The organism is Bacillus cereus group sp. N8, assembly GCF_016483685.1.
Taxonomy (GTDB): Bacteria; Bacillota; Bacilli; order Bacillales; family Bacillaceae_G; genus Bacillus_A; species Bacillus_A proteolyticus.
Genome location: NZ_JAEHBK010000025.1, coordinates 1 through 53,051, shown reverse-complemented (window position 1 = coordinate 53,051; position 53,051 = coordinate 1). Strand labels below are relative to the sequence as shown.

Genomic DNA, 53,051 nt, shown 5'->3' with positions numbered 1-53,051 from the left:
TCGTCGGCAGCGTCAGATGTGTATAAGAGACAGATTTTAAGTGATATTGTAATTGATTTAGACACAGACTATATTTATATTCCTAGAAGGTAAAAGAAACTACTTTATAATAGAGCGTTTCTATACGAATTATGATTTAGACAAAAATTTAATAATAGAAGTGAATGCCCAAGTATAAATCGTAAATAGAGTAATAATATACATCGTAAATTCAAAAATAGTCAGCTTTCTCTCACGTTTTATATTCTTTAAATATCTATAAAAGAAAAATGAGCATAAAAGCATTAGTAATAAAGACATTTGATATAAATTTTCTACTACAAGAACTGCCATACACTTCCCCCCATATAAAATATATAAACTATACTTAAAGGATACCATTTAACAGGAATTATTTACCAACATTTTTATAAAAATCTATAATTCTTAAATAAAAAAGAGCACTCCTACAAATGAGTGCTCTTAAAAAATATTAATCTTGATTTGAAACATTCTCTTCGAAGTATTTCCCCCAATCTGGTCGTCTTCCATCCATATCTGTAAATCCATACTCCCTTCCTAATTCCCATGAGCTTAGCGCTCTTCCCATTTTTTCATGAACATTTGGATCGCTTGCTAAAACTGCTACTGCTCTTCCAACAAAGAAAGGAGTTTCTGATGCAATAAAATGAGGATCTTGTTTTACTCCGTCTCGCCAATTCTCCTCTGTTACACCAAATATATCTAACATCGCTTCTGAACGAAGGAATCCTGGACTAACTGCAACTGCTGTTATATTGTGTTGTTCTAAATCTTTCGCCATTGCTTCTGCTAAATGAATTGTTGAGATTTTTGCTAAACTATAGTATAAATTTCCTCTGTATTGATAGTCGACACCATCTGTAATTTCAATTACAAGTCCCTTTTTATTATTTACCATTAAGGGTACACCGTAATGACTTGTCATTATATGAGAATGAACAGCTCTTTGTTGCATGAGTAGTCCGTTATGTAAGTTGTGTTCCCAGAAAGGTTTCTCCCATTCCGTTAAAGGATCGCCGCCCCAAACATCATTTACTAAAATATCAAGCTGTCCATTTTGTTCTTCTTGAACCTTTGTAAATAATGCTTTAATATCTTCTTCTATTGTATGGTCAACACGAACTGCGATTCCGATTCCGCCATGCTTTGTAACAAGCTCTGCCGTTTCTTCAATCGTTTCAGTTCTTCCCATACAGGATAAATTCCCTTTAGTACTTCTTCCTGTTACATATACAGTTGCACCCGCTTCACCAAGCATCATCGCGATTCCTCTTCCAGCACCTCTTGTTGCTCCGGCCACAACTGCTACTTTACCTTGTAATGGTTTCATGTGATTCTCCTTCATTTTTATCACTAAGTTTAATTATTTTTGGTATATGCTCACTATCATATTTTTTCGTATAGATTTCTCCATCAGGAGTAACAAATTGTAACGTAATTTTACCACACACGCCATTGATAATTTCAAATTCACCTTGTAGATTTGAAATAGCACGCTCTTTACTTTTAATGGAATCTTCATAAATTTTCACATTAGATATAGGTTCGTTGTTATGATCCACTATAACACCTCTCGAATACATAGCAACTGCTATACATTTGTCACTTTCTTTATTATTTATAATAATTACAAGTGCTCCAATAACTATAGTAATACATACAAACAAGGCTATTATTTTTCGTTTCATAACAAACCTCCTTATACGTATTATTCTTTTTTAAATTGAAAATCTAGACGTCCCAATTGTTTTACTTCCTCAATTACTTTGCGAATACCTTCTTCAATCTTATCTTCCTTTACATTCGATACGTTTAACTTCAACAACCTTTCTTTATGAAAATCATTTAAATAATTTCTATCAATAGAATCAATACTTATTTGATTTTCACTTAATTTTTTTATAAGTATTTCCGTCACTATGTTTTTTTGCATTTCTAAACAAGTGTGTATTCCCAATGTATTTTGCTTATTATATGTAAACAAAGATGGGTTTTCATTTTGCATTTTTTCTAATATTTCTGCTAGTTTTATTGATCTATTGTAGTATGAATATTTAATTTTACTTTTATGGCGTTCAAACATTCCGCTCTTTATATAAATTTCTAAAGCAGCTTGAGAAATCATCGGACTATCAATATCTAATATCTTTTTATATTTATGGAAATCATTTGCGATGGATGGCGGAATGACTGCAACTCCAACTCGTAAACCTGGAAAAATAATCTTTGAGTAACTTTTCAAATATATAACATGGTTACAATTATCTTGACTGTAAAAAGGATCTGCTTTTGAATCAGTCTCTAAATCTGCTAAATAATCATCTTCCACTATAAATACATTATATTTCCTCGCAAGTTGAATAATCTTTTCTCTCTCTTTTTTAGAATACGACGTTCCAAGTGGATGGTGAAACCTTGGTATTGTATAAAAGAATTTAATTTTTTCTGTTCGGAATATCTTCTCTAGTTCATTTAAATCTATCCCTTCATGTGTACGCTTTATTCCGATCACAGGGATCTTATTTATTTCTACATATTCAATATATAAATGATAACTTGGCTGCTCAATTAGTATCGTTTCGTTTTCATTCGGAAATGGTATAGAAGTTAATATAGCAAGTGCTTGCTGCACACCTGACGTTATAAATATATTATCTTCCTTCGTGAAAACTTGATAGTTTGCTAATTGTTTTTGAACAACCGAAATTAAAGATGGTAATCCTTTCGGTGTTCCGTATATAAACAAATCATTTTTATATGTATCAATCGCTTTATTAATACAATGTTGAAAATCCAAGTATGGAAAAACATCGGGATCTGGTGCTGAAGAAGCGAAATCAATTATCTCGTTATTCTCTATGTAACTTCCAGATTTTTTAACAACGTAGTATCCACTTTGAGGTACAGAATAAATAATATGGCGTTTTTCTAATTCGTGAAGCGCCCGTATAATTGTCGCCTTATTACATTCGTATTGCGTAACAAGTGCACGTATAGACGGTAATTTCTTCCCTTCTTTTATCTCACCATTTTGAATCATACTTTCTAGATCGTTCAAAACATGTAAATACTTATACATCATTACACCTCCTATATTTTTTGTACCGGTACAGTTTGTATTTGTTCACATTGTAGCACTAGATCAGAAGGATTACTATGTACGTATACTGGCCAGTAAGAAATTAACTACTATGAGGTGAAATTATGAAAAATACAACAAAAGCATATATATCAGCATTACTCTATTCATTTATTATTGGATTTTCATTTATGTTTGTGAAACTAGCACTAACCATTACGAGTCCTCTTGATACTCTGGCTCACCGTTTTACAGTTGCCTTCATGGCAGCAACCATTCCGGTTATTTTCGGTTTTGTAAAGTTAAATATTTCATTCAAAAACATACTTGCACTTTTACCACTCGCAATATTTTATCCAGCGCTATTCTTTGCTTTCCAAGCATTTGGATTAGTATATACAAGTTCTTCTGAAGCTGGAATTATACAAGCAGCTATTCCTATATTTACAATGATACTCGCTTCCTATTTTTTAAAAGAGTATACGAATACATGGCAAAAAACATCTGTATTTATTTCTGTCGTCGGTGTCATATATATATTTATCATGAATGGTATAGGAGCTCATGAAACGAACTTCATCGGCGTTATTCTCATTTTATTATCGGCATTATCATCTGCTTGCTACAATGTATTAGCTCGAAAAATGACAAAGAAATTCAAGCTAATGGATTTAACATACACAATGACAGCAATCGGTTTTATTAGTTTTAATGTCATCGCGATCATTGACCATATGAACAAAGGTACAATAACTGTATACTTTAAGCCATTTACAAATGGAACATTCCTTATCTCCATTTTATATTTAGGATTACTATCTTCCTTACTGACAGCATTGTTATTAAACTATTCATTATCTTATATTGAAGCAGCAAAAATAAGTGTTTTTAGCAACTTATCTACACTTATTACCATTATCGCAGGTGTTGTATTCTTACACGAGCAAATTGCCCACTATCATATTGTCGGTACACTTATGATTGTTCTTGGAGTAATAGGTACAAATTTTCTAGGCAAAAAAGGAATTATAGCGAAAAAGAAGAATACCTCCTTGAGTAAATAAAAAGTGAGGGGTAAATAATGCAGAACTCTAATACGATCGATATCCGTAATATACATGAGCTAGAAAACGAATTGTCTACTTTATTAAGTAAACCTATTTCTTCAGAAGAAGATTTAGAAAATTGGTTGAAAATACAGTCGAAATTAATATGGAAAATCGAAGAACAATTAAGATTACACTATATTGCTTTTCAATGTAATACCGATAACAAAGAAATAAAAGATAGGTTTGCATTTGATCAACAATATGTAAGGCCTCTTTTGAAACGTTATCAAAATTCATTTGATAATAAATATTTAGAATCACCATTTCGAATGCTACTTGATCCAAAAACTTATAGCATACTAGATAAAAAAATAAAAAATGCAAAAACATTATTTTGTGAAAAGAACATTGATTTAGAAGTGAAAGAAGACAAATTAGTAACCGAATACTTCGAAATCACAGGGAGTTTAACTGCGATATGGGATGGCGAAGAAAAAACGATAACTGAATTACAATCATATTTACAAGATCCTAATCGAAATATACGTAAAAAAGCAAAAAGACTTATCTCAGAACAGTTTTTGTCTGTTGAAAAAGATCTCCAAAACATCTTAAATAAATTGATTGAAATACGTCATCAAAAAGCAAAAAACATTCAACTAGATAATTATCGTGATTATATGTTTAAAAAATATGAACGCTCTGATTATACGGCTGATGATTGCTATGAACTTGCTGAATCTGTTCGTAAATACGTTGTACCACTTATTGATAATATATTTAATGAGAAAAAAGCTGAACTTCAAGTAGATACACTTCGTCCATGGGATCTAAAAGCAGCCGCACCAAATCAAAAAGTATTAAAACCCATTGAAGACGAAAGTGATTTAATCGAAAAAAGTTCTCATATTTTAGAAAAACTAGACCCAGAATTTTCTGCATTATTGAGCCGTATGCATAAAAATGATTGCTTAGATTTAGAAAGTCGTAAAGGAAAAGCACCTGGAGGATTTTGCGAACACTTACCTGGTTCTCAATTATCTTTTATTTTTATGAATCTCAATCATACACATTATGATGTTACTACTTTCCTCCATGAAATGGGCCATAGTATTCATAATGAATGTATGAAGCAGCTAGAGCTACAAAAATATTTAGAAATCCCTTCAGAATCAGCTGAGCTAGCCAGCATGACAATGGAATTATTTTCGATGGAGTATTGGGATACATTTTATGAGAATACAGAAGAATTTATAAAAGCAAAATTAGATTTCTTTAAAGATATTGTTAAGTATTTACCACAAATGATTATCGTTGATCAATTCCAACATTGGATGTATGAAAATCCAAATCATACTGCTAAAGAAAGAAATGAAAAATATTTAGAATTACATAACACTTACCAATCGAATGTGGTAAATATTGAAGGTTATGAAGACTGGATAGCAACTGGCTGGTTACCCGTACTACACATATTCGAAATACCATTCTATTATATCGAATATGCAATCGCGCAACTTGGTGCATTGCATATGTATAAACAATATAAAGAGAATACTAAACAAGCACTACAAAATTATAAAAAAGCATTATCTCTAGGTAGCTCTGAATCCTTACCAGAGGTATATGAAGCAGCTGGAATTCGTTTTGATTTTTCTAGTGAGACAATAAAAGAATTAATGGCATTTGTAGAAGAAGAATTAAATTTACTTGAACAAATATAAGTAAAAAAGATGCACCTATACTTTTAGGTGCATCTTTTTTACTGTATTCTCTTCTAATTAGTTTCAATTTTCATCTCGTTTTATTAATAAGCTCTATATATTGTAGGTCCCCATATCCTATTGTTGGAAAAAGATTAAACAACCTTTTTAATAACTCTTGTGTTGGTAAACCTTTATTTTTGGAGATATACTTTACTACTACATTATTTTCTTTTAGCATTTCTAAATATAAATCTATCGCCTGATACATTACAGGTAGTACCTCATGAGATGGCTTTTTATGATTTACTAGAACTTCATTGTAAACAGAAAAATAGTTCCCTAATTCAAGTTCAATTTGACTAACTTTAAATTCATCCTCTCTGAAGCTATTTAAATATACTTTGCCCTTATAACCAGACTGTTCAAGGTAAGAAAGTACTGTAAGTAGATTCATTTGGCAAAACATATCTTCACCGAACCATAAAACAATACATTTATACTCTTTCTTAAAAAGATTCTCTAAAGGATGAATAACCTTTTTCATATAATTTTCTACAGTACCTTGGTGCCCTTCTGCCCTTGTTTTAATAAACTCATCATCAAAAATCTGTGCAGTAGTCGCATTTACACACATAGCTTCATTAAATGGAGCGTAATCAGACTCCCCCATTAGTTTTTCACTTTTAAATTCTTCATACATAAATTGACCATTTAATATGTTTAGTACATCTTTATCAAACAGCTCACTCTTCACATTTCGTAACTGATCAACTTCAATTTTTCTAGAAAAATTCATTCTATCCCACTCCTTGCCATCATTGATTGAGAGTTTAATAAATGATTGAACCGGTATTTTGTTAAGTTGGAATTTTCCTGGGGTTATACCAAAAACAGTTTTAAATGCTCTACTATAAGCCTCTTGCGAAGAGTAACCGTAATCAAATGCGATATCAATTATCTTTCTATCATTCGTCAAATCTTCCGTTGATAAATACAATCTTCTAAGAAGAATATATCGTCTAATACTTATCCCTGTTACTTGATGAAATTTAAACGAACAGAAGTAAGGAGAATATCCCATATAATTAGATAATTTATCTAATGAAAACTTCTTTTTTAAATTGCCCTCAATCCATTCAATCATTAGCTGTATATGTTCATTCATTTATCTCCCTCCTCACTAATAATTATAAGAAGTATCCAATTCTTTCTTTTGATATTTCTTGTGATTTATAACATTAACCACCCTCTAGAACCTTTAATTATCATATGTAACTAATCATTTCATATTTTTTCAGCTATCTCATTTTGCCATACATTTACTTAACTTTCCAATAAAGTGAAACTTTAATCAGTGGGGGTTTGCTCCTCCCCACTAATTATTATCCCATACTAATCGGGCGTTCATGGGATAAATCTTTTTTAAAGGATTCTACCAAATAAAACACGAAATTTGTAAGTTAAGGAACTAGTAGTTTTGTGAGTGAAAAATTTATGTTTGGAAAGGAAGTTAAAATGAATAATATAGAAAAAGAGATACTTAAACTAATTAATAAACTATATCCATTGGATTTTATTGAAATGACACCAATAACAAATGAAATGTATCAATGTCTCACGGCACAAGGTACCTACTTCATTAGAATTACAAACTATAAAACATATGAAGAGCAGTTAGAAGAAGTTACATATACGAACTTTTTATATCAAAAAGGCTTAGGCGTCCCTCCAATCATACCTTCTTTAAGGGGGAATTTAGTAGAGAAAATTACATTAGACAAAGAAGTATTTGCTGTATTATATAAAGCTGCTCCTGGTATACATTTACCAAGAAACGACTGGAATTCTAATGTATTTAAAAAGCTTGGTCAACAAATTGGAAAATTACATCGTATATCTAAAGACTTTGAAAGAATTCAACCGGTAAATCATATAAACGACTGGTATGAAAATGAAGAGTATAATTTTCTTAACTATATCCCTAAAGAAGAAACTACTATAAGAGAAATTGCATTTGACGTTTTAGCTTCTATAAAGGAACTGCCAAAGAATCCTTCAAATTATGGCTTAATTCACGGAGATTTATGGTTAGAAAACATATTAGTCGAAAATAATTCAAATTTAACAATGATTGATTTTCAAGACTGTGAGAAACATTTTTATATATTCGATTTAGCGGTTCCAATCTATAGTGCGATAGAATATTCATTCGTGGGGAATGGTAACATAGTTGACTATGAGAGTTCTATTACAAAAGCAATAGTTGAAGGATACAAAGAGGAAAATGATTTACCTAAAGAGATGCTAGACCAGATACCATTGTTTACTAAATTAAAAGAGATATTCGAATATAACTTAATGCATATGTATTGGGATAAAGAAGAATTAACTGAGGAAGAAGTACGGATAATGAATCTTTATAGAATGAAGATCGAAAATAATCATTCTTTCATTAACATCACTTGACACTCCCACCCCTAAAGGGGTCAGCTGACTAATGTCAGTGGGATTCTTGCTGCCAAAGGCGAAGTCCATTTCTGGTATCGCTGACGTACAAGGTTGCAATGTGCCATTACCACTCCCACAACAGACCGTTTAGGTTCGTGGGCTACGGTACTGTGACCATACCGTACAGATTGTTGGTTCTCAAATGTTTTTACGTCTTTTGCATGACTATAAATAACGTATACCATGTTTTGCTATGCAGAAACGCTGCTTTCATCCCACGTCTAAAGACGGACTAAAGTCCTGCGTGGGATGAAAGCAGCGTAAATTCTGTAATTACTAATTTTTTAGAAAAATTCTATATTTCCTCTTTTATAAATTGATTTTCCTTCCCATGTCTTTTCTTAATTAAAATAGCTTTATACAAAGATGCTATACCTACTACAGCAAATATAATGATTATAGGAATACGAACAATATGTGGCAGGTAGCGAGGCAGAAAGAAAAGACGAACTTTTTCATCTACACTAAATATCTCAAAAATTAACGGTATTATACTTTGATGAATCAAAAAAAAGATCCCCATAAATCCTAACAGAACAACAACAGCAAGTTTTTTCTTAGGTAATTCAGCCGCTATTCTGTTATTTTTCTTTTTGTTATCATCACGCAATATTTTCATGCCACTTTTCATTGCAAATAGCAACTCAGGGCCACTTTTTTCAAGTTTTAAGTAAGCAATTCGACCAAGCCCCCAAGCTAAAAACACTCCTGTACAAATACCAGTCAGTACACCTAGCCATTGTAAGAGCTCTATATGTAGTAATGTCCCAATCCATACAACTAACAAAGCGGGTATAGCTGTTGCTAATACCATCACCATCATTAACCATGTTGTTATAAACATTTTACTGGCACTCATATCATCACCTGAGATAACGGTTCCTTTTCCGCGACGATGAGGATCAGTTATTGGGATTAAGTTAAATACAGAAAACATCATAATAAGACCTGCAGCTCCACCGAGTAATGCCGGAATTATTGCAAATACCCAAGGATAAACGAAAGTAAGTCCGCTATAAATAGTGAAAATAATTGTTGTTAAAATTGCAATCGGGCCAATAGCTATCAACCAAGCAAATTGACGACCACACACATCAATCCGTTCTGCGCCAGGCGTCGTTAATGTTAACCATAATGCACTCCCATCAAACCCATATATATTGCAGGCAAACATACTTGTGAAAACAATCATAATTACCCCTGCCCAAGGCATTAAATACGATATATGAGCGCTTGTAACTAAAATACCATAAAACACTCCTATCCAAATACCCATCCGGAGGAAACGGCCTCGTTGTGGATCTCTTGCCCAACTTTTTAATTCTTTAGTAATTATTGCTCCAATTTTCGTTTCTGAAAAGATTCGTAGAGCTTTTCTATGTTTATTAGTAGTAATCGTAACTTGGATTTTCTTAGTATCCTTCACTGTATTTTTCATCAGTAATGTCGTCCATATAAATAAAAGCAGTCCGCATAATATTGTTAAAACAATTAAAAAAACAAAAGCTAATAACCAATTGGATTGAATAGCAAACTCTACAGCAAGTATCGCCCAACTAGACGGAAACATGTAAAGAAATGTAGGTTCGTTTAGTGTTTCCCCATTAATAGCAGGAAGTGCATACCAGCCTACATTTAAAAACGCAATGATGAAACCAAAGAGCATTGCTCCCAATTCCATACCTATTCTTGATTTCATCGTCTCACCAATAATACTAGCTACTACTTTTGATAACAGCACCACAAATATTAACTGTAAAATAATTGCTGGAACTGCAACTATAGTTGCATATAAGCTAACCCTAGCTGCGTAAATTAATAATCCTACGTAGGCTACAAGACTAACAAGTGGTCCTAATCCTATAAAAGCTACAACGAGTAACGCCCTAGCAAGTTTAAATGAAGTGAGTGGAAGCAGCGCGAAATATTCAGGACGTAACATTCCATCTCCCCCAGAAAGAAGCGGGCCCAAAATCCACCCTACTGTCCACAGAGCGAATACCACATATAGGATACTTTTTGAAACGTTATGTTCTGTAGGATAAAAAGAAAAGAGCACAATGGTTCCAATTGCAATCAATAAACCAACTATTCCTGTAATAGTTAAAAGAACTACTTTACCACTATTCATTGAATTTTTTAGGATTGATAACTTCATTCGAATCAAAACACTAACCAAGATAGTTCTCCTCCTTTAACAGCAGGAATGCCTACTAGCTGAACGAAAATGTCTTCGAGCGTTTCATCACCGCAAACATCTTCCATTGTTCCTGAAGAAACCACTTTTCCTTTGGAAATAATTGCAACGTGATCACAAAGTTGTTCAACTAACGCCATGACGTGACTTGAAAATACTACTGAACCACCAGAACTAACAAATTTCTGTAAAATCTTTTTAATTGTAGTTGCAGAAATAGGATCTACCGCCTCAAATGGTTCATCGAGAATGAGTAATTTCGGTGCATGGAGGAGTGCAAGTGCAAGACCAATTTTTTTACGCATGCCAGTAGAATAATTGATAACTAGCGTTCCTTCAGCATTATTCAATTCTAGTATTGTAAGTAATTCTTCTGTTCGTCGATTAACTTCTTTGGCACTCATTCCCCTTAACAGGCCCATATATGTTAATAATTCGCGACCAGTAAGTCTTTCCGGCAAGGCCAATCCATCTGGTAATACCCCGATCAATGTCTTTGCTTGTGTCGGATTTCCCCAAACATCAACCCCAAAACTTTAGCGTTCCCGCCATCTGGTCGTAATAAACCAACAGCCATCGACAACGAAGTAGTTTTTCCTGCCCCATTAGGGCCAACAACTCCATAAAAAGATCCCCTCGGAACAGTTAAATCAATATGATTGACTGCAATAAACTCGCCGAATTGTTTATACAGCTTCGAAATTTGTAGCGCGGGAGCAGATTCCTCCCATTCAGGTTCCCCTGAAATCGATTCAAAAGATTTCATAAAATGGATTCCTCCTTTGCAAATTTAATATCTGATTGTAAATCTCAATACCTTTACTCATCGGTTTGTATTGCTAGAACGTATTTAATTTAAAAATTAAAATGGCGAAAGTTTTTCTTTAATTACAATACTGTGCTACCAGATCATTCAAATATTCAATGTTTGTAGCAGATACATTTTCAGATATTCTAGCCGCAATAATAATAGGTGCCCATTGAAAAATCTCATTTCTTGATATTCGGGTATTCCTGCAATATATATGTAAATACATTTCAGCTAATTCTCCAGAAGATTGTGAGTACAACAAGTATGTTCGAAACACATCTGCTCGAATATCACCTAAACTAGCATCAACCCAATCTATAGCTTTCACATAATCATTACTCATAATTAAATTAAACGGATGAAAATCACCATGACATAATCTTGGTTCAAACACGATTGAATCCATTTTGCTCAATATATTCTTCTTTTGTTTCTCATCTAGATTTTGAACAGATTGAATTTGACGATAAAGTCTCTCTTCCATCTGTTCTATTTCATCCGATCTTACAGAAATAGCATGAATCTTTTGTTGTTCATTAACACACATACTTATGTAATGCTCCGCTTCACTTAAATTATTTAGCAGAAGCTCACCAATACTTTTCCCTTTTACATATTCCATAATAATCGCTTGTCTACCTTGTATCTCTGTAACTTCAAACACTTTAGGAACGTGTAAACCACGTGAATATGCATACTTCTGTTTTTGTGCTTCATATAGAGATTCTGTATTAGGAAGGTATTCTTTAAATAATTTCACAACTTTATTATTACAAAGGTAAATTTCAGCAGTATTTCCTTTTGCTATCGGATTTCCCAAATTCAATTCATTTCTCTCCTTACAGTAAATTAGGATAACGCCTTATACTCCTCTATAAATTCAGTGTAATTATGCTGAAACCCTTCTTCATGTAAATGCAAAAAACCTACCACCTCCTATAATTATATAGAAAGTGGTAAGTTTAATTTTCTAGGAGTATCTGAATGAAACTCCGGTGTATGCAAGATTGAAAATTTATACCCATGTTGTATAAATAATACTTCATTATGTTTACTTTCAAATGGAACACTATTTTTCTTAAATTTATTTTGGATTCGTTCTAAAAATGCTTGATCAGATGTTCCGAAAGAAACATGTACTTTCGGTGGTAAAGCTTTCATCGCAATTGGAATCCAGGGCCTCTGCCACCAAGTCGCAACAATATATGCAGTGCCACCAATAACAAAGTTGAAAATATCCCCATCTTCCATCGTTTTCATATCTAGATTTGATTTCAACCATTCTGTAAATACAGGTACACTTTTAACCGGAAGACCAATTTCCCTTACGTATAAAATGTTTAACGGTGAATGGAGGACTAATACATCCTCTTTAACATAACTATGTGCGATAATTTCGAGAAGATTCCCATCTCCGTCTTTAAAGTATAAATTGAATAGACCGTTCTCCTCACCAATTGTATTTCCATCTTTCCATTTCACAATGAGTAATCCAGATCCTTCAAGCCATCTTGCTGTTTCATGAAATTTTGAATATGGAATCTCAAAAGCGAAATGCGCAGGTGCAATTGGTTCATACACTTCCTGAAAACTAATTGTTGTGTATGGCGTTACTTCAAATTGAATAAATGATGCTGTTTCTTTTTTTATTGGAAAAGATAATATATCTCCGTATACTTGTTTTACTCCTTCTATAGAAACAGTTTGTAGTTTTATATCTGAAATGTGTGTAATCATTATAATAAACCTCCAAATTCATTATTTCTATTAGTATTGTATTTCAAAAACTAACAGGAAAAATCCATCTGGAGATTGAAACTTTAATTAACAAACTACTACTTTTGTATTAGAACAGTTAAGTTAACATTATCGGCTAATGCAATAAAATCTTAACTTCAAGCAGTTTGCGTTTTAGTACAAATAATTGGTATGAACGACCACATCAAGATATAATGAATAATATCTAAAGCTAAAAGGAGTGTTGTATTGTGACTCAAAGAATTTCTTACTATGATGCTGCACCTGATGCTATGAAAATTATGATGGACATGGAAAAGTACACAAAACAATCAACGATTAATCGAACGACTAGAGAGCTTATTAAAATTAGAGTTTCTCAAATCAATGGCTGTGCTTACTGCATAGATTTACATACATCTGATGCGCGAAAAATGGGAGAGACTGAACAAAGAATTTATTGCTTAAGTACTTGGGATGAATGTACTTTTTATACAGCAAAGGAAAAGGTCGCTATTGAACTAGCTGAGCATATTACACTTATTCCTACTAAAAGAGTTCCTGATTCCCTATATAAACGAGTATGTGAACATTATGACGAAAAACAATATATCGACCTTGTCTTGATTATTAATCAAATTAATAGTTGGAATAGAATTTCTATCGCAATGGGAAATACACCGGCTAAAAAATAACACTCTAAACAAACAACTTACTTACTCTATACGTTATTTTTTATTACATACGCTTCAAAAAGGTTGATTCTTATAGATTACAAGAATCAACCTTTTTAAGTTATATTTGACTTTACCAATGTTTTCTTATTTCTTCTACTATAACTTTTGGATAATCCCAATATAACAGATGGGTCGAATTTGGGATTAGTTTTACTGTCGCTCTTGTTCTCTCACTAAAAATACTCGCTGCCTTCCTTCTATATTCATCCCAAATTTCTGGTACTGTAGCACGGAGTAATATTATATTAGATGGTAACTCCTCATATATATCCATAGTACCGTTTCACAACAAACATCCTTAATATTTCGATTTTTAGATTTATACTATACTTATTTCTATTATTTTCAAGTTTTCCCTGCATTTTTTCCCTACAAAAAAGCTGCCTTTCCTTAAACGAAAAGCAGCTTTTACACTAAAATACCTTATGATTTAACAGCAATAATCATAAACCTTTTCGAATTCGTACGAATACCTTTTTTAGAACTATTAGTGTCAATGAACTTTTGTAAAATATTAAAATCCTCCTCCACTTCTCCGAATCTAGGAATAATAGGAGTATGTTTTAATAAGAAAATGAGATCTTCAGGCGTACTGTAATAATCAGTAACATCATATTCACGTACTTGGGCGAGTTCAAATCCTGAATTAGTCAGTTCACTCACATATTTTTCTTTTAAAGTACCATCTCTTTCACCTAAACATTGCCCTCTTCCAAATGCTTCTTTTAAATTTAATTTATCATGTTCACTAACTTGTTGTGTTAAGAAAAAAGCACCTTTTTTTATTACTTTTGCCAATTCAGATGCTACAAACGGCGCATGACAACTTGAAGCAATATCAAAATAAGCATGCGGAAACGTTAAAGCTTCAGAATCCATTTGAAGAAATTCAACGTTTTGTACACCTGCTTTATTCAAATTAGAATGTGCTGTTTTAATCATTCCATTAGAATTATCTATCCCAATCAGTGATGCAGCTGAAGATGCTATTTTTAATACATTTTCTCCTCCACCTGTGCCAACATCAAGTAGAATATGTGATGGTTTACATTTTTCTTTCACTTCACTATAAAAGTCCCAAGTGTCTCCTACAGTCTCACATTTTAGCTTACTAAAATCCCAGCCGTTTTCACTTCCCACTTTATCATAAAAGTTTTTGTACTCTAATTCATTCATTTTATTATTTCCCCTTTGCTAAAATGTATTAAATGTTTATGATGATCATTGAAATAGACTCAAAGTTAATACTTTCGTAAATCTCCTTTTATATCTGATACGCATTTTTTCAGCCCCGAACAACTAGTTACTTCGAACAGTATGGTATTTCATCCCTCCTACCTCAGTTGGAGGATTATATGTATAATAGCCTTTAATAGTATTATATATTATGAAATATAAATTATTAATACTATTTCTACATACCACATAAAGTTTACATAATAATATTATATTTTATTTTTATCGATATATTCTAAATGTCCTCTTCCCCAACCACACATACTATCCAAAACAATACTGACTGTTTTTCCATGTTCAGTTAAGCTATATTCCACTTTAGGTGGTATTTCTTGATAAATCTCGCGTTTTATTAGTTGATCGTGCTCTAGTTCACGAAGCTGCTTCGCTAATGTTCCTTGAGAAATGTCTGGTATTAATCGCTTTAATTCACCAAACCGTTTCGTTCCATCTGTTAATAATATAAATAAAATGAGTGGCTTCCATTTACCCCCGATTATTTGTAATGTTGCTATTACCCCTTTTAATTTCGGTTCCTCTAAATTCATTTTCCTCACCACTCCCCCCAGTAATTTTTTATATTATGTATCCGTACAATAAGCGATTAGTACGAAATTCGCGACTAAGTACATATAAAGTGCGTACTTTTCAGTAGTAATTTTTTAACGAATAATAAAATTAACACAACTTATTTTAAATCTTATATTAAGGGAGATGTTTAATCATGTCTATTACTGTATTAAAAAATAAACATATCGTTATCATTGGCGGGAGTTCTGGTATTGGATTAGCAACAGCAAAACAAGCAATTGAACAAGGTGCACATGTTATTATTGCAGGACGCTCGGAAGAAAAATTAATGCTTGCTCGAGAAGTAATAAATAACAACCATCTTCAAACTTATGTATTGGATAACCAAGATAAAAACCAGTTACAAGATTTTTTCAAGAAAGTTGGGAATTTTGATCATTTATTCACACCAGGAGCCTCTTACACACTTGGACCAATAACTGCTACGGATGATATCGCCGAAAGCAGCTTTATCGGAAAGTTTTGGCCTCAATATTATGCCGTAAAATATGCCATTCCTGTTCTTTCTAATTCTGGATCTATTGTGTTAATGTCCGGTGCATTTAGTCAAAGACCACTTAAAGGTGCACCTGCTTATGGAGCTTGTAATGGCGCTATTGAAAGCTTAGGGAAAGCTTTAGCTGTTGAATTAGCTCCAATTAGAGTTAATGTTGTTTCTCCTGGAACGATACGAAGGGAAAATGAACAAAACGAAAATAGACTAGCTGCTTATGAAGCTTATAAATCTCTTTCTATTGTACAGAGACCTGGGCATAATGATGAAATTGCACATACTGTCCTGTATTTAATGCAAAATGGCTTTACTACAGGCAATGTATTGTTTCCTGATGGAGGATACACATACCATTAAATTATTTAAAACAAAAGCCCCTTATTAAGGTGGCTTTTGTTGCTAATTTAGAAACTGCTGAAGTAATACAGGATCCTTTTTTGAAAGTTCTGCTAAAAATAAAAGTTGAGGAAAAGGTTGTAAGATTAACTCTTTATCCACTTTTTCTTTCAATATAGCCATTCCACCTTGCTTAATATAATCGTTTAGTGTTATTTCCTTTCTACAAATTAGCCTAATATCACTTACTGAAAGTAATAATAGTCCATTTGTTTCAGAAGATGGATTTGGCTCATTTTCTGAATGTGCAATATACATAATAGATAAAGTTTCATATGGACTATCAATAATTAATATTGGAGCGACTTCATTTTCTACTTTTATTTTCTTTGATTGTGCATTCCAATTCTCTTTGTAGTATGTACTTGGTGAACTCAATATAGTAATATCAATAGCAGCTTCTTCTTTCACTTCTCTTTTAGCGGTTTCTACTGCTGTCTCATTGTTTTCTTTATGGCCTCCCAGCCTTACTACACCTAATCTATCGCCTTTTCTTGTTGGACCAACTTGAAAAATAAATAGATTATTATAAAGAACATACGCGCCAGATGTTCTTACGTCTCTATTAATATCTATCAAAATTCCCCCTCCAAATCATTAAAACATTATGAAACACCACTATTTAGTTTTGCATGTCTACTAAATTTAATTTCTGGTCTGTTGCAACCCTTAAAAGGAATGTAATTTTTAGATTTTGGGATTTACATCTACTTCGAAACTCAACTTTATCTTAAATATTGACATTGTGTGAGAGTCAACTATTTTTAACAACTTAAATTATATTTCTTCAATTATTTACCCTTATACTTTCTTTCTCCTCAAGGCTATAAATATTGATATTAGTCCGTTCACAGCTAATAAAATTACTGTAATACTAGTGAGTAAAGCTACATCTGCTGCAAACAATTTAATCGTATGCCACGGTGAATTTGTGCAATAAATAAGAAGTTGGATTAAAATAATAGATAATAGTAGAAATATACTCCCAACGAACAGCCAAGTTAGTTTTTTACAAGTTTTCTTACGTTTATACTTTTTCACTAACATAATTGATGTAAAAATAAGTGAGAGTGTGACTATCGACATAACAATCTGTGTGAATGGTATGTTTTTAGGGATATCACCAGTTTTTTCCCCATTCAAAATACTAATAATCCCCTTTTTCAATACCGTTAATGCTGTTTCTTCTAATACATGATTTTTATTCGTTAATATCACGCCAGCCCAGCCACTTTTATTTAAAGTAAACATTTCTGCACGAGCATCAGACGTTGATCCTGAATGCCAAACCATCGTTTCGCTTTCATTTATATTTGTTGTTCTTAATCCAAACCCATAACTTTTTTCTGAATTTATTTTATAAAGCGGTGATAGATAAAGATCCATGCTTTCTTTCTTTAAAAATTGAGTGTGGTCTTGGTGATTCAAAAACATTATAAATTGAATCATATCTTCCAAATTCGCGGTAATATAACCATACGGTGCCCCAGCATTATCATAGGACACTACACTTTTTCTAGGTATACCAAACCAAGATTGATAACCTGTTAAATAGCCTTTTTCATATGCACTTTCTTTATTTGCCGCTGCGCCATTCATTTTTAAAGGCTGAAAAACATGCTTTTCTATATATGAAGAATATGTTTCATTTGTGACTGCCTCAATAAGGGCACCAAGTATCATATAATTTGCATTACTATATTGATACTTTTCCCCTGGTGGAGCATTTGATTTTACTTTTGAAAGTTTCATTACATTTTCCTTTAATGCTTTAGAACTCTTTAATTGTTTATCTGATAATGCTAAGCCTTCATATGTGTTTATTCCACTTGTATGAGTTAGTAGATGTTGGATTGTTATATTTGAAGTTGATTGTGTATCTTTTAGTTTAAACGAAGGAAGATGTTGTTGAACTGAATCCTCTAATTTTATTTTTTTATCTTCTATTAACTTGACTATAGCTAAAGCTGTTAAAGATTTACTTATTGAGCCAATCGCAAATGGGGTTTTACTAGTTACCTTTTTTTCAGACTCCCCAGTAATCCCCCATGTTTTTGTGAAGAATACATCTTTATTATGTACAATTGCAACGGAAGCTCCAGGAATGTTCTGTTCCTTTATAAATTTTTCAATATATTTATCTAATGTAACTTTAATATTTTGCTGAGCGTAAACTTTTGGATGTACGATACAAAACATTAATACATTACAAAGAATACAAATTAGAAATACTTTATACATGGTTTTCTTCATTATACTTTAGATAACTTTCTTTTTTTATAACTTACTAAGCTAATAAATACTACTGCAGAGAGCGTAAAACTAATCATTATTAATATAGAATTCCACCATTGATTCTCTGCTATACGATATAAAAGATTATAATTAAATGTATTTTTTCTATTAGTTCCGTTAAATGATTCAGTTAAAAATAGTGAAAGTGTAGTTTGTGAGATGAGGTAAGTAATAACTGCGATGAATATGCCACCTAAGATAAATGTGCTCGAATTTCTCTTTTCATTTTGAAGTTGTCTCATTTTAACTTGTAGGTCAATTTCACTTATTTCTAAAAAATCTTGAACAAATAATTGAGGCGTACCTAGGTCATTTATACTATCCTCTCCATTTTCACAACATTCTTGAATATGCTCTAATATTTGTTGCTTAATATTTTCCCTTTCTTCTAAGCTGATATCGTATTGCTTTAATTCCTTAAGTACGTCAGTTAAAAATTGCTTTTCTTTACCGTTTAATTCATTCCTCATTTCAGAAGGTCTCCTTTCAAACCACTTTTTAATAATGTTTGAATATCAGATTGCAATTCTAACCACTCATTAATTTTTTTCTCAAGACGTATTTTCCCGTTTTCATTAATTTCATAATAGATTCTAACTTTACCACTGTCTGTTACTTCTTGATAAGTATTTACCCACTCTTGATTTTTTAACTTAGTTAAAATAGGGTAAATACTTCCTACTCCTTTCAATTTTAAATTGTGTACTTCAAGTTCTTTCATAATTTCATAACCATAGCTTTTCTTTTTCGACAAAATAGATAACACACACATTTCTAAATGACCTTTAATTAAACTTGTTTTGTCCATAGGATAAATTTAACAGAAATATATACTTCATTCAAGTATATATTTCTGTTAAATTTAAAAAATCAGACAATAAAACAAAAAAGTTTATAAACACCAATTAGCATTCATTACCTTTATTTATCTCTAATCGTCACTTTTATAATATAATAATTACATAATATATCAATCGTTTATCCCTTTTAGTTTTCAATCCCCCTGACTCTTTTACTTCTTTCTAAAGTGAGAAATATTGTATGTGAGACATAAAAACACTAAAAAATCCAACTTCTTAATTTTTACATTAAGAAGTTGGATCTTCTTTCATTATTTCATAATAATCATACTGTGCTATTACATTCACCATTAAGAATACACGCTTAATATTAATTGAGTTAGTGGTTTTAATAACACATAAACTAATAAAATTTTACTTATTAATCTCCAAACATTCATAAACCGCCATCATATCTCGCTTATCCAATTCGCGAATGCGATTAAAAATTGGTATTTGCACAACAGTTTCTGTTAATAAACTCTCATCCACTACATCACTAACTTTTCCAGTTAACCATGTTTGTACATCCACGCCCTCAACAATTTCTTTTAGCCCTTCATCATTAATACCACTTGCATTACAAATTATACATGGAATTGTTAATTTAAACACACCATCATGTAGATTATCTTCGGTTATAACTTTTTTTCCGTTACAGAATGGACATGGGTTGCTTTTTTTTATTTTATTAATTTGGGTAACTAATTTTTTATAACCAAATGCTTCATACACATATGTTAATTTTTTATATTTTCCATTTGTGAAATACTTATCTATGATAGTTTCTCTTGTTTCATTGATATTTTGGAAATCACAAATAGTCACCTTATTATTATTGCTGATTGATTCGATATTACCTTTAATTTCGCCCCAGAATGGTAAAACATTTTGTAACACCATTTCATAGTTTGAAAAGCTTGCCTGTTCTAATTCAAACATTTTCAGTGCGACTTGTGTTTTCCTAGGCAGTAAAGAGACATCTTCTGTCATAATCATATTGTCACCTACGATAGTTTTCAATTTGATGAGTACAGGTAAATCTCCTACAATTTTTATTATTTCATTAAGCGGCTGATTAATAATTTCACGAATATCTGTATCTCCAAATTTAAGTGGTTTTTGGTGATTTAACACAGTTCCCTCACAAATTGGACATGTCATCATTTCTTTAGAAGTCTTAATATCTTCTTTAATAGCTGCTTTTGAAATAACAATATATCCGCCAATAATTGTATTAAATCCTACCCATGTTCTACGTGTCTTACCTTTCTTATCATAGAAGGACTTATCAAAATAGCCGTACCAAAATGTATGTTTTTCTTCCTCAGACATATCATTATAGCTCTTTGACAAATCATGACCAAGCTCATTTTTAATTTCTTTAAATAGAAATTCAATTTTTTCATATTGATAAAATTTTAATACTTTCATGATTTCCGGATCAAATAGACCATCCCAAAATGGAACATTTTTATCTTGAATTGTAATTTCTTTATCAAAAACTTCAATTTGAAGACGTCCCGAACATGATGGGCAATGATTATCCTGAGAATAGAAATCGAAGCTCCTCGTATCTTTATTAGTCGGATGAGTAGCTACAATATGATTGATCAATCCACCAATTTCATATAAGAAACTATATTGACTATATAAATGTCTTTCAAGATCAATAGCAACAACAGGTGCAATTGTATCAGATTCATATTCACCGTAAATTAAACGAGCCATTGATGATAAGCTTTTTAATATGCCACCTTTATAGATGTTTTCTGCATTTTTAAAATAATCAATATGATTTTCTTCTAAGTAATTAATTCCATTTTGTTGATTCAGTGTTGAAGAAATATGTATTTGCTCAGCATCATTCACACTGCTCTTTTGACGATAATAATCATCATGACTTACTACATCAAGATGCTCTATAGATTCAAGCTGTCTTTTTCCAAAATCGACAATATAATCAGAACTTTCTAGCATGTAACTGTTATGCTCAATCATTATGATAGAGACTGATTCATCTTGTAATATCCCTCTAACACTATCTATAAATTGATTTAAAATATTTTGCGATAAACCTTTTGAAGGCTCATCAAAAATAAACAATGTATGTGGATTTCTTGTTTTTGCAAATAACTCAGAAACTAAATGAACACATTGAAACTCACCCGTTGATAATGTTTGTGTTTTTCGTTCTAATGTTAAATAGCCCAGTCCTAATTTGATTAGTAGGCTCAAGCGTTTATACGCAATATCTTCGTTTGGAATTTCATCAATAATATCCTCAATTGAGCGCTCAAAAATATCATCAATTTCTTCACTATACTTTGTCAGTTTCTTTTTAATATCTAGGAAAGTTGCTACAGTTGACCGACTTGTAATCGATTGGTTTCGATCTTGCCCTACCATAACTAGTTTATCTTTTGGATATCGTTTCAAGAAATCTTTAGCTAAACACTCATTGACAAGTGTAGATTTCCCGCATCCAGACTCTCCCGTAACAGTTACAAGTCTATTTTTAGGAATCTGAAACTCAGTCATTTGGATATTTCGGCAATATAATTCATGGAATGTATAATATCTTGTTGGCATTTCGTAATTTCGTTCCGATAGTATTGGCTTTGGCCTTGGTGATTCTTTTACGATTTTCCCACCATATTTTCCACTACCAGGTCCGAAGAACAATTGCTCATCTGTTGTATCCAGTACTGTATCTGAATGATCAATGAGCCAAATTTGGTTTTTACACCCTAATTGCTTGATCTCTTCTAATATTTGTAATAATGTTTCATGATCAAGTCCAACTGAAATCTCATCAATAATAATTACAGCATTTTCACTTACTGCCATGAATTCAGCTAAGTAAAGTCGTGTTAATTCTCCACCTGACAACGTACCCATAATTCGATTTAATGTTAAATAACCAATGTTCATATTGATAATATTTTGCAATATATGTTGTTTTGCTTCGCTAATAGTTAATTCTTCTGCTAATGAAAGAATAGATTCAACACTTAAATCGTTAATATCTGAAATTGTATATGATTTAGCAAACAACTCAATAGTACGTTGTTCAACTTCTTCACTATAACGTTTCCCCTTACATTTTTTACACTCAATATTTTTAGTAGTACCACGCCCTTTACAGCCAGCACACCAACCTAATTGATTATTAAATGAAAAGACTTCAGGAGAAAGATTAAATTCTTCCGCTAATTTTTCACGAATCTCTTTAAAAACACCTGTATGAGTACCAATCGTCGAACGCGGATTGGAAGAAATTGATGATTTCCCTAAAAAAAGTACTAAAGGCATTTCTTCCATTTTAATTGCACTAAAATTAGTTTCCATAATATTAGGAAATAAATATTGATATTCAGCCTTTGGCAATAAGGAAACTAGACGCTTCTTTGATTCTTCACCAATTGTTTGACAAAGAGTTGTTTTTCCAGACCCAGATAAACCAGCAATGCCAAGTGATTTATTAAACGGAATAACAGTATCAAGTTTATTTATGTTATTAACAATTAATTGATTTACTTTCATATTAACCTCTATTCTTATTTTTCCACAAAATCATTTTTATAATATAATAATTACATAATGAATATTACCTATTATACAATTATCCTCTCACTTCTTGAATCTTATCCTTATATTTCCCGAACCATTGTCGCCATTCGTTTTCGGAAAATTCTTTCTCTTTCCCTTCTAAAACGGAAGAAAAAAGATCTAAACAAATATGCCAACCAGCTATATCTTTCGGTGTATGGTCAGTTAATTCATGAATGTATTCTTTAAGAAGTAAAAGCGAACCATTTTCCTCTTTATGTATTTCAAATCGGACACGATCTTTATCCCATGTGAATTCAAGTACTGAATTTAGTTTGCACTCTAAAATATCAATATTTAAAAATGAACCATCCATCATGTCGAACTTTATAATTCCACCTGTTTTAAGGTTTTCAATTTGTAAATTGGACATCCATTTTTTAAGCTTGCTGTTTTCAGTTAAAACAGACCAAACTTCCTCTATTGTATTGGGAAATTGGCGTTCAAATTTTATAATATAGCCATCAGTTTGTTTCTCTATTTGAGCTAACATATTTATTGCCTCCTACTCTTGTGTAGAATGTATGTTCTTGTTTTATTTTACACGAATTTATGTATAAAAGAAATCTCTATGGCAATGAAATATTAATTTAATGTGTGAATGGTATCTTAAACATTGATTGATTTATTATATATTCTCTCCATGTGTTTATTACAATAGGCGTACCTCAACATTTCCGTAAAAAAATTCAACATGAGAAAACGTTGATTTATTTAATTTATATGATATTTCCATTAAATATTTAAAAGCAATTTCCTTTAAGATAAATGGTGTTAATAAGAGCTAATATAGTATTCAAATCAAGTTATGTAACGTTCAAAATCACTTATTATGTATGTCTAATTCCTTGCAAAACGTAGGTTTACAAAACAAATAAAAAAAGCCGCATTTGCGACTCATGAACTGATAGAACTAACACCTATTTTAGGTGAATGACTTACCTTTTAATCGCGTCAACAATTAGCGATGGAAAACCAAGTTTATCGCCTCTATTTCTAGAATCATACCTTTTCGAACGGAAAATAACGCCGTCATTCGCATCCCATTCTGTGTAATAAAATTGACCATTTTCATCACAATATTCAAGTAAAACTACCTCAAATCCAGCAATTTCAAACATTTTCGTTAATGTTTTATAATTATGTACGATTTTATGGCTTGCAGCTGGGTGGTCTTTCGGGCCAGGTCCGCCTATTTGAACTATATTTTGGTAGGTTTCATCTCGGAAAAATGCATCAGGGACTCCGCACCGAATATGACCTGATGGCTTTAAAAATTTATAACAAATTTCAGCTGCTTTTACACCTTCTTCAAAAGTAAGATGTTCCCATACATGCTCAGCTAAAATAGCTGAAATGGAATTGTATTCAAATCTTTCTTCCCAAGTGGTATTGTCTAGTAAGTTAAGTTCATTTTCTTGGGTTTGAACCCAGCCTGGATTATTATTAAATACTCCAGCTCCGACTACTACTTTAATTTCACCTTGCTTAATTGCCATCACTTTCACCTCATAAATCTTTTAATGTATTAATATATTCTATGTTTACTATATACTTTCCTTCTTCAACTAAAGTGCCAGTTAGCTCAATAAGATAGATAACAAAACTTCTGTTGTTTTTACTTATCCTCCCACATACAGCAAAAACGTTTATAGTACAAAATAAAAAGCGAAAAGAATAATTCCTTCCGCTTTTTATAGCAATAAATACATTTCATATTGTGCTAAAGAATTCTTTTCAAATCCAGTTTTCTTTAAAAACCCTTCCAGTAAATTGTTGTTTGGAAACCCAATTGATAAACTTGATAACTTTAATTCTTCACTTGCTACCTGTAATAATTTCGTCCCAACACCAATATTTCTATAGTCTTTGTCTATAAAAATAAAACTAATTTTTCCTTGTTCATTTACACACACAGAACCTTTTATATCACTATCAACATATGCAGCGTAAAATGTATGATTTGTTTTTTCGATATAATCAATATCATTTTGCCAATTTATATGGAAGTTTAACCATTTCTGAATTTCAACTTTAAATGTTGGAAATTCTAATTGTTTTACTTCAATATTTTTATTACCTTTATTCATTATTTCAGTTAAATCATTTAAATTATAATAAGAAAGATCATATACTTTTTCATAACCTAATTTGTTATAAAAATGAATCGCCCGATCGTTTCCTACAATAACTTCAAGAAAAAGTTGCTTACATTTATTTTGTGTCGCTTCTTCTTTATGTAACTCAAATAACTTTTGACTTACACCAATGCCGCGAAACTCTGGATGAACCGCTAATGTTCCGCAGCGCATTGTTTTTATACTTTCATATACCTTAATACCACCAAGTATTACACCAATACATTTGTCACCGTCTAACGCAAGAAAGGAGTGTTCTAGCGAATTCCCTTCTGGCCCAAAAAATCTTTTTATAAAATCTTCTTTTGAAACTTCCATTTTAATGATGTAATCTGAAAATCCATCCTTAAAAGCTTTATACACTAAATCTATACTTACTTCACTACATCTTTTGTATTGAATCATATAAGTATAATCCTCCGCTTTGATTTGTTATAAATTGCATTCAAATACATGAAATGAATTCCCTACACCATATCCATCTTTTATTTCATGAACAACAATTTGACTAAATCCATTAGCAATAAGTATATTTTCAAACTCTTTTAAATCATATAGTCTTATAGGAAAATCCATAATCTCAGTTTCTTCAATTTTCTCATCATGAACGACTTCATATTTCAGTATAATATTCAAAAGTTTTTGCGCCTTATCATATGACACTTTTCTATACTCAACAATTAATTCATTATTAATTTCTTTTCTATTTGTCTCTATCCAATCTAGAATTTGTTCTGTCTCACTTCCACCTTGTACAATTGTTAGAAGCAATTTTCCATTTTCCTTTAAGTTTTTTTTCATATTTTGAAGACTAATTTCTACTAAATTATCAGGTAACAGTGAAAATGAACCTATAGGAATCATAATAAGATCATATTTTTTATCACTATGGTATTCTTCTATTCTCCCTAGTGACACAACCGGTTTTAAGTTTAATTTTTCCGCTTTCTCTTTACACACTTTAAGCATGTCTTCTGAAAGGTCGAATCCTTCTATATTCACACCATTTTGTATAAAAGGAATTAGCATTCTACCATTTCCGCACATTGGCTCTAACACTTTCATGTTTTTGTCTTTTGCAAAAGAAAGATAAAAATCCAATTCTTTTCCACTCGCAATTGATTTATCACTTTCATATATCTTTGTACAAAGTTCTCCATAATACGTATGCAATTGTAATTCACCTCTTAATTTGAAATGAGTGGCCATTTCCCCTCTTGTTATCTATTGTTAACTACAGTAATCTCATAAACACGTAAAAAAGTAATTAAATGCTCACATGCTCGTTCACATGCCAACATTTTAAAAACCTTTTGTTCTTCTTTCGTTTTGTCATTCGCTTGATCTGAGGCAGCTTTTAAACATAGAAATGGTTTTTTATTTATATGACATACATAAGCAAATGCGGCCACTTCTTGATCAACGGCTAAAGCGCCGTAAACAGTATGCAGTAAATATCTCATTTCTGAACTTCGAATACGTTGATCTCCAGATAAAAATGTACCAAAATGGACCGGATCATACGAACGTAATTTCTTCATTCGTTTTACGAGTGATTTAGTTGTTTCAATAGGTGCTGTTCTACCATCATATAGATTAAAACTATCTTCTCCTGAACCAGCCGCTGTAACATCATGCTGCAAAGTATTAAGAGCTACAACGATGTGTCCATTTTTTACTTTATCTGATAAACTCCCGCAAATTCCTGTCATAAATAACTGGTGTGGCTGAAATTCACTAATTAATAATTGCACACAACTTGCACAACTTACTTTACCAACACCTGTTACAACTGATATCACTTCTAATTCATTAATAGAATGAAAATGAAATTCCCAAGCAGCTATCTTCTCTACACGCTCACTTGGATAATGTTGATGCAAATACGTAAGTTCTGGTTCCCATGCGGATACGATGGCGATACGTTTCATTTCACGTTTCATTACACGCTTCACTTCCCCTATTGTCATTTAAATAAGCTAGCTATACTTTCTCGTTCATAATCTGGTATCCACTCTTTATACGCCTCATATAAATCCCGTATCATTTCTTTATTCTTCGCGATTATTTCACATCCTCTATCATCATAAATAAACATGATGATATCCTTTGTTACATTTATAAAAAATACATCTGGATATGAAATTTCTTTTTTTCGTCCTAGGCGTGGACGTAGGTCAGGGAAATCCTCATGATTAACAGCTTCAATAAGCGGTTCATATTTAATGTCTTCCGCAAAACATTGTAAAGAAAATTGATATGTACAATATAAGTCAGCTTCTTCATCTTCAAATAGAAAAGGTAATGTTTCTTGTCTTATATGAAACTTTAAATCCCTCTTTTTAATAAATTTATTGTATACATTTATTTTCTGCGAATTTTTTATATTTTCCTGTTTAAATCGATAAACATTTGTGACTAAAAAGACGGTATCTTCTTTTGAAAATATATCTTCAAATAGATTTTTATTATACTTATATAGTTTTATGAAATATTCCATATTATACGTGTTACTATCTTCTTTGAATTGATATTTATCTTTCCCAAAATCAAAATGAAGATGATTTTCCCACTGAAAGTATATGGACGGTACTAATGTAACTCCTGGGAATGTTTGATTCATATATTCTTTTAATTGCATTTTCATACCCTTTCTACTCTACAATTTCTTTTAAATACCAATATGCTTCTTCTAGCCACGGGTGTATGACTTTTAATGTATCTTTTCTTTCCCACAAATATGAAATATATACAAAAGCAGCATGTTCTAAAGAGTTTCCTAAAGCTTTTTTTACATTTATTAAATATGGAGGTGTCCCTATTTGATCCCATTCTAATTTATCAGCAACAAATAGTACTAAATCCATCTTTGTAGCATGTTTACGCAAAGTAGTGTGGCAACAGATAGCATTTAAAACTTCTTCATCCTCTATTTTAAATATCTCTTTTGCAATTACTCTCGATAATTTTTGATGGATAATCATTGGAAATTCTCGTTCGGAAAGATTGCACTAATATCATGTAAACATCCTGCAATCACTGCTTTTTCTTCATCTTCATAAAATATTCCCGCAATTTTTCTTGCCTCATTTGCCACACGAATTGAATGTTTATATGTAAACTCTTTATTGTATTTTAATAGAAAAGCTTTAATGTCATTTTCTATTTTTCCAGTTGGAGTAAATGAATATATATCTTTATATAACATAGCAACTCCTCCTTATAACTAACTTTCAATATAACGTGAAATTCAAATATCCTTCTTATTTTGTATTCGTTACAATTGTGTTAATTCCTTTTTAATACGTTACGTGAAATTTTTTTGCAGAAACATTACTACAAAATACATAAATGTTTGATATTATAGTAATGTTGATGATTCGCAAGGAAAGGAACTATATGATGAATAAAAACATATTAATTATTGATGATGATAAAGATATTGTAGAATTACTCGCTGTTTATTTGCGAAATGAAGGTTATAACATTTATAAAGCTTATGATGGTGATGAAGCATTACAAATGATATCTACATATGAAGTTGACCTTATGATTTTGGATATTATGATGCCAAAACGAAATGGATTAGAAGTTTGTCAAGAAGTGCGTGAAAATAATACTGTACCTATCCTTATGCTTAGTGCAAAAGCTGAAGATATGGATAAAATATTAGGACTTATGACCGGTGCAGATGATTATATGATTAAACCGTTTAATCCACTAGAATTAGTTGCTAGAGTGAAAGCATTGTTACGTAGATCATCTTTCCAAAACGCTGCCACACCAAAGAATGAAGATGGTATTATTCGCATTCGTACAGTTGAAATTCATAAACATAATCATACGGTTAAAGTAAATGGTGAATATATTAAGCTCACCTCTATCGAATTTGATATTTTATATTTACTTGCGAGTAATACTGGAAGAGTATTTAGCTCTGAAGAGATATTCGAACGCGTTTGGAATGAAGACGGTTATGGTTCTAATAAAACGGTTATGGTCCATATTAGTAATTTACGCGATAAACTTGAAACCGTAATGAATGGTGAAAAACTAATTCATACGGTTTGGGGAGTAGGATATAAAATTGAGAAATGAAGCATTTGATATATTAAAAGATATACCAAAGTGGAAGCTTATTTTTTGGCTTTTATTAGCTATCACTCTTACACCTATTACCGAATTAATTATATTTCGCCTCGTAACGAGTGTAATTGAGAGTTCACTTACTCTAAGCGAACTAGGTAAAGAATTCATTCGAATTTTTGGTTATGAAAAGTATAGAGGGATAAAGGAATCTTTATGGATGATGATCGTTTCTTATTTGTTTTTATTTTCTATTTTCTCATCCTATCTTTACATTTTTTATCGTCATGAAAGAAAGCTTTACTATGAAACTTGTATTAAAAAAATGATTGAAGAAATTCGATATATTGCGAGTGGAAACTTTAATCATAAAGTTTCTATTGTACAGCATAATTATTTAGAAGAATTAGCAACTGGCGTTAATCAAATTGTTGAACAGTTAAAAGTATCAATTGATGAAGAAAGACAGGCGGAACAAGCAAAAAGCGAACTAATTACGAATGTATCACATGACTTACGAACGCCTCTTACATCTATAGTTGGATATGTAAATTTAATCCATCATGATAATTATAGAGATGAAGTGGAATTGCGTCATTATATACAAGTCATATACGATAAAGTAACCCGTCTCAACGCATTAATGAATGATTTGTTTGAATATACACGTGTTCAAAATAAAGAGTTAAGTTTAAATTCTGTTCCTATTGATATTGTAGAATTGCTTGGACAATTAACTGTCCAATTTCGGATACAGCTTCAAGAAGCTAATATTGAATGTCGCCCTTCTTTCCCCTCTCAAAAGCTAATGGTACTCGCTGATGGGGATAAATTAGTACGTGTGTTTGAAAACCTAATCATAAACGCTATTACTTATGGAAATGATGGAAATCATATTGATATAACAGCTTACGAAAGCAATAATATGATCGCAATTGATATAACAAATTACGGACAAGCTATCCCAAGTACTGATTTACCTCATGTTTTTGAACGTTTTTATCGCGTAGAGAAATCACGATCGACAAACACCGGCGGATCTGGGCTCGGATTAGCAATTGCAAAAAGTATTGTCGAACTGCATAAAGGAACAATTGAAGTATATAGTGATGATGAAAAGACAACTTTCACTGTAAAATTACTTCCATATAAATGTTAATAAGGCATATTTTTAGGTTCAATTTCTTATCTAATAAGAAATTGAACCTTTAATTTTCCATCCAAATCCAAAATTAAAGAATTCCTTAAAATTCTTTAGAAATTCTTTACCTTTTCTTTCTTACTAATTTAGCATTACTTCTTACAATAATATTATTGATGTAATTGTAGGAGGATCGCGTATGCAATTTTTTAAAAAAATAACAATTTTATTATTATCTTTTCTTATTACTGCACTTATCGTTTTATATTTTTATCTTTATGTAAATGGTCCAACTATTCGAGCTAAATCAGCTATTTTAATAGATACTAATTCTGGTGAAATTGTTTATAAAAAAAATGAACGTACTCCTATTCAGTCGGCCACTTTATCTAAATTAATGACAGAATATATTGTGATGGAACAACTTCATGATGGCAAAATACAATTAGATGAATCTGTGAAAATTAGAAACGAAGTTTTTCAAACAGAAACAATTCCGATCCAAGTAACATCAAAGGATAACACTACCGTTCGTGACTTACTTCATGCTTTGCTTCTAACCGGAAATAATCGTTCTGCGCTTGCACTTGCAGAACACATTGCTGGAAATGAAGATAATTTTACATCGTTAATGAATGAAAAAGCAAAACAACTAAAGTTATCACAACAATCTCCATTTTTAAATTCAACCGGAATAAATAGTGAAAAGAATAGACAATCAATTACAACAGCAATAGACGCAGCCGAAATAGCTGCACAATTAATAAAAGACTATCCAGATGTATTAAATATTACCAAACAAACCTCTTACCAATTTACCTTCAAAGATGTTCAAGTTTTCAACACAAATAAAATGATTTATTCTCTTAATAAAAACATTAAATTAAAAGGTGTTGATGGCTTACAATCTAGTTTGTCAACTAACGGTAATTACAGTTTTGTTAGTACAGCAAAACAAGGAGACACACGGTTTATTTCTGTAGTATTAGACGCCAATGAAGAAAACACGGCTTTTGTTGAAACAAAAAAGTTACTTCAATACGGTTTTGAACCTACCTCATATTCTGCACTCCAAGCTTTCAAAGACACTATTACATCTTGGACCATTTTACTTCAGTTTAAAAATTTAATCATACAAACGGTTATAATCTTTTTAATCATTACGATCTTAATGTTTTTACATATACGTCAGAAAAAATCCGAGGACTTTAACTAACCGTTCTCTTTTATATAAAAAACCGACTTGCATTTAGCAAGTCGGTTTCTATATCTATAATCCTCTTCCAATTAAATTCGCTGAAACGGGCTGAAGATTTAATTCTCTTGCCCATATAGATATCTGACCAATATGATGAATTTCATGTGCAATTACATGCCTTAAAACTTCACCGTATTTATATGTTTTATCTGTCCATGAAGCTTTCAATATTTTTGATTCGAAGTCGCCAGACCATAACTGCAAAAAGTTATCTAATTCTCGTCTATATAAATCAGATAATGCTTTCACTTTTTTAATTGATTGATAATCTTTAAACTGTGGTTCGTTATCCTCTTTTTCTTGAAGCGCACTAATCCAGCTATACTCAACATCTACAATATGGAAAAGTGTTTCTAAAATACTCCCAACACCTCCAACACGTTTGCGAAGCAATTCCTCCTCTGTAAGCTGTTCACACCACTTAAACCAATCATCTCTTACTTGCCAATTGTAATAAAATAGCGTTTTCAAATTGAAGCACCCCACTTTTTTATATAGACAGACATGTTCCATTCGTATATGATTCATTTTTCAATTAACTTTGCAAAATCACATTTCTTCTACTGAATTCCTCTACTATTTGCACAACTATTTCATTTATAGGTAAAGATCCATCCAAAACGATATCTGAATTCGGCTTTACCGTATTAATCGCCTCTAAATAAGCTTTTCTCACATGTGTCATGTAATGTTTCAAATTATTATGTATTTCACTCATTGTATCTTCTTTAAAATCTCTCAAAATTCTTCTAGCCATCGCAATATCTAAAGGTGTATCGATAAATATAGTTACATCAATGAATTGTCCCACTTCTCTATTTAAGTATGCAAAAGGATAATCTACAATAATATAATCTAAACTACTATCTTGTATAGAACGCTGAATGTCATTTATTAGCGGTGTAAGTACCCATTCATCGTAATTAGCTCCATCATCAATCCATTTACAAATATCAACAGGACAGTTATCAAATTTATAACTATCAAAATATAGAGCCTTTGAGTTTTTCAACTCATGAGCTAAACTTTCTGTAATGGTAGTTTTACCGCCCCCTGAAACAGCTGCAATTGAAATTATTTTTGTTGTTTTATTCACGATTCCCACCAAACCCCTTTTGTTAACATAATATAATTATAAATTACTATGATTTATTGTTCCATTCATATTCTAACATACTCATTTCCCATAAATTCCAATACGTTTCTCCTACTTTTTTTGACTCTCTTAATAAACCTTCTTTTACAAAACCTATTTTTTCGTAACAAAAAATAGCTGACTTATTAAAGTCATAAACACCCAGAGTTACTCTATGCAGTTTTAATTCTTCAAAAGCAATACGAAGTACGGCTTTCATCATATGTTTTCCTATAGAACGCCCTCTCATTTTCGTATTACCAACTAGCACTTTTCCAATTCTAGCAGACTTATTTATATTATCTATTTGTCCAAGAGAAATATGACCAATAACTGCTTTAGTCTCTTCATCTATTATTTTGAATGCCAGTGTGTTTGTACTTTCTGTATATTTCTTTAATTGCTGTTCATTTAAAGGGTATGTGAATGCATTTCCCGACCATTGTATTAAAAATTCTTCGGAATTAATCCAATTTATTAATTGTTTGAAATCAGATCTTTTAAAGGGCACTAATTTAATCACTCTCATTCTCCTTTCGTGCATCACTCTTTATAGCCTCAAACCTATTTCTATATAAAGAATATATTCTCCTTTTATACGAAATTAAAATAAAGCCATTCATAAGAGTGGCTTTACAAAAAAACAGCATAATTATGCTTTGTTTGCTACGTCAACACCATTAAAATCAAACTCAGTGGTAACTGTTGTAACAGGAGGGAAAATTGCTTCAATTTTACAAATGGAGATAATTACTCCAACAGATCCAGGAATAGCTGTAAGCTTAACAACATCACAACTGACAGACGAAACAGTACCTACATAAGTACGTCCCTCTGTATTAATTTGAACTGTTCGATTAATTAATTTCTTAAGCTCATCTCTAATTCCTTGTACACAAGAATTATCACATTTCTCATGCTTTTCTTTGTTACACCCTTCGAATATCTCCCAACAATCATCCTGTTTACATGTACACTTCTTTTTACAATTATTAAATCGAGAACCCAAAACCTCACCCCCTAATCCTTTCTATTAGTAAAGTATGTCCACTAGCTTAAAAGTGTACGAGGCAAACACATAGAAAGAAAAAACAAACAATTGTACTAAACATTCTTTTCTTTATTAATTTATAAAAACAATCCTCTAACAATTAGAGGATTGTTTAATGAGTGGACTTGGATTTAATTCTACTGAATTCAAAGTTTAGACAACCTCTTTATCAAATTAATCTTTTTTTTAATAAGCCAGCTTCTTTAAGAGTCACCAGCTTTCCCTATTATTTCACATATGCATAGGCTTTGTTTGCAGTAATATAGTATGTTTTTCTTTTGCTGTTGTGAAATATACAATTAGAAAAGCGTACTCCAAAATAAGATATTATTTAAAATCATAACGTTTCCTTCAACAAGTGTTTGTTGATTAATATTATAACCAGAAGTTCTCTCAACTCTTTCTTGAAAATTAGCATAGTTTGTATGAATTCTATATTTAGTAGAAAGCACTCTATCATATAAAAGTAAAATAATAGGTTAATAAACAAGCCATTCTTTTACTAAAACATAGAATAATAGTAATCCTATTGAAGGGAGGTATAAAAGAATGTCCTGGAAAAATGATTGCTGGAGTTCTAAGAAAAAGCATTGTTGTGATGACTGGTGGAAATCTAAAGAAAAGAATCATTGTGATGATGATTGGAGTTCTAAACGAAATAAGTGTCGTTGTAAGTGTTTCTTTATTTGTTGTCATTGCAAAAGAAAAAATTGGTAATATTTTCAATGTCAACTTAAAGGAAAAAATATGTCTTTTGTGACCGATAAATAATAGAATGTAATATACAAAAAGCTGACTAAATATAGTCAGCTTTTTGTATATTAACACGTAGAGATCTAAACTGGCATCTATAGTTACAAGTTGAGTTGAGTTGAGTATTGAAAAATAAGCTGACTCTTATAAATCAACTTTTTAATTCCTTCACATACACATAAGCTTTATTTACAATAGTAAGTTTTTCCTTTACTATGTGCACTTTGTATTACAGTGTTCCTGTAACACTTAATTTTGCATCAATAACAAACCCTCAGCATACTCACTTCATCACTGCGACAACATAGGGTTTATCATTTCACGTTTACTATGAGTTATCCATATCTTATATTTTGTGTAACTAGCCCAAACGCTAAATCCCTTGGTACTACTAGCATCATAACACTTCGTCTTTATAGTTACATAAAGCATTAACAATGAGTAACTATAAATTAGCATTCGTGTTATTCTTCTCTGTCTACCACATGAGCCCTCCTATGTAACTAAAAAATACACCTTAAATGAGTGGTCTTTTTACAAGTAACAATTTTTCTTTTATGCAAGTGAATAAAAAGATTACATTATCCCTCCAAATGTAATTGTTCCTAGTAAGCCTAATAAAACAAATCCTGTCAAACAAACAAAATCAGCAAGACAAATTGAAGACTGCGATAACGGCACAAATGACCTACTTGTATTAGATCCATAATGTTTTATTTTCTCATAATTTATTTCTAACATTACGTGTAGACATGATACACATTCTTCAGTTGTTTGAATAGATTCATCTTCTAATCTCTCCAATAACCTACTATTAAGAGCAAACGGAAGCGAATACTGCTTGTCTAATTTCATATTTTGATAAATTAATTGTAAACGAGATAACATATTATTTTTCTTTTTCTCAGATTTCACTTTACTTTTCATATTATTAAATTCATTTAATAACATCGTCAATTCATCTCTGCAGCCATATAAATCTTTAGCTATTCTTCTTTTTAGTTTGTACGAATGAATAATTGATTTAATTTCAATCATTTTATTACACTTCCTAATTAAATTTTATTTAACCCAATATTTTATAAATAAACAGTACTTTTAAATACTATTTAAAATACACTTAAGTATCTTGATTTACTATCGATTAATATTACATTAACCTTACACATTTGTAATAATTTCTTTAAAATCCCTCCCGAACGAACATGCGTTTCTTCTCGGTCAATTTTAGGTCAGAAGTTAATTGCGTCATTTATACAAACACCCCTGATCTATTTTGTTAATAAAAAATAAGAAAGCGGACACCAAACTACAGAGCAATATAACAACGCCCTTTTTAGTTTGATGTCCACTGGTTCTTCCAGTAGGACTAAATTTATAATTAGTATTATTATAGCCTTTTCTCATATTTTAGTTTATTTCTCATTAGAAAAAAATTATTTTATATAGATTACTATAAGCATCCATAAAGCCAAGGCGCCAATGATAGCGAGCGCTATACGTGTAGATAGTACTCTTAATTCAAAGTTTGTTTTCTTGGAGGGTTCAGGATATGCAATTATGTAGATCCCTTTTAATAATGCAAGCCATGCAATAACCGTTATGAACCCTTGCCAGTTAAATACCCATACATTGTGTAGGATCACAGTGCCTAGCCCTAGGAAAATCGATAAAAAACCGTACATAATACCAAAACCTCTGTCTTCAACCACTAATTTTTTTAATTCACGTAGTACCGATGGACGTACGAAAAGTATTCCCGATACGATAACCGTTACCCATCCCCAAAACAATCCTAAAAAAGTGCTAGTTTCCATTTTTATTTCACCCCCTCAGTTATTTATATTTCAGATATTCTCCCCTTTAGAACAATTCCAACACCTATATATAGGCTAAATTCTGCTCTTTATTCATACAAATATGGCATATTCAATACCTATCCTTAATCACTTCACTTCTCTACGAAATGAAATTTTTATATCATTCCTCGTCATCATCTATCCGAATCAACCGAAGTCTCTTTGTACTATTACCGCACACTTTTTCATAGCTTGGATAACATGCACCGAAGCCAATATAATGATTTATTCGCCTTTTCGCTAGCCTCTAAAATTGCCCCCTCTGTTATAAAAGGATCACCTTGATACAATGTATTCTCGCTTGTTCCATGGAACCACCATTATTCCCCGCCCTATTAAAATAACGTTTTTGTTTCAAATGATGCCCTTATTGATTTGGATGAATTTACCAATATTTTACCAAAAATTCATGAAATCGTTAATTAATCGAGTACGTCATTACTTGATGATTACCCTTAGGAGCCTCGCGGACAATCGGTGTTTCTTTTATGTAAATAAGGATTTTGTTTAAACTTTGCGATATGCAACTATATTAAAATATCTTCTAAAATTCCCATTAAACATTTATAATAATTTTAAACGGTTTAAATTCTACAATCAGTAATGGAGGCATTTCAATGGGAAACATCCCAAAAGTATCATCACACCAATCAAATCCTAATATACCCTCACAGCAAGTGAACCCTAATACCCAACAAGGTAATATAAAAAAAACAAGACGCCGTTTTATAACTACTTTGGCTATTATATTACCTATAATTTTTGTCCTTCAATATTCTCTGAATAACCAACAAGAAATGATTAAAGAAAAACAAATCACGCTGAATACGGAGCAACAAAAATTATCTTCTTTAAAGAAGGATGGTCATACCCTTAAAAATGATGTTAAAGTTTTAACAGGTAGTGAAGAAGAAATTTTAAAATTCGCAAGGAAACTGTATGGATTTTCCAAACCGAATGAAACTATATTTCAAATAACTGAATAAAATTACACTGCATTATCCAAAAGGCGATATGAAAATAATCGCCTTTTTATATTTAATTTCTAAAGTAATCATGCTAATCTCTCTTTCTATCATATAACTATTTTGTTCAATTTATTAAAATACAACCGCTTGTCCAGTTCACTTTTCTCTATCATTACATTTACTATTAGTAATACGATTTTTAGAGGTGATATATAATGGACGAGTTTTTATCTTTTGCTGCACTTAATCCGGGTTCTATTGGACCTACACTTCCACCGGTTCAACTGGATCAACCGGACCAACTGGATCAACCGGATCAACCGGACCAACTGGATCAACCGGACCAACTGGACCAACTGGATCAACCGGATCAACTGGACCAACTGGATCAACCGGACCAACCGGACCAACCGGACCAACTGGACCAACTGGATTTAATCTTCCTGCTGGGCCTGCATCTATTACCTTGACTTCTAACGCAACCACAGCATGTGTATCCACTCAAGGAAATAATACTTTATTTTTTTCGGGTCAAGTATTAGTAAACGGTAGTCCTACTCCAGGAGTAGTAGTCAGTTTTTCATTTAGTAATCCTTCTCTTGCTTTCATGGTTCCTCTTGCTGTCATTACCAATGCCTCAGGTAATTTTACCGCTGTATTTCTATCCGCTAATGGGCCTGGAACAGTAACCGTTACTGCTTCACTTCTTGATTCCCCTGGAACAATGGCTAGCGTCACTATTACCATTGTAAATTGTCCGTAATGGTTTTATTTTTAAGGACTAAGAAATTTCTGATAAGATGAGCACTGATTTACAGTGCTCACCTTATCATTGGGATGTTCCTTTCAAATGAAATTTCGTAACACCCTACTAAAATAACGCTTTTATTAAGAACTAATGATCTTTATATTTCTTAAGCTTGTCATCACAGGTAATTTTTATAATTAGTTAATTTCTCAATGTGGTTTGTGTATATAATTCCATTCAAAGATACATAATACCCACGTAACTATTTAAAAACACTTCGTTTTTATATCTAAGTTCAAAAAGGAGCTACATAACATGGATAAAAAAGATTTATTAAGTCAACAACTTGATCATGTGTCATCGGATGCGCTGAATACTCCTAGTAAAGCCCAAGAGCAAATGCAAGAAACATCTCAGCAGGCACATGATTCAAACAAAAAGGACAGTCCTCAAGCTTTACATGGTGAAGATTTACCAATTTCAGATGTATATAGAACAACGAACAAACAGTAAATTTAAAAGGGAAAAATCTTAAGAACGAGTGAACTTAATCCTTTTCCCTTTTCCTATTTAAATAACACTTTTATATGCAGCACGTACACATTTTTGACACATCCACTATCACAATCTCCTGAAAATTCGTGATAATATTAATTTGTCGAATACGCTAAATTTCGACATTGAACGACAATATTATCTCCCTTATTGAATCCCTGTCCCCCAGGGATTTCTCCTTTTATTCATTACTTTTTTCTTCACTAAGTTTTCATCCTTAACAAAATTCAATCACTCCAATGAATAGACATGCCACAATCCTATTTTGATAAAAACTATAAAACAAACATACGTAATAATACTAGTAGAATTTTTTTACTTCAAATTTACTTCTTCCCTCGTCTCTTTTTATAAACATTAAAAATGAGCTCTATTTACATAGAGCTCATTCCTAAATTTATAATTTACTAGACTGTAGCCCCTGAATATGTGGAACTACTTCTGGATTTACAAGTGATGATAAATCTCCTAATTCTTTTCCTAAGTAAGCCGCTTTAATGACGCGTCGCATTACTTTAGAATTACGTGTTTTTGGTAAATCCTCTACAACGTGGATATCCTTTGGACATAATGCTTTTCCGATATGAGAATTTACTAGACTCATTAATTCTTTCTTTAAGTCTGCTGTAAATATTACACCGTCTCGTAATACTACAAAGCAATGACAAACCTCACCTTTTACATCATCAGGTACACCAATTGCAGCTGCTTCTATTACATTAATATGTTTCACAAGAATAGACTCATATTCAGCAGGTCCAATACGTTTACCTGCAATATTTAACGTATCATCTGAACGTCCTGTAATGATATATTGTTCACCATCATAAATAACCCAGTCACCATGAACCCATTTATTTTCAAATCGTGACCAATATGTGTTCACATAACGCTCATCGTCTTCCCAGAAACTTTTCGTCATTCCAACCCAAGGTTTCTCTAAACATAATTCTCCAACTGCATCACGAATTGGTTTTCCTTGATCATCAAGTACAACCGCTGCCATACCAGGTAATGATGCGTTAAAACTAATTGGTGCGATTGGCTTAATTAGAACATTACCGAAAATCCCACCAGAAATTTCAGTTCCGCCTGAATAGTTACAAATTGGGACATTCCCTTTTCCAACCGTTTCAAACAGCCACATCCATGGATCTGGATTCCAAGGCTCTCCTGTAGATGCGAATACTTCTAAACTCTTTAAAGAATGTTTATTCACATACGCATCACCTTTTGCCATTAATGCACGGATTAACGTTGGCGAAATACCAAGATGAGTAATTTCATATTTATCGACTGTCTCCCATAAGCGGTCTGCTTCTGGGAAGTCTGGGACACCTTCGTACATAACCATCGTTGCTCCGTTTATGAGTGAACCGAATAATAAAAATGGCCCCATCATCCAGCCCATATCAGTTACCCATAATACACGGTCGCCTTGTTTTATATTCATTCCAAACCCTGCATCAAATGCAGATTTTAAAGGGAAACCAGCATGCGTGTGTACTGTCCCTTTCGGCTTACCAGTCGTTCCTGATGTATAAATGAGCATTAATGGATCATCACTTTGCATTTCTTCAGCATGTATGAATGGTTTTTCTTTTTCTAACGTACTCCATGAAAAATCGTAATTATGCGGTGTAAAATCATTTCCAGCATGCCGAACAATTACCACCTTTTCAACAGTTGGACAATGTTCACAAGCTTTATCTACTTCATCTTTTAAAGAAACAATTTTCCCGCGGCGTGAAAATCCATCTGCGGTAATAATCATTTTTGAACCTGCCGCTTGCACACGTGTCATGACTGCATCAGACGCAAAGCCTGAGAATATTGGTGAAATAATTGCTCCGATTTTCATTACAGCTAGCATCGCAACAACTGTTTCTGGAATCATCGGCATATAAATTGTTACACGATCACCTTTCTCAATACCCGCGTGTTTCAAACCATTAGCAACACGGCTTACCCAGTTGTCAAGCTCTTCATATGTAAATGATTTTGAAGTTCCATTTTCCCCTTCGTACTGAAGTGCTGGCTGTATTCTTGTCTCTTCATCCGCAAGCCAGCGGGATAAAGCTGATTCTACAACGTTACATGTTCCGCCATTATACCACTGTGCAAACGGTGTACCATTTTCTAAATCTAACACTTCTGTATAAGGTTTCATCCATTGATAGCCAACTGCTTTTTCTGCCTCTCCCCAAAACCACGCTGTTTCTTCAATTGATTTATTATAAAAAACTTCGTAATCTTCGTAGCCTAATGATTTCATCCAACTAAATAAACGCGTTTTTTCTTTATATTCTTCTGTTGGAAACCAAACTGCTTGTTTCAATGTTTTCCCCTCCTTGACTTATTGAGCAAGAAAGCCCTTAATAGGGCTTTTAAACTGGATATACAGGATGTTTACGATCCGTAAATACTTGATATTTACTCATATACATTTCGAAACGTCCTTTTAACTCTTCACGTAAATTGTTTGGATGAACAATACCATCAATCACCATCTCTGATGCTAAATGATAAATATCAATATCTTTCTTATACTCTTCACGTTTTTCAGCAATGAAGCTTGCACGCTCTTTTTCTGGTAAAGCTGCAATCTTATTTGCATATACAGCATTAACCGCTGCTTCTGGACCCATTACTGCAATAGAAGCTGTCGGTAATGCTAAGCAGCAATCTGGTTCAAATGCTGGACCTGCCATTGCATATAAACCAGCTCCATATGCTTTTCGAACAATGATAGAAATTTTCGGTACAGTTGCTTCACTCATTGCAGAAATCATTTTTGCACCGTGGCGAATAATACCAGCACGCTCTACTTTTGTACCAATCATAAATCCAGGTACATCTGCAAGGAATAATAATGGAATATGATATGCATCGCATAAATTAATAAACTTCGCTGCTTTATCAGCTGAATCGTGGAATAATACGCCGCCTTTCATACGCGGTTGATTTGCAATAATACCAACTGGCTTACCATCAATACGTGCTAAGCCTGTAATTAGTTCTTGAGCAAATAATTTTTTCACTTCATAGAAAGAACCTTCATCAATAATTCTATTAATAAGATCTTTCATATTGAAAGGAGCATTTTGATTTTCTGGAATGATTTGTTCTAACGTTTTATCGAATTGTTTCGGTTCTTGAGGTGTAACCAATGGAGTCTTTTCTAAGTAGTTGTTTGGAAAATATGAAATGTATTGTCTTGCTTGTGTAATCGCATCTTCTTCTGTTTTACATAAAACATCTCCGCATCCTGATACAGAGCAATGCATACGAGCTCCGCCCATCTCTTCTAACGTTACCTTCTCACCGATAACCATCTCAGCCATACGAGGAGATCCTAAATACATAGATGCGTTACCTTCCACCATCATTACAACATCACAAAAGGCTGGAATATATGCGCCTCCAGCTGCCGAAGGTCCAAATAATAAGCACACTTGCGGAACTTTACCTGATAATTTCACTTGATTATAGAAGATTCTTCCTGCACCACGGCGCCCTGGGAACATTTCAACTTGATCAGTAATACGTGCTCCAGCAGAATCGACTAAATAAAATAACGGAACACGTAATTTTTCAGCCGTTTCTTGAATACGTAAAATCTTTTCAACTGTACGAGCTCCCCATGATCCGGCTTTCACAGTTGAATCATTTGCCATTACGCACGCAGTACGCCCATGTATTTTACCCGTTGCCGTTACAACACCATCAGCTGGTAATCCTGTTTGCTCACAATTTGCAAATAATGCATCTTCTACATATTCGCCATTATCAAATAGAAGAGCTAAACGATCTCGAACAAATAGTTTTCCTTTTGCTTTGTTTTGTTCATGATATTTCGGTGCTCCGCCTTGTTTAATCGTTTCAACTCGTTCTTCAAAAGTATTAGATTGTTGTTTTTGATCTAACATATTTACTCCCCCTTATACATCGGTTTTCGTTTTTCCTTAAATGCCTGTAATCCTTCTAATCTATCTTCCGTATGGATCACACCCTCGTACGCCTGTTTTTCCATTTGTAATCCGGTATGTAAATCTACTTGAATACCATTAGAAATTGCTTCTTTTGCTAATCGAACAGCAATGGGACCGTTACTAGCAATTTGATTTGCAATTTCAATTGCTTTCTCTTCTAGTAAATCAGCTGGTACGACGAATTCTACTAAACCATATTCTTTCGCTTCTTGCGCCGAAATACGTCTTCCTGTATAAATTAATTCTTTCGCTCTACCAACGCCAATTAATCTCGGTAACCGCTGCGTACCACCTGCTCCAGGTATAATGGCAAGTGTAGTTTCAGTAAGACCAAGACTTGCAGACTCAGCCGCAATTCTAAAATCACAAGCTAAACTTAATTCAGTACCACCGCCAAGTGCAATTCCATTTATAGCGGCAATAACTGGTTGTGGTAATTGTTCAACCATTTCCATAGTAGAACGAATCATACCAACAGCATGACGAACTTGTTCTTCGTTCATACCAGCTCGCTCTTTTAAATCTGCACCAGCACAAAACGCTTTTTCGCCAGCACCTGTTAAAATAACTACACGTGTATTTGACTCTTCACTTATTTCCGTTAATATTGTTTGCAATTCTTCCAATAACGCTAAAGATAAAGAATTTGCTTGTCTTTCTCGATATAACGAAATCTTTACAACATGCGGTGTTACATAGTCAACTGAAATGTTTTGTAATTGTAGCATCTTCTCACCTACTTATCGTTTTATGTTGAAGCGCTCTATACACATGACTCGGTAATTGGATATTTAACTTACTTTGAATAAACTGACTAGCCCTCAATAACTTTTCTTCATCAATATTAGTTTGGACCCCGAGCTTATGGAGCATATGTACTAAGTCATCAGTAGCAACATTACCCGATGCTCCAGGTGCATAAGGACATCCCCCAAGTCCACCACAAGAACTATCAAACGTTGTAATACCATGTTCTAAAGACTTAACTACATTTGCCAGTGCCATTCCATACGTATTATGAAAATGCATCGCAAACTGTGAAGCATCATACTTCTTTAATAGATGTTCTAATACTTGTTCTACTTGTAATGGATTCGCTACACCAATCGTGTCACCGAGAGAAACTTCATAAATGCCGTATGAAAATAGTTGATTACATATTTCGTCAACTGCTGTGACACTTATATCTCCTTCATAAGGACATCCAAATACAGTAGAAACATAACCCCTAACCTTTTTCCCTTCGAATGTTGCCTGTTTTGTTATATCTTCAATGACAGTTAATGCTTCTTTAATTGATTTATTAATATTACTTTTATTATGAGATTCACTCGCTGATAAAAAAACATTCACCTCATCTACATTTTGCAAAAAAGCTCGTTCCAAACCATTTTGATTTGGAACAAGCGCAGCATATGTAACATTTGGATCCCTTTTCAGCTCAGAAAATACATCATTTGCATCCGCTAAAGCAGGAACCCATTTTGGGTGAACGAATGAGGAAACTTCAACGTACGACAATCCGGCTTCTGTAAGTAGTTGAATCCATTTTACTTTATCTTTTGTGCCAACAATCTTTTTTTCATTCTGTAAGCCATCACGTGGCCCTACTTCTTTAATGACAGCAAAATTAGGTAGTTTCAATTCGCTTCCCCCTATATCTCCCTATTCAATTTCTAGTAATACATCTCCTTCATTTACAAAATCGCCTTCTTGCACATTAATTTTCATAACTGTGCCAGCTTCTTCTGAAATGATTGGAATTTCCATTTTCATAGATTCCAAAATGACGACATCCTGCTCTTCCTCTACTGTATCTCCTACTCCTACAACTATCTTCCAAACATTTCCTGCCATCGATGCATATACTTTCGTCATCATTTTTTCCCCCTTAATATTCATAAATCTTATTTTTTAACAAGTTGTTTCGTTACGAAACCCGTTGTATAAATACCACTTTTAAACACATCGTCTCCGAGCACTTGCAGTAGCATCGGTGTATTTGTTTTAATACCTTCAATTTTTAACTCTTCTAGAGCATTTTCTAATTTTGAAATTGCCTCTTCACGAGTTTCACCATAAGCAATGACTTTCGCAATCATTGGATCATAAAACGGTGTAATTGTTACATGATTCTCTAAAAAGTGATCAATACGTACATTTGATGGTAATGTTAAATCTGTTATTTTCCCAGGTGAAGGGAAGAATGTTTTCGGATCTTCTGCATAAATACGTGCTTCAATGGCATGACCACTACGTTTTACATCATCCTGAGTAAATGATAGTTTCTCACCACTTGCGATAAGAAGTTGTTGTTCTACAAGATCTAACCCCGTAATTTCTTCCGTAACTGGATGCTCTACTTGTAATCTCGTATTCATTTCTAAGAAATAGAAATTTTTCTGATCATCTACAAGAAACTCAACTGTACCTGCATTTGTATATCCGAGAGCTTTAGCAGCTTGTACAGCCACTTCTCCCATTGCTTTTCGTGTACCTTCATCTAAAAATGGTGAAGGTGCTTCTTCGATTACTTTTTGATTTCGGCGCTGTACTGAACATTCACGTTCCCATAAGTACACTGTGTTACCATGTGTATCTGCTAAAAGCTGAATTTCAATATGATGTGCGTCTGCAATATAACGCTCTAAATACATTTCTCCATTACCGAAGAAATTTTGTGCTCTTGTTTTGTTACTTTCAAATGCTTTGGTGAGCGTTTGCTCAGTTTCCATCAACTGCATTCCAATGCCTCCGCCGCCCGCGGATGCCTTAAGCATTAATGGATAACCAATTTGTTTTGCAATTTCAATTGCCTCTTCAGCAGTATCAATATTTGTAGTAATGCCTGGAACTACTGGTACATCTGCTGCTTGCATTGCTATACGTGACTCAATTTTACTTCCCATCTTCGTAATGATTTCTTCTGAAGGACCAATAAATACGATTCCTTCTTCTTTACAACGAATCGGAAAAGATGGATTCTCTGATAATAATCCGTATCCCGGATGGATTGCTTCAACATTTGTTTTTTTAGCTATTTCAATAATTTTTTCAAGGTTTAAATAGCTTTCTTGGACTCGTGGCCCCCCTACTAGATAAGCTTCATTTGCCATTTTTACATGAAGGGCATTTTCATCAGCCTCAGAATAAATAGCAACGGTACGAATTCCAAGTTTTTGACAAGTTTTCATAATGCGAACTGCGATTTCCCCGCGATTGGCAATTAATATTTTTTGAAACATAGTGATTCCTCCTTTTTATCTACATCCTAAATGTCTAGCAATTACGAGACGTTGAATTTCAGAAGTTCCTTCACCAATTTCTAACAGTTTTGCATCACGAATATGTCGTTCAACTTCATATTCACGCATATAGCCATAACCGCCATGAATTTGTACTGCATGATTCGCTATACGACTTGCTGCTTCAGATGCAAATAGTTTTGCCATAGCCGCTTCTTTACCGAAAGGTTTATCATTATCTTTTAACCAAGCTGCTTTATGTACTAAATTACGCGCTAATTCCACTTCAGTCGCCATATCAGCTAATTTAAATTGAATCGCTTGGAAATTAGAAATCGTTTTTCCAAATTGTTGACGTTCTTTCGCATATTGCAGAGCACGTTCAAATGCAGATTGTGCAATACCTACTGCTAATGCCGCAATTGAAATACGTCCTCCATCAAGTGTATATAAGAATTGTTTAAATCCTTTATTAACATCACCAAGAATATTTTCTTTCGGTACACGTACACCATCAAGTACGATTTCACAAGTATTAGAAGCGCGGACACCCATCTTATCGTAAGGACTTGAGATCGTTAATCCTTCACTTGTAGTCGGTACGATAAATGCAGAAATACGTTTTCTACCATTGTCTTCAACACCATTGATAGCGGTTACAATAATCGTATTTGCATACTCTGCGTTTGTAATCCAGCACTTTTCACCACTAATTACATACTCATCGCCATCTAAAATAGCTTTCGTTTGAGTGCCCCCTGCATCAGATCCAGCGTTCGGCTCTGTTAATCCGAAAGCACCTAATGTTTTACCTGACGCCATTGGAACTAAATACTTTTGTTTTTGTTCTTCTGTACCGAAATAATAAATTGGAGAAGCACCTAATGAAATTGTTGCAGCGTAGCTTAAGCCTGTACCACCACAAGCGCGACCAATTTCTTCAACTGCTAGTGCGTACGATACTGTATCGCCACCTGAACCTCCATACTCTTCTGGGAATGGGATGCCTAATAATCCTAGTTCGCCCATTTTTTGAAATGTTTCATATGGAAATTCCGCAGTTTTGTCATAATATACAGCTTTCGGTGCGATTTCCTTTTCAGCAAAGTCACGTACCATTTCTTTAATCATTTGTTTTTCGCGAGTTAGAGTAAATTCCATTACGCTACACACCCCTTATCGAATATTGAGTTTCGACAGCGTGCGAGTTACTACTACAAACATTACTTCTTAAAAGACACGAATATTAGTTAGACAATTGCTACAATTCTGTCATAACTTAATTTTAAAACAGATTCTGTACCAATGCACAAAAAAATTCCTACATTGTTCTACAACAACATAGGGTGTTTTGTGTCGAAATATGTATTTTTTTGTTTTATAATCTCTATCTTTTTCCGAATCAGAAATTATCACTATCGTTTCTGAGGATGTTTCGAAATATGTTTTTTAATAATACTTTTTATCAAATCGAATTGCCTACAATTTTAAAATAGTAATCAAACCGCTAAGTGTTTTTCTCTTCCCTGCATATTGATGAAATACCTCAGCCAATGCTCATGCCATTTTTAAACCGTGTTTTATAATACCTGAAAATATGCGCACATACATTTCAATTTGATAAATAGAGCGGCGTATGCATTAATAACTAATAAAAGATCTTCTCATGATTTTCAAATACTACCTTTAACGTTAGTAACATTACATCCTAATTTTTTATCCTTCACTTTGTTATGTGCCATAAATAAAGATCTGTAATCAAGTTATATATTTAAATGGCATTCATATTTCAATTAATTTCTAACGTTTTAAAATGTGCGATTGTTAAATGACTTTTAAAGAAATGTTCCCGAATAATATAATTCGACAATCTCCTTTTCTTAATCCCATAATTTTAACGTTTAATTTAATCAATTTTTTTCGTTTTTATTTCATGTCGTGTAACATTACCTTTATCAATTCGACTATTATCTAAAAATCAATCCAATTAAATTCATAAACTGTGCGTATATTTACTCCTGCTTTTCTGCTAGAAAACTATCAATGATCTCGTTTTGGAAGGCCATAAAGTCCTCTACTTTTCAGGTCACTCCAAAGCGTTGTCCGATTCACATCGAGTTCTTACGTTAATTCATCCTGTGACCTATTGTTATGTTTTTTTGTCTTAGCTCGTTTAACTTAGCCAATATTATGTTACGCTCCTCTTCTGAAATAGAAAAAAAGCAATCGATTTTATATCGATTGCTTTGAATTTCGTGTATCTTTTGTAGTTCTTATTGAAAGTCTGTATTAAACAAATAGATTCACCACTAATCCAGCATGATCAGATGGCCAAAGAGCCGTTATCGTTATATCAGCGTTTGAATTCAGATTTCCTAGAAAAATTAACAGTAGGTGTGTATAAGCGGGTCCCAACAGCAATTCGTTCCCTTATGCAACTTAAGCAATCGGAGAATTTCACATAATTTATTTCATTACCTCCGTGGCGTTAGTCCATATAATATAAATTGAATCGTATTTTCGATTTCCACTTCATCATCCCATTTCTCTTCAGGCAATAATAAAAACCTCGTTAAGAGAAATCCTAGTACAGCTGATAAAGTAAGACGTAATACGGAAGATGGTGGCATTTCAATAATTTCCCCTTCTTCTTGAAACTTTACAATTAACTTTTTAAAATGTGAAAGCAGTTCTGTTTCTACTAATTGTTGTATTTCACTTTTTAGTTCCGGCTGAAATGGTACTTCTTGAATTAGTATTTTTATCATTGGAAAGTGCTTTTTGGCAAATTCAAACCTATTATGAATTACTACTCTTAAAAGACCTTCATACGATTCATAATTTGTTTTAAATATTTCCTTGGCAAAAGCTTGTATAAAAAATGGCGCAGCGAACTTTGTTAAGGTCGGCATCACAACTGCAAACAATAAATCTTTTTTCGTTTTATAGTAGCGGAAGATTGTTCCTTCCGCTACACCCGCACGCTTCGCAATTTCACTCGTTGAAGTTGAGGCGTATCCTTTTTCTCCAAACATATCAACAGCTGCCTCTAATATACGCATTTGACGTTCATTACGTTTATCAGTATTCGTTGCGGCAACTAATTCTTCCAGCCAATCCTTCTTCATTTATAATGCTCCTTTTTGTCTTCATTATATTTTGCGATGTTTCTTTAAAGCAAATACATTTCCTACTGCAAATAATAGTGAAAAAAGAAGTAAAACAGTAAGATCTAAAGCAATTTCTGTAAACCCTTGATTCCTAATCATTACTTGCCTCATTGCGTCAGCACCATATGTGAGTGGAAATAATTTACCTAACATTTGTAACCACTTATTCATGGATTCCATTGGAAACAATCCAGAAAAGAAGACTTGAGGTACAATTACAAGCGGTATAAACTGAATCATTTGAAATTCATTATTTGCGTATGCCGATAAAAATGTGCCTAGTGTTAATGCAGTTAAAGAAAGCATACATGTTATAAGTAGCGTTAGCCATATTGAGCCAGCTACATATAAATCTAGAATATAAACTGAAAAACTTACAATTATAATAGATTGTATAAATGCAAAGATTCCAAAACCAATAATATATCCTACTACTATTTCCCATCTTCTCACCGGCGTGGACAATAATCTCTCTAATGTACCACTTAACCGTTCTCTTACAAAAGAAACTCCCGACAGTATAAATACAAAGAAAAATGTAAAGAAACCAATTAATACGGGACCAAGACCATCAAACATCGTAATGTCTTTAGAGCCATGTAAGTAATTCACTTCAGGCTTCATAACTGATACATCATTCTTTTCTGTACTTTTTTGCAACACTTGGAGTACAGCACGATTTTTTGCAGAATCACTGCCTTCTAATAGAAGATTCATTTTCCCATCCTCTAAATAAATTACTGCATCTACCTTTTGTTTTTCCAACTCAGAAATTGCTTTCACTTTGCCGTATTCATAAATTGAGGCTTCTTGATTTTTCATCGTTTTTACTATAGGAGCAGGTACATCGACTACGGCGATATGCGGTATATAGTCTTTTTGTGTAAATACTAGCGACAATAACCAAAGTAATAACATTGGTGCCCCAAACATCATTGCTAAAGAACGTTTATCTCGAAAAAATTGACGGATGATTCGGATGACTACACCATTAACTCTCATGATTCAATCACTCCTTCTAACATAAAGACATCTTCAATTCGTCCAGATGATGTTTGTTTTTTTAATTCCTCAGGTGTACCAATCGCAACTAATTTCCCTTCTCTAATTAGCCCTAGACGTTCGCAAAACTCTGCTTCATCCATAATGTGCGTTGTTACAATAATAGTTGTCCCTTTCTTTTTAAGATCATAAAACTTCTCCCAAATCGACTTTCGAAGAAGAGGATCTATCCCAACTGTTGGCTCATCTAAAATCAATACTTCTGGTTCATGAAGGAGTGCTATCGCCAATGATAAACGTTTTTTCATTCCACCTGAAAATTGCTGTACTGGTTTTTTCATATGCTCGGATAATTGCACAAGTTCAAAAACTTCTACAATTCTCTCTTTCTTATGCTTACCTTTTAATCCATACATTGTTGCAATAAAATCTGCATTTTCATATGCCGATAGTTCTTCGTATAATGCATCAGCCTGAGCCATATAACCAATTCTTTTCATGCCATTTAAATTAGGCATGTTTGTATTAAAAACAATTACATCTCCTGTAGTTGATTCATTAATACCTGCAATCATTTTAATGAGTGTTGTTTTCCCTGATCCGGAAGGTCCGACCAATCCAAAAATTTCTGCCTTTTCTACTTGCAATGAAAGGTTATACAAAACTTCTTTTTTCCCAAAACTTTTTGATACATCTCGTAAAATAATTGAAGATTGTTGCACTCTAAATCCCCCTTTTCTATAAAATGAGTGAGTACTCACTTTTATTTTACTCTTGAGTTATTATATGTCAAACTTTACTAATAAATATTTTTTCTGTTAATAACTAAAACAATGAAACAGAGTCGACATTAGAATACTTTTTCTGAAAGTATTCTAATGTCGACTCTGTTTCATTGTAAATCATTCGATTTTGTTTATGTTTTTAAATTTAAATACTTTCTAATTCTAGCAACATCTAATGAATATTCGATAACTATTTGCTGTATTGGCAAAATAACTGTTTCCGGATATAAATGTGCATACTGTAAAGTTTCTGCATACTTTTCTAATCTTTTTTCTAAATACTTTACAATTTGTTCAGGATGACTTACTAATAAAGACTTACAATAATAATGAATTTGTTCCTCAATCGCCGTATATTCCTCAATTTCAAATTCTTTATGCATTTGTACACCCCTTTATATTTTAATTACGTCTAATATTGACCATTTCAATTCGACAATCTTAATTTTTTGATTATTTAAACTATAACAAACTTATTGAGTCAAATTTTGTTACTTTATGTAGCGAGGAGAAAATTTAACAAAATTGTAATGGAAACTTGTACTGAAGAAAAATTAGCTTTAAATTATTCCCCTGAACAAAAAAGCCGTACAGATTTATTTAACTGCACGACTACAATCTCGGGTCTATTAAAGATTCTTTGCGGAATGATACTATTACCTAATCCTCTACTAACTATCATTGATGTATTTTGTTTTTCATATAAACCCGCTGTATATTTAGGTAATATACCTTGATTAGGAGCAACCAACCCACCTATAAATGGTAGTCTTACTTGTCCGCCATGGGCATGCCCAGATAAAACTAAATCTATTTTTTCCTCAGTATACACATTTAAAAATTCAGGTCTATGAGAAAGTAGTACCATATATCTATCTGGATTTACTTCATTTTTCGCTTTAGCAATCTCATTTTTCACTATAGATTCTTCATTATGATTTCCACTAGTAAACTCAGGATCATCTATACCTAACAAATATATTTCCTGTCCGTCTTTTTGAATATTTATATGTTCATTTCTTAAAACAGTGACATGATGCTTCTTCAATTCTTTCTCTAAACTGTTATATTGCCCGGACCACTTTTCATGATTCCCTGTAACAAAATATACCGGATACTCCTTTACAAGCTCTCGCACTACTTGCAAACTAACTTCTGCATCGTATGATTTACTATCTATTAAATCACCCGTTATAGTAATAATGTCCGGTTGAATACTTTTTACTTTTTTAATGAACAGGTCTTGATTATCACCAAACATTTTATTATGTAAGTCTGAAAGCTGGAGGATTTTAAAGCCTTTAAAAGAGGAGGGGATTTTACTAGATGTTATTTTAATTTCACTTACACTTATTAAATTGTTCTGCAAATATAAAAATATACTAATACCCACTAATGTACCAATAATCAATATGATTCTATAAATATTTTTTTCATAGTTTCTCCTAAAAGGTTTTCATTAATTTAACATATAGAATTATTTCTCTAATTATTTTCAGCATCAAAATCCATAACTATTTCCTTACTACTTTATTACCTTAACTTGTATTAATCTGCTTTCCATAACGATAACACAAAAATCGAGTTCGGATCACCATAACATTGGAACCTTGAATGGCTTCGTATGTCTTCCTGTTATATATTTGTACTTACTTTCAATATTAACGCTAATGTAACCCTAATAGAAAAAGAATCGGCCATTTCAACTTATAGACATGCCCTTTTATTAAAAAATTTTCACGAGCATGACGCTTCGATAAAAAACAAAAAAGGACCGTATTTGGTCTTATCCCTGTCAAGTAGACAATATTAAAAAGACTAAGCAGCCATCGAGATTCGATATTCTATCGGAGCTCGG

The 53,051-nt window shown here is 32.6% G+C and carries 54 protein-coding genes and 2 pseudogenes; 11 read left to right on the top strand and 45 right to left on the bottom strand.

Going from position 1 to position 53,051, the window contains the following annotated elements; all coding sequences use genetic code 11:
* Positions 1–129: 129 nt before the first annotated feature.
* The 4 genes from JDS80_RS24390 to JDS80_RS24375 all read right to left on the bottom strand — a co-directional run bounded on the left by JDS80_RS24390 (position 130) and on the right by JDS80_RS24375 (position 3,100).
* Complete coding sequence (locus tag JDS80_RS24390) at positions 130–333, bottom strand: hypothetical protein (RefSeq protein ID WP_071745995.1); 204 nt, start codon at positions 331–333, stop codon at positions 130–132.
* Between the two features lie 139 nt (positions 334–472).
* Complete coding sequence (locus tag JDS80_RS24385; protein WP_199640168.1) at positions 473–1,351, bottom strand: SDR family oxidoreductase; 879 nt, start codon at positions 1,349–1,351, stop codon at positions 473–475.
* On the bottom strand, positions 1,332–1,709 hold the full coding sequence (locus tag JDS80_RS24380) for a carboxypeptidase regulatory-like domain-containing protein (protein ID WP_199640167.1): 378 nt from the start codon (positions 1,707–1,709) through the stop codon (positions 1,332–1,334). The genes JDS80_RS24385 and JDS80_RS24380 overlap by 20 nt, the downstream gene beginning before the upstream one ends.
* Positions 1,710–1,729: 20 nt before the next feature.
* Positions 1,730–3,100, bottom strand: coding sequence for an aminotransferase-like domain-containing protein (locus JDS80_RS24375; RefSeq protein ID WP_199640166.1), 1,371 nt, complete (start codon positions 3,098–3,100; stop codon positions 1,730–1,732).
* A 125-nt stretch (positions 3,101–3,225) separates the two neighbouring features.
* Between JDS80_RS24375 and JDS80_RS24370 the strand changes: the two genes are divergently transcribed.
* Together JDS80_RS24370 and JDS80_RS24365 are read left to right on the top strand one after the other, a co-directional pair.
* Positions 3,226–4,164: a DMT family transporter gene (locus JDS80_RS24370; RefSeq protein ID WP_199640165.1), complete on the top strand. Its 939-nt coding sequence runs from the start codon at positions 3,226–3,228 to the stop codon at positions 4,162–4,164.
* 17 nt (positions 4,165–4,181) lie between these two features.
* Positions 4,182–5,873: a M3 family oligoendopeptidase gene (locus JDS80_RS24365; protein ID WP_199640164.1), complete on the top strand. Its 1,692-nt coding sequence runs from the start codon at positions 4,182–4,184 to the stop codon at positions 5,871–5,873.
* A 70-nt stretch (positions 5,874–5,943) separates the two neighbouring features.
* Here the strand turns inward: JDS80_RS24365 and JDS80_RS24360 are convergent, their stop codons facing one another.
* Positions 5,944–7,020 carry a helix-turn-helix domain-containing protein gene (locus tag JDS80_RS24360; protein WP_071772565.1) on the bottom strand — a complete coding sequence of 359 codons (1,077 nt, stop codon included), beginning with the start codon at positions 7,018–7,020 and terminating at the stop codon, positions 5,944–5,946.
* A 329-nt stretch (positions 7,021–7,349) separates the two neighbouring features.
* Here JDS80_RS24360 and JDS80_RS24355 point away from each other — a divergent pair, with 329 nt between their 5' ends.
* Entirely contained in the window at positions 7,350–8,321 is a 972-nt protein-coding gene (locus JDS80_RS24355) for a phosphotransferase enzyme family protein (RefSeq protein WP_071746270.1), read from the top strand.
* A 337-nt stretch (positions 8,322–8,658) separates the two neighbouring features.
* Here JDS80_RS24355 and JDS80_RS24350 read toward each other — a convergent pair whose 3' ends face one another.
* The 5 genes from JDS80_RS24350 to JDS80_RS24335 all read right to left on the bottom strand — a co-directional run bounded on the left by JDS80_RS24350 (position 8,659) and on the right by JDS80_RS24335 (position 13,108).
* Positions 8,659–10,542: a hypothetical protein gene (locus JDS80_RS24350; RefSeq protein ID WP_199640163.1), complete on the bottom strand. Its 1,884-nt coding sequence runs from the start codon at positions 10,540–10,542 to the stop codon at positions 8,659–8,661.
* Positions 10,527–11,051, bottom strand: coding sequence for an ATP-binding cassette domain-containing protein (locus JDS80_RS24345; RefSeq protein ID WP_274605846.1), 525 nt, complete (start codon positions 11,049–11,051; stop codon positions 10,527–10,529). Before JDS80_RS24345 ends, JDS80_RS24350 begins: the two co-directional genes overlap by 16 nt.
* A complete protein-coding gene (locus JDS80_RS31965) occupies positions 11,048–11,326 on the bottom strand; it encodes an ATP-binding cassette domain-containing protein (RefSeq protein ID WP_274605845.1) in 279 nt (92 codons plus the stop codon). Before JDS80_RS31965 ends, JDS80_RS24345 begins: the two co-directional genes overlap by 4 nt.
* Positions 11,327–11,444: 118 nt before the next feature.
* Positions 11,445–12,197 (bottom strand): aminoglycoside phosphotransferase family protein, encoded by a 753-nt coding sequence (locus tag JDS80_RS24340; RefSeq protein WP_071745987.1) that lies wholly within the window; start codon positions 12,195–12,197, stop codon positions 11,445–11,447.
* 116 nt (positions 12,198–12,313) lie between these two features.
* Positions 12,314–13,108: a VOC family protein gene (locus JDS80_RS24335; RefSeq protein ID WP_071745986.1), complete on the bottom strand. Its 795-nt coding sequence runs from the start codon at positions 13,106–13,108 to the stop codon at positions 12,314–12,316.
* Between the two features lie 251 nt (positions 13,109–13,359).
* Between JDS80_RS24335 and JDS80_RS24330 the strand changes: the two genes are divergently transcribed.
* On the top strand, positions 13,360–13,803 hold the full coding sequence (locus JDS80_RS24330) for a carboxymuconolactone decarboxylase family protein (protein WP_071745985.1): 444 nt from the start codon (positions 13,360–13,362) through the stop codon (positions 13,801–13,803).
* 112 nt (positions 13,804–13,915) lie between these two features.
* On the opposite strand, the pseudogene JDS80_RS24325 reads toward JDS80_RS24330, so the two are convergent.
* The 3 genes and pseudogenes from JDS80_RS24325 to JDS80_RS24315 all read right to left on the bottom strand — a co-directional run.
* Positions 13,916–14,122 (bottom strand): annotated as a pseudogene (locus JDS80_RS24325) (alpha/beta hydrolase); the annotation flags it as partial.
* 146 nt (positions 14,123–14,268) lie between these two features.
* Positions 14,269–15,021: a class I SAM-dependent methyltransferase gene (locus JDS80_RS24320; RefSeq protein WP_071745984.1), complete on the bottom strand. Its 753-nt coding sequence runs from the start codon at positions 15,019–15,021 to the stop codon at positions 14,269–14,271.
* A 269-nt stretch (positions 15,022–15,290) separates the two neighbouring features.
* The gene (locus JDS80_RS24315) at positions 15,291–15,629 is read right to left on the bottom strand and encodes a winged helix-turn-helix transcriptional regulator (RefSeq protein WP_199640171.1); all 339 of its coding nucleotides are present in this window, start codon (positions 15,627–15,629) and stop codon (positions 15,291–15,293) included.
* A gap of 176 nt (positions 15,630–15,805) precedes the next feature.
* Between JDS80_RS24315 and JDS80_RS24310 the strand changes: the two genes are divergently transcribed.
* Complete coding sequence (locus tag JDS80_RS24310; protein ID WP_071745982.1) at positions 15,806–16,522, top strand: SDR family oxidoreductase; 717 nt, start codon at positions 15,806–15,808, stop codon at positions 16,520–16,522.
* 42 nt (positions 16,523–16,564) lie between these two features.
* Here the strand turns inward: JDS80_RS24310 and JDS80_RS24305 are convergent, their stop codons facing one another.
* From JDS80_RS24305 to JDS80_RS24250, 12 genes and pseudogenes are all read right to left on the bottom strand, one after another.
* Complete coding sequence (locus tag JDS80_RS24305; RefSeq protein WP_071745981.1) at positions 16,565–17,140, bottom strand: NUDIX hydrolase; 576 nt, start codon at positions 17,138–17,140, stop codon at positions 16,565–16,567.
* Positions 17,141–17,362: 222 nt separating this feature from the next.
* Entirely contained in the window at positions 17,363–18,814 is a 1,452-nt protein-coding gene (locus JDS80_RS24300; protein ID WP_199640162.1) for a serine hydrolase domain-containing protein, read from the bottom strand.
* Positions 18,814–19,326: a DUF1129 domain-containing protein gene (locus tag JDS80_RS24295; RefSeq protein ID WP_071745979.1), complete on the bottom strand. Its 513-nt coding sequence runs from the start codon at positions 19,324–19,326 to the stop codon at positions 18,814–18,816. The genes JDS80_RS24300 and JDS80_RS24295 overlap by 1 nt, the downstream gene beginning before the upstream one ends.
* Positions 19,323–19,628, bottom strand: coding sequence for a PadR family transcriptional regulator (locus JDS80_RS24290; protein WP_002192887.1), 306 nt, complete (start codon positions 19,626–19,628; stop codon positions 19,323–19,325). Before JDS80_RS24290 ends, JDS80_RS24295 begins: the two co-directional genes overlap by 4 nt.
* Before the next feature lie 442 nt (positions 19,629–20,070).
* Complete coding sequence (locus tag JDS80_RS24285; protein WP_199640161.1) at positions 20,071–23,241, bottom strand: ATP-binding cassette domain-containing protein; 3,171 nt, start codon at positions 23,239–23,241, stop codon at positions 20,071–20,073.
* A gap of 79 nt (positions 23,242–23,320) precedes the next feature.
* On the bottom strand, positions 23,321–23,800 hold the full coding sequence (locus tag JDS80_RS24280; protein ID WP_199640160.1) for an SRPBCC family protein: 480 nt from the start codon (positions 23,798–23,800) through the stop codon (positions 23,321–23,323).
* 445 nt (positions 23,801–24,245) lie between these two features.
* Entirely contained in the window at positions 24,246–24,806 is a 561-nt protein-coding gene (locus tag JDS80_RS24275) for a class I SAM-dependent methyltransferase (protein WP_071745976.1), read from the bottom strand.
* A 195-nt stretch (positions 24,807–25,001) separates the two neighbouring features.
* Positions 25,002–25,850, bottom strand: a complete 849-nt coding sequence (locus JDS80_RS24270; protein ID WP_071745975.1) for a GNAT family N-acetyltransferase — start codon at positions 25,848–25,850, stop codon at positions 25,002–25,004.
* 27 nt (positions 25,851–25,877) lie between these two features.
* Positions 25,878–26,618, bottom strand: a complete 741-nt coding sequence (locus JDS80_RS24265) for a class I SAM-dependent methyltransferase (protein WP_098889121.1) — start codon at positions 26,616–26,618, stop codon at positions 25,878–25,880.
* Between the two features lie 47 nt (positions 26,619–26,665).
* Positions 26,666–27,415, bottom strand: a complete 750-nt coding sequence (mtnN, locus tag JDS80_RS24260; RefSeq protein WP_199640159.1) for a 5'-methylthioadenosine/S-adenosylhomocysteine nucleosidase — start codon at positions 27,413–27,415, stop codon at positions 26,666–26,668.
* Entirely contained in the window at positions 27,412–28,086 is a 675-nt protein-coding gene (locus tag JDS80_RS24255) for a DUF3885 domain-containing protein (RefSeq protein ID WP_199640170.1), read from the bottom strand. The genes mtnN and JDS80_RS24255 overlap by 4 nt, the downstream gene beginning before the upstream one ends.
* A 13-nt stretch (positions 28,087–28,099) precedes the next feature.
* Positions 28,100–28,653: pseudogene (locus tag JDS80_RS24250) on the bottom strand (HD domain-containing protein).
* Between the two features lie 191 nt (positions 28,654–28,844).
* Here JDS80_RS24250 and JDS80_RS24245 point away from each other — a divergent pair.
* From JDS80_RS24245 to JDS80_RS24235, 3 genes are all read left to right on the top strand, one after another.
* The gene (locus JDS80_RS24245) at positions 28,845–29,543 is read left to right on the top strand and encodes a response regulator transcription factor (protein WP_000981333.1); all 699 of its coding nucleotides are present in this window, start codon (positions 28,845–28,847) and stop codon (positions 29,541–29,543) included.
* A complete protein-coding gene (locus JDS80_RS24240; protein WP_071745973.1) occupies positions 29,533–30,690 on the top strand; it encodes a sensor histidine kinase in 1,158 nt (385 codons plus the stop codon). Before JDS80_RS24245 ends, JDS80_RS24240 begins: the two co-directional genes overlap by 11 nt.
* Before the next feature lie 181 nt (positions 30,691–30,871).
* Positions 30,872–31,888 carry a D-alanyl-D-alanine carboxypeptidase family protein gene (locus JDS80_RS24235; protein ID WP_098889110.1) on the top strand — a complete coding sequence of 339 codons (1,017 nt, stop codon included), beginning with the start codon at positions 30,872–30,874 and terminating at the stop codon, positions 31,886–31,888.
* Between the two features lie 54 nt (positions 31,889–31,942).
* Here JDS80_RS24235 and JDS80_RS24230 read toward each other — a convergent pair whose 3' ends face one another.
* The 4 genes from JDS80_RS24230 to JDS80_RS24215 form a co-directional block, all read right to left on the bottom strand.
* The gene (locus tag JDS80_RS24230; RefSeq protein WP_199640158.1) at positions 31,943–32,401 is read right to left on the bottom strand and encodes a DinB family protein; all 459 of its coding nucleotides are present in this window, start codon (positions 32,399–32,401) and stop codon (positions 31,943–31,945) included.
* A gap of 64 nt (positions 32,402–32,465) precedes the next feature.
* The gene (locus JDS80_RS24225; protein ID WP_199640157.1) at positions 32,466–33,026 is read right to left on the bottom strand and encodes a nucleoside/nucleotide kinase family protein; all 561 of its coding nucleotides are present in this window, start codon (positions 33,024–33,026) and stop codon (positions 32,466–32,468) included.
* A 46-nt stretch (positions 33,027–33,072) separates the two neighbouring features.
* A complete protein-coding gene (locus JDS80_RS24220; RefSeq protein ID WP_199640156.1) occupies positions 33,073–33,594 on the bottom strand; it encodes a GNAT family N-acetyltransferase in 522 nt (173 codons plus the stop codon).
* 123 nt (positions 33,595–33,717) lie between these two features.
* A complete protein-coding gene (locus JDS80_RS24215) occupies positions 33,718–34,074 on the bottom strand; it encodes a hypothetical protein (RefSeq protein ID WP_071745969.1) in 357 nt (118 codons plus the stop codon).
* 604 nt (positions 34,075–34,678) lie between these two features.
* Here JDS80_RS24215 and JDS80_RS24210 point away from each other — a divergent pair.
* Positions 34,679–34,876 (top strand): hypothetical protein, encoded by a 198-nt coding sequence (locus tag JDS80_RS24210; RefSeq protein WP_165616048.1) that lies wholly within the window; start codon positions 34,679–34,681, stop codon positions 34,874–34,876.
* Between the two features lie 569 nt (positions 34,877–35,445).
* Here JDS80_RS24210 and JDS80_RS24205 read toward each other — a convergent pair.
* On the bottom strand, positions 35,446–35,907 hold the full coding sequence (locus tag JDS80_RS24205; RefSeq protein ID WP_071745967.1) for a homoserine dehydrogenase: 462 nt from the start codon (positions 35,905–35,907) through the stop codon (positions 35,446–35,448).
* A gap of 398 nt (positions 35,908–36,305) precedes the next feature.
* Positions 36,306–36,686 carry a hypothetical protein gene (locus JDS80_RS24200; RefSeq protein WP_071745966.1) on the bottom strand — a complete coding sequence of 127 codons (381 nt, stop codon included), beginning with the start codon at positions 36,684–36,686 and terminating at the stop codon, positions 36,306–36,308.
* A 659-nt stretch (positions 36,687–37,345) separates the two neighbouring features.
* Between JDS80_RS24200 and JDS80_RS24195 the strand changes: the two genes are divergently transcribed.
* Complete coding sequence (locus JDS80_RS24195) at positions 37,346–37,714, top strand: FtsB family cell division protein (protein WP_071745965.1); 369 nt, start codon at positions 37,346–37,348, stop codon at positions 37,712–37,714.
* Positions 37,715–37,960: 246 nt separating this feature from the next.
* Here JDS80_RS24195 and JDS80_RS31615 read toward each other — a convergent pair whose 3' ends face one another.
* Both JDS80_RS31615 and JDS80_RS31610 read right to left on the bottom strand, forming a co-directional pair.
* Positions 37,961–38,182 carry a hypothetical protein gene (locus tag JDS80_RS31615; RefSeq protein ID WP_346011398.1) on the bottom strand — a complete coding sequence of 74 codons (222 nt, stop codon included), beginning with the start codon at positions 38,180–38,182 and terminating at the stop codon, positions 37,961–37,963.
* Between the two features lie 45 nt (positions 38,183–38,227).
* A complete protein-coding gene (locus tag JDS80_RS31610) occupies positions 38,228–38,443 on the bottom strand; it encodes a hypothetical protein (RefSeq protein WP_084667455.1) in 216 nt (71 codons plus the stop codon).
* Positions 38,444–38,759: 316 nt separating this feature from the next.
* Between JDS80_RS31610 and JDS80_RS24185 the strand changes: the two genes are divergently transcribed.
* A complete protein-coding gene (locus JDS80_RS24185) occupies positions 38,760–38,957 on the top strand; it encodes a hypothetical protein (protein WP_071745964.1) in 198 nt (65 codons plus the stop codon).
* Positions 38,958–39,396: 439 nt separating this feature from the next.
* On the opposite strand, the gene JDS80_RS24180 is transcribed toward JDS80_RS24185, so the two are convergent.
* The 12 genes from JDS80_RS24180 to JDS80_RS24125 form a co-directional block, all read right to left on the bottom strand.
* Positions 39,397–41,337 (bottom strand): AMP-binding protein, encoded by a 1,941-nt coding sequence (locus tag JDS80_RS24180; RefSeq protein ID WP_098889118.1) that lies wholly within the window; start codon positions 41,335–41,337, stop codon positions 39,397–39,399.
* A gap of 49 nt (positions 41,338–41,386) precedes the next feature.
* Positions 41,387–42,928: an acyl-CoA carboxylase subunit beta gene (locus JDS80_RS24175; RefSeq protein WP_199640155.1), complete on the bottom strand. Its 1,542-nt coding sequence runs from the start codon at positions 42,926–42,928 to the stop codon at positions 41,387–41,389.
* Between the two features lie 2 nt (positions 42,929–42,930).
* Entirely contained in the window at positions 42,931–43,719 is a 789-nt protein-coding gene (locus tag JDS80_RS24170; RefSeq protein ID WP_071772539.1) for an enoyl-CoA hydratase, read from the bottom strand.
* 4 nt (positions 43,720–43,723) lie between these two features.
* Entirely contained in the window at positions 43,724–44,635 is a 912-nt protein-coding gene (gene mvaB / locus JDS80_RS24165; RefSeq protein ID WP_071772538.1) for a hydroxymethylglutaryl-CoA lyase, read from the bottom strand.
* Between the two features lie 21 nt (positions 44,636–44,656).
* Entirely contained in the window at positions 44,657–44,872 is a 216-nt protein-coding gene (locus tag JDS80_RS24160; RefSeq protein WP_001987345.1) for an acetyl-CoA carboxylase biotin carboxyl carrier protein subunit, read from the bottom strand.
* 26 nt (positions 44,873–44,898) lie between these two features.
* On the bottom strand, positions 44,899–46,236 hold the full coding sequence (locus JDS80_RS24155) for an acetyl-CoA carboxylase biotin carboxylase subunit (protein ID WP_199640154.1): 1,338 nt from the start codon (positions 46,234–46,236) through the stop codon (positions 44,899–44,901).
* 15 nt (positions 46,237–46,251) lie between these two features.
* Complete coding sequence (locus JDS80_RS24150; RefSeq protein ID WP_000397266.1) at positions 46,252–47,397, bottom strand: acyl-CoA dehydrogenase; 1,146 nt, start codon at positions 47,395–47,397, stop codon at positions 46,252–46,254.
* Positions 47,398–48,710: 1,313 nt separating this feature from the next.
* Entirely contained in the window at positions 48,711–49,364 is a 654-nt protein-coding gene (locus tag JDS80_RS24145; RefSeq protein WP_071745958.1) for a TetR/AcrR family transcriptional regulator, read from the bottom strand.
* A 24-nt stretch (positions 49,365–49,388) separates the two neighbouring features.
* Positions 49,389–50,408, bottom strand: coding sequence for an ABC transporter permease (locus JDS80_RS24140; RefSeq protein ID WP_071745957.1), 1,020 nt, complete (start codon positions 50,406–50,408; stop codon positions 49,389–49,391).
* Positions 50,405–51,130 (bottom strand): ABC transporter ATP-binding protein, encoded by a 726-nt coding sequence (locus JDS80_RS24135; protein WP_071745956.1) that lies wholly within the window; start codon positions 51,128–51,130, stop codon positions 50,405–50,407. The genes JDS80_RS24140 and JDS80_RS24135 overlap by 4 nt, the downstream gene beginning before the upstream one ends.
* A 194-nt stretch (positions 51,131–51,324) precedes the next feature.
* The gene (locus tag JDS80_RS24130) at positions 51,325–51,576 is read right to left on the bottom strand and encodes a hypothetical protein (RefSeq protein ID WP_071745955.1); all 252 of its coding nucleotides are present in this window, start codon (positions 51,574–51,576) and stop codon (positions 51,325–51,327) included.
* A gap of 182 nt (positions 51,577–51,758) precedes the next feature.
* Positions 51,759–52,610, bottom strand: a complete 852-nt coding sequence (locus JDS80_RS24125) for a metallophosphoesterase (RefSeq protein WP_414645824.1) — start codon at positions 52,608–52,610, stop codon at positions 51,759–51,761.
* Between the last annotated feature and the right edge of the window lie 441 nt (positions 52,611–53,051).

Excerpts from the sequence above, each read along its gene's own strand:
- JDS80_RS24275 (WP_071745976.1), bottom strand. The coding sequence starts at position 24,806 with ATGGCAATTAAGCAAGGTGAAATTAAAGTAGTAGTCGGAGCTGGAGTA.
- JDS80_RS24205 (WP_071745967.1), bottom strand. The coding sequence starts at position 35,907 with ATGATTGAAATTAAATCAATTATTCATTCGTACAAACTAAAAAGAAGA.
- JDS80_RS24375 (WP_199640166.1), bottom strand. The coding sequence starts at position 3,100 with ATGTATAAGTATTTACATGTTTTGAACGATCTAGAAAGTATGATTCAA.
- JDS80_RS24150 (WP_000397266.1), bottom strand. The coding sequence starts at position 47,397 with ATGGAATTTACTCTAACTCGCGAAAAACAAATGATTAAAGAAATGGTA.
- JDS80_RS24170 (WP_071772539.1), bottom strand. The coding sequence starts at position 43,719 with ATGCTACAATTACAAAACATTTCAGTTGACTATGTAACACCGCATGTT.
- JDS80_RS24210 (WP_165616048.1), top strand. The coding sequence starts at position 34,679 with ATGATTGCTGGAGTTCTAAGAAAAAGCATTGTTGTGATGACTGGTGGA.
- JDS80_RS24185 (WP_071745964.1), top strand. The coding sequence starts at position 38,760 with ATGGATAAAAAAGATTTATTAAGTCAACAACTTGATCATGTGTCATCG.
- JDS80_RS24385 (WP_199640168.1), bottom strand. The coding sequence starts at position 1,351 with ATGAAACCATTACAAGGTAAAGTAGCAGTTGTGGCCGGAGCAACAAGA.
- JDS80_RS31610 (WP_084667455.1), bottom strand. The coding sequence starts at position 38,443 with ATGGTAATAGTGACGCTAGCCATTGTTCCAGGGGAATCAAGAAGTGAA.
- JDS80_RS24320 (WP_071745984.1), bottom strand. The coding sequence starts at position 15,021 with ATGAATGAATTAGAGTACAAAAACTTTTATGATAAAGTGGGAAGTGAA.
- JDS80_RS24370 (WP_199640165.1), top strand. The coding sequence starts at position 3,226 with ATGAAAAATACAACAAAAGCATATATATCAGCATTACTCTATTCATTT.
- JDS80_RS24245 (WP_000981333.1), top strand. The coding sequence starts at position 28,845 with ATGATGAATAAAAACATATTAATTATTGATGATGATAAAGATATTGTA.
- JDS80_RS24200 (WP_071745966.1), bottom strand. The coding sequence starts at position 36,686 with ATGGAAACTAGCACTTTTTTAGGATTGTTTTGGGGATGGGTAACGGTT.
- JDS80_RS24175 (WP_199640155.1), bottom strand. The coding sequence starts at position 42,928 with ATGTTAGATCAAAAACAACAATCTAATACTTTTGAAGAACGAGTTGAA.
- JDS80_RS24380 (WP_199640167.1), bottom strand. The coding sequence starts at position 1,709 with ATGAAACGAAAAATAATAGCCTTGTTTGTATGTATTACTATAGTTATT.
- mtnN (WP_199640159.1), bottom strand. The coding sequence starts at position 27,415 with ATGACAATAGGGGAAGTGAAGCGTGTAATGAAACGTGAAATGAAACGT.
- JDS80_RS24390 (WP_071745995.1), bottom strand. The coding sequence starts at position 333 with ATGGCAGTTCTTGTAGTAGAAAATTTATATCAAATGTCTTTATTACTA.
- JDS80_RS24270 (WP_071745975.1), bottom strand. The coding sequence starts at position 25,850 with ATGATTCAATACAAAAGATGTAGTGAAGTAAGTATAGATTTAGTGTAT.
- JDS80_RS24365 (WP_199640164.1), top strand. The coding sequence starts at position 4,182 with ATGCAGAACTCTAATACGATCGATATCCGTAATATACATGAGCTAGAA.
- JDS80_RS24140 (WP_071745957.1), bottom strand. The coding sequence starts at position 50,408 with ATGAGAGTTAATGGTGTAGTCATCCGAATCATCCGTCAATTTTTTCGA.
- JDS80_RS24255 (WP_199640170.1), bottom strand. The coding sequence starts at position 28,086 with ATGCAATTAAAAGAATATATGAATCAAACATTCCCAGGAGTTACATTA.
- JDS80_RS24235 (WP_098889110.1), top strand. The coding sequence starts at position 30,872 with ATGCAATTTTTTAAAAAAATAACAATTTTATTATTATCTTTTCTTATT.
- JDS80_RS24335 (WP_071745986.1), bottom strand. The coding sequence starts at position 13,108 with ATGATTACACACATTTCAGATATAAAACTACAAACTGTTTCTATAGAA.
- JDS80_RS24295 (WP_071745979.1), bottom strand. The coding sequence starts at position 19,326 with ATGAGGAATGAATTAAACGGTAAAGAAAAGCAATTTTTAACTGACGTA.
- JDS80_RS24220 (WP_199640156.1), bottom strand. The coding sequence starts at position 33,594 with ATGAGAGTGATTAAATTAGTGCCCTTTAAAAGATCTGATTTCAAACAA.
- JDS80_RS24195 (WP_071745965.1), top strand. The coding sequence starts at position 37,346 with ATGGGAAACATCCCAAAAGTATCATCACACCAATCAAATCCTAATATA.
- JDS80_RS24160 (WP_001987345.1), bottom strand. The coding sequence starts at position 44,872 with ATGATGACGAAAGTATATGCATCGATGGCAGGAAATGTTTGGAAGATA.
- JDS80_RS24290 (WP_002192887.1), bottom strand. The coding sequence starts at position 19,628 with ATGTGTGTGTTATCTATTTTGTCGAAAAAGAAAAGCTATGGTTATGAA.
- JDS80_RS24130 (WP_071745955.1), bottom strand. The coding sequence starts at position 51,576 with ATGCATAAAGAATTTGAAATTGAGGAATATACGGCGATTGAGGAACAA.
- JDS80_RS24280 (WP_199640160.1), bottom strand. The coding sequence starts at position 23,800 with ATGTTAGCTCAAATAGAGAAACAAACTGATGGCTATATTATAAAATTT.
- JDS80_RS24360 (WP_071772565.1), bottom strand. The coding sequence starts at position 7,020 with ATGAATGAACATATACAGCTAATGATTGAATGGATTGAGGGCAATTTA.
- JDS80_RS31965 (WP_274605845.1), bottom strand. The coding sequence starts at position 11,326 with ATGAAATCTTTTGAATCGATTTCAGGGGAACCTGAATGGGAGGAATCT.
- JDS80_RS24310 (WP_071745982.1), top strand. The coding sequence starts at position 15,806 with ATGTCTATTACTGTATTAAAAAATAAACATATCGTTATCATTGGCGGG.
- JDS80_RS24355 (WP_071746270.1), top strand. The coding sequence starts at position 7,350 with ATGTTTGGAAAGGAAGTTAAAATGAATAATATAGAAAAAGAGATACTT.
- JDS80_RS24285 (WP_199640161.1), bottom strand. The coding sequence starts at position 23,241 with ATGAAAGTAAATCAATTAATTGTTAATAACATAAATAAACTTGATACT.
- JDS80_RS24145 (WP_071745958.1), bottom strand. The coding sequence starts at position 49,364 with ATGAAGAAGGATTGGCTGGAAGAATTAGTTGCCGCAACGAATACTGAT.
- JDS80_RS24300 (WP_199640162.1), bottom strand. The coding sequence starts at position 18,814 with ATGAAGAAAACCATGTATAAAGTATTTCTAATTTGTATTCTTTGTAAT.
- JDS80_RS24315 (WP_199640171.1), bottom strand. The coding sequence starts at position 15,629 with ATGAATTTAGAGGAACCGAAATTAAAAGGGGTAATAGCAACATTACAA.
- JDS80_RS24155 (WP_199640154.1), bottom strand. The coding sequence starts at position 46,236 with ATGTTTCAAAAAATATTAATTGCCAATCGCGGGGAAATCGCAGTTCGC.